The sequence below is a fragment of the Tistlia sp. genome, from assembly GCF_040905785.1.
GTDB lineage: Bacteria > Pseudomonadota > Alphaproteobacteria > Kiloniellales > DSM-21159 > Tistlia.
In genome coordinates, this window is sequence record NZ_JBBDQW010000052.1 from 1 (window position 1) to 55,738 (window position 55,738).

General features: G+C 70.7%; 47 protein-coding genes and 1 tRNA gene (1 of these 48 cut by a window edge). 10 read left to right on the forward strand and 38 right to left on the reverse strand.

Annotation, left to right across the window (positions count from 1 at the left end; all coding sequences use genetic code 11):
- Positions 1-259: 259 nt before the first annotated feature.
- Positions 260-1,012 carry a DsbA family protein gene (locus WD341_RS11830; RefSeq protein ID WP_368425662.1) on the reverse strand — a complete coding sequence of 251 codons (753 nt, stop codon included), beginning with the start codon at positions 1,010-1,012 and terminating at the stop codon, positions 260-262.
- 41 nt (positions 1,013-1,053) lie between these two features.
- Entirely contained in the window at positions 1,054-2,433 is a 1,380-nt protein-coding gene (locus WD341_RS11835) for a M48 family metalloprotease (RefSeq protein WP_368425663.1), read from the reverse strand.
- A gap of 49 nt (positions 2,434-2,482) precedes the next feature.
- Here WD341_RS11835 and WD341_RS11840 point away from each other — a divergent pair, with 49 nt between their 5' ends.
- Together WD341_RS11840 and WD341_RS11845 are read left to right on the forward strand one after the other, a co-directional pair.
- Positions 2,483-4,084, forward strand: a complete 1,602-nt coding sequence (locus WD341_RS11840; protein WP_368425664.1) for a gamma-glutamyltransferase — start codon at positions 2,483-2,485, stop codon at positions 4,082-4,084.
- A 15-nt stretch (positions 4,085-4,099) separates the two neighbouring features.
- Positions 4,100-5,254 (forward strand): aminotransferase class I/II-fold pyridoxal phosphate-dependent enzyme, encoded by a 1,155-nt coding sequence (locus WD341_RS11845; RefSeq protein ID WP_368425665.1) that lies wholly within the window; start codon positions 4,100-4,102, stop codon positions 5,252-5,254.
- Positions 5,255-5,344: 90 nt separating this feature from the next.
- On the opposite strand, the gene WD341_RS11850 is transcribed toward WD341_RS11845, so the two are convergent.
- Entirely contained in the window at positions 5,345-8,350 is a 3,006-nt protein-coding gene (locus tag WD341_RS11850; RefSeq protein ID WP_368425666.1) for a ribonuclease E/G, read from the reverse strand.
- A 610-nt stretch (positions 8,351-8,960) separates the two neighbouring features.
- Here WD341_RS11850 and WD341_RS11855 point away from each other — a divergent pair.
- The 3 genes from WD341_RS11855 (at position 8,961) to prfB (ending at position 14,260) form a co-directional block, all read left to right on the forward strand.
- Complete coding sequence (locus tag WD341_RS11855; RefSeq protein WP_368425667.1) at positions 8,961-10,145, forward strand: N-acetylmuramoyl-L-alanine amidase; 1,185 nt, start codon at positions 8,961-8,963, stop codon at positions 10,143-10,145.
- 232 nt (positions 10,146-10,377) lie between these two features.
- On the forward strand, positions 10,378-13,029 hold the full coding sequence (locus tag WD341_RS11860) for a PBP1A family penicillin-binding protein (protein ID WP_368425762.1): 2,652 nt from the start codon (positions 10,378-10,380) through the stop codon (positions 13,027-13,029).
- A gap of 96 nt (positions 13,030-13,125) precedes the next feature.
- A protein-coding gene (prfB, locus tag WD341_RS11865) for a peptide chain release factor 2 (RefSeq protein ID WP_368425668.1) occupies positions 13,126-14,260 on the forward strand; the annotation gives its coding sequence in 2 pieces (ribosomal slippage) (positions 13,126-13,194 and positions 13,196-14,260; 1,134 coding nt in all).
- A gap of 178 nt (positions 14,261-14,438) precedes the next feature.
- On the opposite strand, the gene WD341_RS11870 is transcribed toward prfB, so the two are convergent.
- The 5 genes from WD341_RS11870 to gph all read right to left on the reverse strand — a co-directional run bounded on the left by WD341_RS11870 (position 14,439) and on the right by gph (position 17,258).
- Positions 14,439-15,569: a cystathionine gamma-lyase gene (locus WD341_RS11870; protein WP_368425669.1), complete on the reverse strand. Its 1,131-nt coding sequence runs from the start codon at positions 15,567-15,569 to the stop codon at positions 14,439-14,441.
- Between the two features lie 131 nt (positions 15,570-15,700).
- Positions 15,701-15,979 carry a HigA family addiction module antitoxin gene (locus WD341_RS11875; protein ID WP_368425670.1) on the reverse strand — a complete coding sequence of 93 codons (279 nt, stop codon included), beginning with the start codon at positions 15,977-15,979 and terminating at the stop codon, positions 15,701-15,703.
- Between the two features lie 22 nt (positions 15,980-16,001).
- Positions 16,002-16,280 carry a type II toxin-antitoxin system RelE/ParE family toxin gene (locus tag WD341_RS11880; RefSeq protein ID WP_368425671.1) on the reverse strand — a complete coding sequence of 93 codons (279 nt, stop codon included), beginning with the start codon at positions 16,278-16,280 and terminating at the stop codon, positions 16,002-16,004.
- A 134-nt stretch (positions 16,281-16,414) separates the two neighbouring features.
- A tRNA-Val gene (locus WD341_RS11885) sits at positions 16,415-16,489 on the reverse strand.
- A 91-nt stretch (positions 16,490-16,580) separates the two neighbouring features.
- Positions 16,581-17,258, reverse strand: a complete 678-nt coding sequence (gene gph / locus WD341_RS11890; RefSeq protein ID WP_368425672.1) for a phosphoglycolate phosphatase — start codon at positions 17,256-17,258, stop codon at positions 16,581-16,583.
- Positions 17,259-17,378: 120 nt separating this feature from the next.
- On the opposite strand from gph, the gene glmU reads away from it, so the two are divergent.
- The 3 genes from glmU to WD341_RS11905 all read left to right on the forward strand — a co-directional run bounded on the left by glmU (position 17,379) and on the right by WD341_RS11905 (position 21,018).
- Positions 17,379-18,731, forward strand: a complete 1,353-nt coding sequence (gene glmU, locus WD341_RS11895) for a bifunctional UDP-N-acetylglucosamine diphosphorylase/glucosamine-1-phosphate N-acetyltransferase GlmU (RefSeq protein WP_368425673.1) — start codon at positions 17,379-17,381, stop codon at positions 18,729-18,731.
- Between the two features lie 6 nt (positions 18,732-18,737).
- Positions 18,738-20,561, forward strand: coding sequence for a glutamine--fructose-6-phosphate transaminase (isomerizing) (gene glmS, locus WD341_RS11900; RefSeq protein ID WP_368425674.1), 1,824 nt, complete (start codon positions 18,738-18,740; stop codon positions 20,559-20,561).
- A gap of 91 nt (positions 20,562-20,652) precedes the next feature.
- Positions 20,653-21,018, forward strand: coding sequence for a cupin domain-containing protein (locus WD341_RS11905; protein ID WP_368425675.1), 366 nt, complete (start codon positions 20,653-20,655; stop codon positions 21,016-21,018).
- 53 nt (positions 21,019-21,071) lie between these two features.
- Here WD341_RS11905 and WD341_RS11910 read toward each other — a convergent pair whose 3' ends face one another.
- The 3 genes from WD341_RS11910 to ctrA form a co-directional block, all read right to left on the reverse strand.
- A complete protein-coding gene (locus WD341_RS11910; protein WP_368425676.1) occupies positions 21,072-22,916 on the reverse strand; it encodes an ATP-binding protein in 1,845 nt (614 codons plus the stop codon).
- Between the two features lie 68 nt (positions 22,917-22,984).
- Positions 22,985-24,034 (reverse strand): TRAP transporter substrate-binding protein, encoded by a 1,050-nt coding sequence (locus WD341_RS11915; RefSeq protein WP_368425677.1) that lies wholly within the window; start codon positions 24,032-24,034, stop codon positions 22,985-22,987.
- A 260-nt stretch (positions 24,035-24,294) separates the two neighbouring features.
- Complete coding sequence (gene ctrA / locus WD341_RS11920; protein WP_368425678.1) at positions 24,295-25,005, reverse strand: response regulator transcription factor CtrA; 711 nt, start codon at positions 25,003-25,005, stop codon at positions 24,295-24,297.
- Between the two features lie 275 nt (positions 25,006-25,280).
- On the opposite strand from ctrA, the gene fliI reads away from it, so the two are divergent.
- Positions 25,281-26,648 carry a flagellar protein export ATPase FliI gene (gene fliI / locus WD341_RS11925; protein ID WP_368425679.1) on the forward strand — a complete coding sequence of 456 codons (1,368 nt, stop codon included), beginning with the start codon at positions 25,281-25,283 and terminating at the stop codon, positions 26,646-26,648.
- A complete protein-coding gene (locus WD341_RS11930; RefSeq protein WP_368425680.1) occupies positions 26,645-27,076 on the forward strand; it encodes a flagellar FliJ family protein in 432 nt (143 codons plus the stop codon). The genes fliI and WD341_RS11930 overlap by 4 nt, the downstream gene beginning before the upstream one ends.
- Positions 27,077-27,100: 24 nt before the next feature.
- Here the strand turns inward: WD341_RS11930 and WD341_RS11935 are convergent, their stop codons facing one another.
- The 27 genes from WD341_RS11935 to WD341_RS12065 all read right to left on the reverse strand — a co-directional run.
- A complete protein-coding gene (locus WD341_RS11935; RefSeq protein WP_368425681.1) occupies positions 27,101-27,673 on the reverse strand; it encodes a MarR family winged helix-turn-helix transcriptional regulator in 573 nt (190 codons plus the stop codon).
- Positions 27,674-27,756: 83 nt separating this feature from the next.
- Entirely contained in the window at positions 27,757-29,268 is a 1,512-nt protein-coding gene (locus WD341_RS11940) for a hypothetical protein (protein ID WP_368425682.1), read from the reverse strand.
- Positions 29,268-30,065 (reverse strand): MinD/ParA family protein, encoded by a 798-nt coding sequence (locus WD341_RS11945; protein WP_368425683.1) that lies wholly within the window; start codon positions 30,063-30,065, stop codon positions 29,268-29,270. Before WD341_RS11945 ends, WD341_RS11940 begins: the two co-directional genes overlap by 1 nt.
- Positions 30,062-31,042 carry a GTPase gene (locus tag WD341_RS11950; RefSeq protein ID WP_368425684.1) on the reverse strand — a complete coding sequence of 327 codons (981 nt, stop codon included), beginning with the start codon at positions 31,040-31,042 and terminating at the stop codon, positions 30,062-30,064. Before WD341_RS11950 ends, WD341_RS11945 begins: the two co-directional genes overlap by 4 nt.
- A gap of 34 nt (positions 31,043-31,076) precedes the next feature.
- Positions 31,077-33,227 carry a flagellar biosynthesis protein FlhA gene (flhA, locus tag WD341_RS11955; RefSeq protein WP_368425685.1) on the reverse strand — a complete coding sequence of 717 codons (2,151 nt, stop codon included), beginning with the start codon at positions 33,225-33,227 and terminating at the stop codon, positions 31,077-31,079.
- An 87-nt stretch (positions 33,228-33,314) separates the two neighbouring features.
- Complete coding sequence (locus WD341_RS11960) at positions 33,315-34,784, reverse strand: sigma-54-dependent transcriptional regulator (protein WP_368425686.1); 1,470 nt, start codon at positions 34,782-34,784, stop codon at positions 33,315-33,317.
- A 35-nt stretch (positions 34,785-34,819) separates the two neighbouring features.
- Positions 34,820-35,662, reverse strand: a complete 843-nt coding sequence (locus tag WD341_RS11965; protein WP_368425687.1) for a motility protein A — start codon at positions 35,660-35,662, stop codon at positions 34,820-34,822.
- A 34-nt stretch (positions 35,663-35,696) separates the two neighbouring features.
- Positions 35,697-35,999, reverse strand: a complete 303-nt coding sequence (gene fliN / locus WD341_RS11970) for a flagellar motor switch protein FliN (RefSeq protein WP_368425763.1) — start codon at positions 35,997-35,999, stop codon at positions 35,697-35,699.
- Positions 36,000-36,052: 53 nt separating this feature from the next.
- Positions 36,053-36,847, reverse strand: a complete 795-nt coding sequence (locus tag WD341_RS11975; protein WP_368425688.1) for a hypothetical protein — start codon at positions 36,845-36,847, stop codon at positions 36,053-36,055.
- 17 nt (positions 36,848-36,864) lie between these two features.
- Positions 36,865-37,893: a flagellar motor switch protein FliG gene (gene fliG / locus WD341_RS11980; protein WP_368425689.1), complete on the reverse strand. Its 1,029-nt coding sequence runs from the start codon at positions 37,891-37,893 to the stop codon at positions 36,865-36,867.
- 113 nt (positions 37,894-38,006) lie between these two features.
- Complete coding sequence (gene fliF / locus WD341_RS11985) at positions 38,007-39,716, reverse strand: flagellar basal-body MS-ring/collar protein FliF (RefSeq protein ID WP_368425690.1); 1,710 nt, start codon at positions 39,714-39,716, stop codon at positions 38,007-38,009.
- A gap of 195 nt (positions 39,717-39,911) precedes the next feature.
- A complete protein-coding gene (locus WD341_RS11990) occupies positions 39,912-40,253 on the reverse strand; it encodes a DUF1153 domain-containing protein (protein ID WP_368425691.1) in 342 nt (113 codons plus the stop codon).
- A gap of 291 nt (positions 40,254-40,544) precedes the next feature.
- Positions 40,545-41,807 (reverse strand): flagellar hook protein FlgE, encoded by a 1,263-nt coding sequence (flgE, locus tag WD341_RS11995; protein WP_368425692.1) that lies wholly within the window; start codon positions 41,805-41,807, stop codon positions 40,545-40,547.
- Between the two features lie 65 nt (positions 41,808-41,872).
- The gene (locus WD341_RS12000; RefSeq protein ID WP_368425693.1) at positions 41,873-42,550 is read right to left on the reverse strand and encodes a flagellar hook assembly protein FlgD; all 678 of its coding nucleotides are present in this window, start codon (positions 42,548-42,550) and stop codon (positions 41,873-41,875) included.
- 13 nt (positions 42,551-42,563) lie between these two features.
- Positions 42,564-43,964 (reverse strand): flagellar hook-length control protein FliK, encoded by a 1,401-nt coding sequence (locus WD341_RS12005; RefSeq protein ID WP_368425694.1) that lies wholly within the window; start codon positions 43,962-43,964, stop codon positions 42,564-42,566.
- 81 nt (positions 43,965-44,045) lie between these two features.
- Positions 44,046-44,444 carry a flagellar export chaperone FliS gene (gene fliS, locus WD341_RS12010; protein ID WP_368425695.1) on the reverse strand — a complete coding sequence of 133 codons (399 nt, stop codon included), beginning with the start codon at positions 44,442-44,444 and terminating at the stop codon, positions 44,046-44,048.
- 76 nt (positions 44,445-44,520) lie between these two features.
- Positions 44,521-45,681, reverse strand: coding sequence for a flagellin (locus tag WD341_RS12015; RefSeq protein WP_368425696.1), 1,161 nt, complete (start codon positions 45,679-45,681; stop codon positions 44,521-44,523).
- 435 nt (positions 45,682-46,116) lie between these two features.
- Positions 46,117-46,599 carry a flagellar export chaperone FliS gene (gene fliS / locus WD341_RS12020; RefSeq protein WP_368425697.1) on the reverse strand — a complete coding sequence of 161 codons (483 nt, stop codon included), beginning with the start codon at positions 46,597-46,599 and terminating at the stop codon, positions 46,117-46,119.
- A 48-nt stretch (positions 46,600-46,647) separates the two neighbouring features.
- Positions 46,648-49,044, reverse strand: a complete 2,397-nt coding sequence (gene fliD / locus WD341_RS12025) for a flagellar filament capping protein FliD (protein WP_368425698.1) — start codon at positions 49,042-49,044, stop codon at positions 46,648-46,650.
- A gap of 4 nt (positions 49,045-49,048) precedes the next feature.
- A complete protein-coding gene (locus WD341_RS12030; RefSeq protein ID WP_368425699.1) occupies positions 49,049-49,396 on the reverse strand; it encodes a flagellar protein FlaG in 348 nt (115 codons plus the stop codon).
- 191 nt (positions 49,397-49,587) lie between these two features.
- Entirely contained in the window at positions 49,588-50,748 is a 1,161-nt protein-coding gene (locus WD341_RS12035) for a flagellin (protein ID WP_368425700.1), read from the reverse strand.
- A gap of 355 nt (positions 50,749-51,103) precedes the next feature.
- Positions 51,104-51,586: a flagellar assembly protein FliW gene (fliW, locus tag WD341_RS12040; RefSeq protein WP_368425701.1), complete on the reverse strand. Its 483-nt coding sequence runs from the start codon at positions 51,584-51,586 to the stop codon at positions 51,104-51,106.
- Positions 51,587-51,601: 15 nt separating this feature from the next.
- Positions 51,602-52,519 carry a flagellin gene (locus tag WD341_RS12045; protein ID WP_368425702.1) on the reverse strand — a complete coding sequence of 306 codons (918 nt, stop codon included), beginning with the start codon at positions 52,517-52,519 and terminating at the stop codon, positions 51,602-51,604.
- An 11-nt stretch (positions 52,520-52,530) separates the two neighbouring features.
- The gene (gene flgK, locus WD341_RS12050; RefSeq protein ID WP_368425703.1) at positions 52,531-54,321 is read right to left on the reverse strand and encodes a flagellar hook-associated protein FlgK; all 1,791 of its coding nucleotides are present in this window, start codon (positions 54,319-54,321) and stop codon (positions 52,531-52,533) included.
- Between the two features lie 48 nt (positions 54,322-54,369).
- Positions 54,370-54,816 (reverse strand): hypothetical protein, encoded by a 447-nt coding sequence (locus WD341_RS12055; protein ID WP_368425704.1) that lies wholly within the window; start codon positions 54,814-54,816, stop codon positions 54,370-54,372.
- Positions 54,813-55,136: a rod-binding protein gene (locus WD341_RS12060; RefSeq protein ID WP_368425705.1), complete on the reverse strand. Its 324-nt coding sequence runs from the start codon at positions 55,134-55,136 to the stop codon at positions 54,813-54,815. The genes WD341_RS12055 and WD341_RS12060 overlap by 4 nt, the downstream gene beginning before the upstream one ends.
- Positions 55,136-55,738 carry the 3' portion of a flagellar basal body P-ring protein FlgI gene (locus tag WD341_RS12065; RefSeq protein WP_368425706.1) on the reverse strand. It continues 510 nt past the right edge of the window, so 603 of the gene's 1,113 nt are visible here — the last part of the coding sequence; the start codon falls outside the window, past its right edge — the gene reads right to left on this strand; it ends in the stop codon at positions 55,136-55,138. Before WD341_RS12065 ends, WD341_RS12060 begins: the two co-directional genes overlap by 1 nt.

Below are 55,738 nucleotides of genomic sequence, written 5' to 3' on the forward strand. Positions count from 1 at the left end.
CGAAGCTACGCTCGAGGGCTTCGACGCCGCGGGCGAGCCCGCCAGGAGCGACCCGGAGGGCGCGGGTTATCGCCGCACAGGCCGCGTCGAAGCGCTTGCCCGATGCGCCGCATCGCGCTGCGCGCTTCTCCTTGCCTGTCCGACGATAACCCACGTGACGACCCCTTCCAGTATGAGAAATCCAGGCTAGAGCTAGCACGCGCTCCGGCACCGGGGCAACGGCCGGTGCGCGGATCCGGCCGGCCCCGCCACCCCTTGCTCAGCCCTGGCGCGCCCGCTCGACCAGGTGGCGGAACTGCTCCATGGGCAGGGCGCCGGGCACCAGCTCCTCGCCGATCACGAAGGCCGGCGTGCCGTTGATGTCGAGCCGCTCGGCCAGGGCATAGTTCTCGGCCAGCCGCTCGTCGATCTTCGGATCGGCCATGTCGGCCTTGAGCCGCTCGAGGTCGAGGCCGACCTCGGCGGCGACGGCGTCGATCGCGGCCTCGTCGAGCGAGCCCTTGTTCTGCATCAGGGCCCAGTGGAAGGGCTCGTAGAGGTCCTGGCGCTCGGCGGCCAGGGCGGCCTTGGCGGCAAGGATCGAGGCCGGGCCCAGGATCGGGAACTCCTTCATGACCAGCTTGATGCCGCCGTCGTCCGCGACGGCCTGCTGCAGGCCCTCGGCGACGCGCTTGCAATAGCCGCACTGGTAGTCGAAGAACTCGACGACCACGACGTCGCCCTGGGGGTTGCCGAGCACCGGATCGGCCGGATCCTCGCGCAGCGCCGCCAGCGAGTCGCGCACCGCCTGCTGCCGCTGCGCCTCCGCCTGGTCCTTCTGGCGCTGCTGGAACCCCTGGATCGCCTCGAGGATGACCTCCGGGTTGTCCATCAGGTAGTCGTGGATCACGGCCTCGATCTCGGCCTTCTCGGCCGCCTCCAGCGCGCCCTGGGCGGTCGCCGGGCTGGAGAAGGCGATGACGGCGCCGAAGAGGGCGGCCGCGAGGCCGGCGGGCAACAGTCGGGTGGTCATCTGGTCGGTCTCCCGGGAAAAGGTCGGCCTTGGCCGCTGTGTCAGCGCTTGTCGGCCCGGTCCTGGTTGCGTTCTGCGACCGCCGCGATGTCGGCCGCGCGCAGCCAGCCGGTCGAGTGCTCGGTGAGTAGCGTCATCGCCTTCTCGGCCTGGCCCCGGGCGTCGCGCCACTCGCCGCGCGCGAAGTTGTACTCGGCCAGCGACATCGCGGCCATGCCCTCGTTGCCGAGCCGTCCGTTGGCGATCGCCGACAGGCGCCAGGCCGAGGCGTCGCCCGGCTCCCGTGCCAGGACCTTGGTGAGGTTCTCGAGGGCCGCCTGGTCCGTCGCCGGGCTATTGGTCTGGATCTGCACGAGGGCGAGCTGCAGGCGCAGCTGCGGCTCGCCCGGCAGCAGCTCGACGGCCTTGCCGTACGCCCCCTCCGCCTCCGCGACCTTGCCGCTCTCGAGCAGGATCTGGCCCTTGAGTTCTTGGAAGAAGGGATCCTGCGGCCGCTCGGCGATCAGCGCCTCGACCTGGACGAGGGCGTCGGCGAAGGAGCTGTTGCGGTAGGTCGAGATCGCCCGGGCGTAGCGTGCCGGCAGGCTGTCGTCGCTTGCGGGATAGGCGCGCGCGACGGCGGCCGGCGCTTCCAGGTAGCCGATCAGCTTGGCCTTCATGCGCTCGAACATCTCGAGCCATTCCGGCGGCCAGGGCTTGTCCTTGTAGGGCGACTGCGCGACCTCGCGCTCCAGGAAGCGGATGCGCGAGTCGGTCATCGGGTGGGTCGAGAGATAGGGATCCTGGCGGATCGCGTTCAGCACCCGCTGGCCGTCGAGCTTGCGCATGAACTCGACGAGGCCCTCGGGGTTGTAATGGGCGCCGCGCAGGTAGGTGATCGCCGCCTGGTCGGCGGCCTGCTCCTGGCTCTGGCTGTACTGCAGGAAGTTCTTGAGCGCGATGTCGCCGCCGATCACGGAGCCGGCGGAGGCGGCGCGGGGATCGCCGGTCAGGAGCGCGGCGCCGATGCCGAGCAGCGCCGCCGCCAGGCTGGTCATCTGCGCGCCAGCGACCTCGTCGCGCATGCGGCTCAGGTGGCCGCCGGCGATGTGGCCGGCCTCGTGGGCCAGCACCCCGATGACCTCGCCGGGGCCGTCGGTCGCGGTCAGGAAGCCGCTGTTGAGGAACATGCGCTGGTTGGTCGTGGCAAAGGCGTTGAGACGCGGGTCCTCGACCAAGTAGATGGTGACCGTGTTAGGGTTCAGCCCGGCAGCCTGGAGGACGGGAGTGACAAAGGTGCGGATGGTGTTTTCGATTTCGGCGTCGCGCAGAAGCCGCATCTGTTGGGCAAGGGCCGCCGAGCTCGTCGAGACGACGAGCGTCGAGGCGACCAGAAGCGCAACCAGGTGGCTGGCCGAGGCTCGCAGCAGTGTCCGCAGCACGATTCCGTTGCTCCCTTTCTCAGGCGAAGGTAGGCGCGGGCGCCCCCGCATGCAACGCGTTGCCGGCGGCCCGACCGGTCACGCCTTCGTGCGCCGCGGCCGGGCAGGCCGCGTGGGCGTGCTGGGTCTGGCGCTGGCCACCGGCCTGGCCGCCTGCGAGAGCACGCCGGAGCTCGGCAGGGTCGAGCTGGTCGAGGGCTTCGCCGGGCTGGTCGCCGCCGACGAGCCCAACGCCACCGTCGTCGGCCGGGAGATCCTGGCCAACAACGGCACCGCCATCGACGCCGCGGTCGCCATGGGCTTCGCGCTTTCCGTCACGCTGCCGTCGCGCGTCGGACTCGGCGGCGGCGGTGTCTGCCTTGCCTTCGACAGCGAGGCGCGCGAAGCCACGGCGGTGACCTTCGCGCCGCTCGGCAACGGCGCCGGCGGCGTCGCGCCGGGCATGGCCCGGGGCCTCGCGGTGCTGCACGCCCAGGGCGGGGTGATGCAATGGGGCCTCGTCGTCTCGCCGGCCGAGAACCTCGCCCGCTTCGGCCATCCCATCAGCCGCGCCCTGGCCAACGACCTGACCGCCGCCCAACGCCTGCTCGGGCGCCAGCCCGAACTGGCGGCGCTGTTCTCCCGCGACGGCCGCCCGCTGCGCGAGGGCGAGCGCCTGACGCAGCCGGGCATCGCCGCCCTGATCGGCGGGATCCGCCAGCGCGGCGGCATCTACCTGCACAGCGGCACGGTCGCCGAGCGGCTCGCCGAGGCCGCCCAGGCGCAGGGCATCCGCCTCGGCGCCGAAGAGATCCGGGGCTTCGTGCCCGGGGTCGGAGCGCCCCTGCGCCTGCCGGCGGGCGACGACGTGCTTTACCTGCCGCCGATGCCCTCGGGCGGCGGCGTGCTGGCCGGCCAGCTCTGGCAGATGCTCACCGAGGCGCGCGACTGGGATGGGGCGGGGGCCCAGCGGCCGGTGCTCTTCACCGAGGCCGAGATCCGCGCCCTGATCGCGCGCAACGACTGGCCGAGGGCGACGGAGCTTGCCGGCGTGCCGGGCCAGGAGATGATCTCCGAGGCGGCGGCCGAGCAGCTCTGGGCCGGTTCTCCAGCAGGCAGCGCGGTCTACCTACCGGTGCCCTCGGCCGGCTTCGTCGTCGGCGACCGCGTCGGCAACGCCGTCGCCTGCTCCTTCACGCTCAACGACTTCTTCGGCAGCGGCAAGGTCGCGCGCGGCGACCAGCTGATCTTCGCGGCGCCGCCACCGCCGGGCACCTCCAACGCCCCGACCCTTGTCGTCGCGCTGGTCGGCAACGAGAACACCGGCAAGACCCGCCTGGCGATGACGGTCGCCGGCGGCGATCTGGCGCCGGGCACTTTCTTCCAGGTTGCGCGGCCGACCCTGGAAGGCGAGTACTCGCTGGAAGAGGCGATCGACCTGCCGCGCATCGGCCGCCTGCCGAACGGCCAGCTGGTCGCCGAGCAGGGCTATTCGAGCCGTGGGCTGGAGGCGCTGCGCTCCCAGGGGGACAACCCGGAGATCCTGGGCGTCCCCAGCCTGGTCGAGGCCTTCTACTGCCCGAACGGCCTGCGCCCGAGCCGAGGTACGGCAGGCGACTGCGAGGTGATCTCCGATCCGCGCGGCACCGGCCTTTCGGAACGGGTCGAGTAGCGGGGTCGAGGATCGATGGCCCTGAAGGTCGGCGCGCGCGGCCACATCGCGCCCTTCATCGTGATGGACGTGCTGCGCGCCGCCAACGAGCGCCAGGCGGCGGGCGCCGACGTGCTGCACCTGGAAATCGGGCAGCCCGGCACGCCCGCCCCGGCGGCGGTGCGCGCGGCGGCCAAGCGGGCGATCGACGAGCAGGCGATCGGCTACACCGACGCCCTCGGGCTGCCGGCCCTGCGCCGGCGCATCGCGCGACACTACGCCGAGACCTACGGGGTCGAGGTCGACCCGGCGCGGGTGGCGGTGACGCCAGGCTCCTCCGGCGGCTTCCTGCTCGCCTTCCTGGCGGCCTTCGATCCCGGCGACCGGGTCGCGCTGGCGGCGCCCGGCTACCCGGCCTACCGCAACATCCTGGGCGCGCTGGGCCTGGAGCCGGTGCTGCTCGAAGCCGGCCCCGCCGAGCGCTACCAGCCGACGCCCGCGCTGCTCGAGCGGGCGGGGCCGCTGGCCGGCGTCATCGTCGCCAGCCCCTCAAACCCGACCGGCACGATGCTCGGCGAGGCCGAGATGGCGGCGCTGGCCGACTGGTGCGGCCAGGCCGGCGTCCGGCTCGTCTCCGACGAGATCTATCACGGCATCGGCTACGGCAGCCGGGCCGTGACGGCGCTCGAGCGGGACGACCGGGCGATCGTGGTCAACTCCTTCTCCAAGTACTACTCGATGACCGGCTGGCGCCTCGGCTGGCTGGTGCTGCCCGAGGAGCTGGCGCGGCCGGTCGAATGCCTGGGCCAGAACCTCTTCATCTCGGCGCAATCGGTCTCCCAGTACGCCGGCATCGCCGCCTTCGACTGCACCGAGGAGTTGGACGGCTACGTCGCCGGCTATGCGCGCAACCGGGCGCTGCTGCTCGAGCGGCTGCCGGCGGCGGGCCTGGACCGCCTGGCGCCGGCCGACGGCGCCTTCTACCTCTATGCCGACGTCGGGCACCTGACCAACGACAGCCAGGCCTTCTGCCGGCGCCTCCTCGCCGAGACCGGGGTCGCGATCACGCCGGGGATCGACTTCGACCCCGGGCGCGGCAGCCGCACGGTTCGCCTGTCCTTCGCCGGGCCCGAGGGCGAGGTCGCCCAGGCCGCGGAGCGCCTCGCCGACTGGCTGCGCCGGAACCGCTGACCGCGACTCTGGCCGGAGGCGGATAGCGAAACGGCCCTTCCCGGGGGGAAGGGCCGTCGCATCCTCGGCGTCGCCGTGGCAGCGGGCGCCTCAGGGTATCAGGCGGTTCCACCAGCCCTTGCGGCGGGGCTGATCGTCGTCCTCCGACTCCTCGGCGAGCGCGCTCTCGGGGGCCGGGCGGGATGGCGCCGGCGCGGGAGCCGGTCGGGAAGCCGGTGCGGAAACCGGCTCGGCAACGGGCTCCGGGGCAACCGCAGGCGCCGCGGCCTCGGGCGCCGGCGTCGGCTCCTCCGCCTCGGCGGCGCCGTTGCGCGCGGCTGCCGGCACGGCGGCCTCGGCCGCGGCCGGCTCGCGCGCCGCCCGCTCGGCGACCGCCGTCTCGGTCTTGGCCTTGGCGCGCCGCGTGCGGGTCACGGGCTTTCTCGCCTTCGGCGCCGGCTTGTCGTCCTCCGTCACAGGCTCGGCCGCGGCCTTGCGGCGCCGGCGCGCCGGCTGCTTGGCCGGCTCGGGCTCGACCGCAGCCGCCTCGGGCGTCTCGACGCCGGCATTCTCCGTAGCGACCGCCTCGGGCGCCTCGGTAGCCGCCATCGCGGCCTCGGCCGTGGCGGCGGGCTTGCGGGCCCGGCTGCGTCGCGGCCGCTTGGCCGGCGTCTCGGGCGCCTCCTCGGGCGCGGGCTCGGCCGTCTCGCTGCGGCTCGCGGCAGGCGCGGCCGCTTCGGCGGCGGCCGGCTGCTCGCCGTGGATCTCCTCCTCGGCGCGCGGGTCGTTCATGTCGCCGAAGCCGCCCCGGTCGTCGCGCCGGTCCCGGTCGTCCTCGCCCCCGGCGTCGGCCGGCTCGTCCCGCGTGCCGTCTCCGGCCGGGCCGGACTCGCCGTCGCGGCTCCCGGCAAGGGCGCCCTCGACCGCCTGATCCTCCGGGCGACGCCGCGAGCGGCGTCGTCCGCCACGCCGGCCGCGCCGGCGCCGCTTGGCCTTGCCGTCCTCGTCCGTCTCCTCGGCCGAGAGGCGCTCGCGGTCCGGCTCCTCGCCTTCCTCCTCGGCGCCGGCGGCGCCGACGTCGGGTCGCTCCGCCTCCTCCTCGGGGCCGAAGCCGCCGCGGTCCGAGACGGTGGCGTCGCCGCGGTCCGAGACGGTGGCGTCGCCGCGCTCCTCGCCGCGCTCGCGGCGTCCGCCGCGGCGCCGGCGCGGACGCCGGCGGGCGCCCTCCTCCTCGTCGCGGGTCTCGCGGGGCGCGCGCTCCTCGGCGCCCTCCTCCTCGGCCTCCAGCTCCTCCTCCTCCTCCTCGGGCGCCTCGACCGGCGCCTCGCGCAGGGCGTGGACCGGGGAGGCCTCGGTCGAGTGGCGCTTGATCTCGAAGTCGGCGGGGCCCATGTGGTCGCCGGCCCGGACCAGGACCCGCAGGCCGAAGCGCTGCTCGAGCTCGATCAGGTGCGGCCGCTTCTCGTTGAGCGCGTACAGCGCGACCTCGAGCGGCAGCGTGGCCTCAACCTCGCCGCCGCCCTTGCGCACGCCTTCCTCGGTCAGCGCCCGCAGCACGACCAGGGCCGCGGCGTCGGGCGCCCGGACGTAGCCGGTTCCGATGCAGCGCTGGCACTGCATCATCGCCGTCTCGAACAGGCTGGGACGCAGCCGCTGGCGCGACAGCTCGAGCAGCCCGAAGGGGCTGATCCGGCCGAGCTGGATGCGTGCCCGGTCGGACTTCATGGCCTCCTTGAGCCGGCGCTCGACCTCGCGGTTGTGGCGCGACTCCTCCATGTCGATGAAGTCGATGACGATCAGGCCGGCCAGGTCGCGCAGGCGCAGCTGGCGGGCGACCTCGTCGGCGGCCTCCAGGTTGGTCTTGAGCGCGGTTTCCTCGATGTGGCGCTCGCGCGTCGAGCGGCCCGAGTTGACGTCGATGGCGACCAGGGCCTCGGTCGGGTTGATCACGATCGAGCCGCCGGAGCGCAGCTGGACCTGCGGGCTGTACATGGCGTCCAGCTCGCTCTCCACCTGGTAGCGGTGGAACAGCGGCATCGAGGGGTCGTCGTAGGGCTTCACCTTCCGCGCGTGGGAAGGCATCAGCATCTTCATGAAGTCCTTGGCGCCCTTGTAGCCCTCGGCGCCCTCGACCAGCACGTCCTCCATGTCGCGGTCGTAGAGGTCGCGGATCGCCCGCTTGATCAGCGAGGCCTCCTCGTGGATCTGGCAGGGCGCGGTCGACTGCAAGGTCTTGCCGCGAACGTCGTCCCAGAGGCGCAGCAGGTACTCGTAGTCACGCTTGATCTCGGCCTTGGTGCGCTGGCTGCCGGCGGTGCGCACGATCACCGCCATGCCTTCGGGGATCGACATCTCGCCGACCACCGACTTGAGCCGGCGCCGGTCGGCGGCGTTGGCGATCTTGCGGCTGATGCCGCCGCCCTTGGCGGTGTTCGGCATCAGCACGCAGTAGCGTCCGGCCAGCGACAGGTAGGTGGTCAGCGCGGCGCCCTTGTTGCCGCGCTCCTCCTTGGTGACCTGAACCAGCATGACCTGGCGGCGCTTGACGACCTCCTGGATCTTGTAGCGGCGCAGCAGCTGGGCGCGGCGGCGCGCGGAGTCCTCGACCTCCTCGCCGCCGACCGTGTCGACCTTGGTCTCCTGGGCGATCTCCTCGACGCCGCCCCGGGCCTCGCCGGAGCCGGAGTCCTCGTCGGACTCGGCGTCGCGGGCGCGGCGCCGGCGCGGCTGCCGGCGCGCGGGCGCCTCCTCCTCCTCCTCGTCCGCGGCCTCGCCGTTGGCGCCTGCGCCGTCCTGCTCGTCGGCGGCGGCCTCGACGGCCTCGCCGCGCAGCTTCGCCTCCTCGGCGATCAGCGCCTCGCGGTCGGCGATCGGGATGCGGTAGTAGTCGGGATGGATCTCGCTGAACGGCAGGAAGCCGTGGCGGTTGCCGCCGTACTCGATGAACGCCGCCTGCAGGGACGGCTCTACGCGGGTGACTTTGGCGAGATAGATGTTGCCCTTGATCTGGGCCTTACTAGCGGTTTCGTAGTCGAACTCCTCGACTGTCTTGCCGCTGAGCACCACGACCCGGGTCTCGTCCGGGTGGGTGGCATCGATGAGCATACGCTTGACCATTGAAGAAAATCTCCGGGGCGCGGCCGGCCGGATGCGCGGAGACCGTGGAGGTCCGCGCGCGCGGCGTCGCGACGCTGGTTCGAGTTGAACTGACAAACTGGTGCTGGGGCGAGGAGTCGAGCGGACGGGCCGTAAGAGTCTCTGTCACTCCGGTACTCGGCATCGAGCTCGATCCATCCTCGGTCACGGTCCGGCCGAGGGCACGGCGTCCCTGGCCGGGTCGGTCGGCGCTACGACAAGGGCCCCTACCGGGCCACTGCCGCCGACCGTCTGTCGTCTGCATGCCTTCCGGTCGCCGCCGCTTCCGCGCTGCGCAACAGCGGCATCCCGCTGGAACCCGCGCGCGGTGGGACCGGCGCGCCCGAAGCATTCACCTTGCGTGAACGAAGGGCGCGCAGCGTCCGTACCATAGGGAGAAAGTTGCGGCACCACAACGGCTTTCGCGGTGCCGTGGCGCGTCCGCCGGAGCGGCCGGCACCGCCGGCTCAGGGCCCCGTACACGCTTAATTAATCGTTGCTCCAAGACTCTTCGAAAGGTTATCTAGGATTCATCTTGACGGCCGCTGCGATTCGCGAAACCTGCGGCTCGAAAGACTTGAAGGAACCGGGGATGTTCGCGCGGATTCTGTTTTTTCTGGGTGCGCTGTTGCTGGTGCAGCCGACGGCCGAGGCCAAGCCTGCGGTCGACGACGTGCGGCTCGGCATCCATCCGGACAAGACCCGGCTGGTCATCGAGCTGACCGAGGCGCCCGGATTCCGGGTCTTCAGCCTGGCCGATCCGGCCCGCGTCGTCGTCGACCTGCCGGCGGTCGAGTGGCCGGCCGCCGCCTCCCAGGACGGCATGGGCCTGGTCGGGGCGCTGCGCTACGGCCTGTTCACGCCCGGCACCAGCCGCGTCGTGCTCGACCTCAACCGGCCGGCGCGGGTGCTCGACGCCTTCGTGCTGCCGCCGCGCGACGGCAAGGGCTACCGCTTCGTCCTCGACATCGGACCCGCCGACGGCGCCGCCTTCCTGGCGGAGATCCGCCGCCCGCCGATCGAGTCGGACCGGCCGCTGCCGACCATCGCCGTCGCCCTGCCGGCCGCGCCGAGCGCGAGCGGCGACAGCCGGCCGACCGTGGTCATCGATCCCGGCCACGGCGGCGTCGATCCCGGCGCGACCGGCGTGTCGGGGATCTACGAGAAGGACCTGGTGCTGGGCTACGGGCTGGCGCTGCGCGATGCGCTGGCGAAGACCGGCCGGTACCGGGTCGTGATGACGCGCGCCGACGACCGCTTCCTGCCGCTGCGCGGCCGGGTCAAGATCGCCAACGAGGCGGGCGGCGACCTCTTCGTCTCCCTGCACGCCAACACCAACGCCTCGCGCAGCCTGCGCGGCGCCTCGGTCTACACGCTGTCGGAGAACGCCTCGGACTCCGAGGCCGCGGCCCTGGCGGCCAAGGAGAACAAGGCGGACATCATCGCCGGCGTCGACCTTTCCGGACAGAACGAGGTCGTCTCGCAGATCCTCATCGACCTGGCCCAGCGCGAGACGATGAATCTCTCGAAGGGCCTGGGCAACATCCTGGTGTCCTCCCTGGGCAAGTCCCTGCACCTGCTCAAGCGCACCCATCGCTACGCCGGCTTCGCGGTGCTGAAGTCGCCGAGCGTGCCCTCGGTGCTGGTCGAGGTCGGCTACATGTCCCACCCGGACGAGGAGCGGGCGCTGCGCACGCCCCAGCACCGCGCCAAGGTAATCGACGGGCTGGTCGAGGCGATCGACCAGTACTTCACGGTGCAGCAGGCGCATCGCTGAACCCCCGCCGCCGCTGCGCCCGGGCGGGCGGCTCGGCGCCTGACGGAACAATCACGGTGTTGCTACATTTTTCGGCGAGCGTACCCATATTACGGGAAACAGGGTCGACGGCGGACGGCGGTGCGGCGCGGCGACGGATGCCCGGGTCGGGGCGCCGGTTCCGCCGCGGGCGGGATCTTCTGGCGATAACGGGAGCGGGCACGTGCGGAGCCTGAGAAAACTGTTCTTCTGGATGCTCGGGCTCGGGCTCGTCGGCGTCGTGCTGGCGGGCGGCGCCTTCGTCTACGGGATCTGGCACTACGGCCGGGACCTGCCCGACTACAATGCGCTGGCCGAATACGATCCGGCGATGGTGACGCGCGTGCATGCCGGCGACGGTCGCCTGCTCAACGAGTACGCCACCGAGAACCGCATCTTCGTGCCGCTGAAGGCGATCCCGCAGGAGGTCATCGACGCCTTTCTGTCGGCTGAGGACAAGACCTTCTACGAGCACCCCGGCGTCGACCCCCTGGGCATCCTCAACGCCGTCGTCATCAACCTGCGCAACCTCGGCGGCGACCGCCGGCCGGTCGGTGCCTCGACCATCACCCAGCAGGTCGCCAAGAATTTCCTGCTGACCAACGAGGTCTCGATCGACCGCAAGGTCAAGGAGGCGATCCTCGCCTTCCGCATCGAGAAGGCCTACAGCAAGGACCGCATCCTCGAGCTCTACCTCAACGAGATCTATCTCGGCGCCGGCTCCTACGGCGTCGCCTCGGCGGCGCTCAACTACTTCGACAAGTCGCTGGCCGAGCTGACCCTGGCCGAGGCGGCCTTCCTGGCGGCCCTGCCGAAGGCGCCGAACAACTACCATCCGGTCCGCCGGCACCAGGCCGCCGTCGGGCGGCGCAACTGGGTCATCGGGCGCATGCTCGACGACGGCCGGATCACCCCCGAGCAGGCCGAGCGGGTGCGCCAGGAGGAGCTCGTCGTCCACCGCCGCGCCGCCAGCGACACCACCTCTGAGGGACAGTTCTTCGCCGAGGACGTCCGCCGCGTCCTGGTCTCGCTGTTCGGCGACGACGGGCTGTACCAGGGCGGGTTGTCGGTGCGCACCTCGCTCGACCCGGCCCTGCAGGCCGCCGCCGATCGCGCGCTGCGCCGCGGGCTGATCGCCTACGATCGGCGCCACGGCTGGCGCGGCCCCGTCGGGCGCTTCGAGACCGCGGGAGACGGGGCGACCGCCGGGCTGCCCGAGAACTGGGCCGACGACTGGGCCGCCAAGCTGGCCGAGCTGCCGAAGCCGGAGGGCGCCGGGCCCTGGAGCCTGGCGCTGGTCCTGGAGGTCGGCGGCGAGGCGGCCACCGTCGGCCTGCCCGACGGCAGCCAAGGCCGCATTCCCATGGCGGCGCTGGCCTGGGCCCGCAAGACCCTGGACGACCAGCGGGTCGGCCGCGCGCCCTCGAAGCCCGCAGACGTGCTCGCCGCCGGCGACCTGGTCCTGGTCTCGCCGGTCGAGCCGGAGGCGGCGGGCGAGCCCGTGCCGGAAGGCGTCTACGGCCTGCGCCAGATCCCCAACGTGGAGGGCGGCCTGGTCGCGCTCGACCCCCACACCGGGCGGGTCCGTGCCATGGCCGGCGGATTCTCCTACGCGCGCAGCGAGTTCAACCGCGCCAGCCAGGCCAAGCGGCAGCCCGGCTCTTCCTTCAAGCCCTTCGTCTACCTGACGGCGATGGACCACGGTTTCACGCCGGCCTCGATCGTCGTCGACGGCCCCTTCGTGATCGACCAGGGGCCGGGGCTGCCGAAGTGGAAGCCCGCCAACTACACCAACAAGTTCTATGGCCCCACGCCGCTGCGCGTCGGCATCGAGAAGTCGCGCAACCTGATGACCGTGCGCCTCGCCCAGGCGGTCGGCATGGAGAAGATCGTCGAGTACGCGCAGCGCTTCGGGATCTTCGAGCGTGACCCGCGGCCGGTGCTATCGCTGTCGCTCGGCGCCGGCGAGAGCACGCTGCTGCGCATGACCGCGGCCTACGCGATGCTCGTCAACGGCGGCAAGCGCATCGAGCCGAGCCTGATCGACCGCGTCCAGGACAAGACCGGCCGCACGGTCTGGCGCCACGACAAGCGCGACTGCCCAGGCTGCGGCACCCCCTACGAGGGCGGCCCGCCGCCGAAGCTGCCGGACGAGCGCGAGCAGATCGTCGATCCGATCAGCGCCTACCAGATCGTCTCGATGCTCGAGGGCGCGGTCCAGCGCGGGACCGGCGTGCGGCTGCGCGACCTCGGCATCACGGTCGGCGGCAAGACCGGCACGACCAACGACTACCAGGACGCCTGGTTCGTCGGCTTCTCGCCCGATCTCGCGATCGGCGTCTACATCGGCTTCGACAATCCGCGCACCCTCGGCGAGGGCGAGGCGGGCTCGCGCGCGGCGCTGCCGATCTGGAAGGATTTCGCGCAGGAAGCCTTCGAGGACACGCCCGACATCCCGTTCCGCCGGCCCGACGGCGTCAGCCTGGTGCGCGTCGCCCAGGCGACCGGCCGGCTGGCCCAGCCGGGCGACGAGGGCGTGATCTGGGAGGCCTTCAAGCCCGGCACCGAGCCGACCAGCCAGACCGCCTACAAGGCGCTGGACCCCGAGCCCTATGCCGCCTACGGCGTCGACAACCCCTACGCCCCGGGTGCCCTGCCCTACGGCCAGGCGGGAGCCGCGCAGGGTCAGCAGCCCGGCTCGCCCTACCAGCCGCTCCAGGTGCCGCCGGGCGCGCAGCAGGACCAAGGCCGGAGCGCCGGCCAGCCAGGCGTCCAGCAGCCGGGGTACCCGCAGCCCGGCCAGCAGCCCGACTACCAGCAGCAGGCGCCGCAGCCGGCGGGCGCCACGGCGGGCGGCCTCTACTGACGCGGCCGGGGACCGAACAGCCCCTTGGACGGAACACGCGCCGGTCGGCTATAAGGCCGACCGAGCGACGAGCACGAGAAGCGGGAGCGCAAAGCCATGCGCGCGGAATTGCAGGCGGACGTCGAGGCCATCAAGCAGGCCCTGGCGCTGCTGAGGAGGCATCTTTGACTGGGATCGCGCCCTCAAGCGCCTCGAGGAGCTGAACGCCCTCGCCGAGGATCCCAGTCTCTGGAACGAGGCCGCCAAGGCTCAGGCGCTGATGCGCGAGCGCAGCACGCTGGAGGGCCTGATCGGCGACTACCGAAAGCTCGAGGGCGGCCTCGATGATGCCGTCACCCTGATCGAGCTGGCAGAGGCCGAGGCGGACGAGGGCGCCCTGGCCGAGGCCGAGGCCGAGCTCAAGCGCCTGCGCGCGGAGGCCGAGAAGAAGCAGCTCGAGTCGCTGCTCTCCGGCGAGGCCGACGCCAACGACTGCTACCTCGAGATCAACGCCGGTGCCGGCGGTACCGAGGCCCAGGACTGGGCCGAGATGCTGGTGCGCATGTACTCGCGCTGGGCCGAGCAGCACGACTACAAGGTCGAGTGGCTGGAGGAAAGCCAGGGCGAGGAGGCCGGCCTCAAGTCGGCGACCCTCACCATCAAGGGCAACAACGCCTTCGGCTGGCTGAAGACGGAATCGGGCGTCCACCGCCTGGTCCGCATCAGCCCCTTCGACAGCCAGGCGCGGCGCCACACCTCCTTCGCCAGCGTCTGGGTCTACCCCGTCGTCGACGAGAACATCGAGATCGAGATCCTCGACAAGGACCTGCGCGTCGACACCTACCGGGCCTCGGGCGCCGGCGGTCAGCACATCAACAAGACCGATTCGGCGATTCGCATCACCCACCTGCCGACCAACATCGTGGTGCAGTGCCAGAACGACCGCTCGCAGCACAAGAACCGGGCGACGGCCATGGCCATGCTGAAGGCGCGGCTTTACGAGCACGAGCTGGCGCGCCGCGAAGCCGAGGCCGAGGCCGAGGAATCGACCAAGACCGACATCGGCTGGGGCCACCAGATCCGTTCCTACGTCCTGCAGCCCTATCAGATGATCAAGGACCTGCGCACGGGCGTCGAGAAGGGCAATCCCGACGCCGTGCTGGGCGGCGACATCGACGACTTCCTGGAAGCCTCGCTGGCCGCCAAGCTGGAGAAGGGCCAGGGGCGCGACGCCGGCGACGCCGCGGAGTAGGTGGCGTCCTCGCGCTTGCGTGGTTCGACAGGCTCACCACGAAGCGACGGAGGCGCCGGCGATATCCTCGCTCGGTCCCCTGACCGGTTAATGGAGAGTCCCTAGACTGCTTCATGGTGAGCTTGTCGAACCATGAAGCCGCACCGGCGCGAGCTCCAAAGACGCGGCTCGGCCCGCCCTACAGCCGGTCGAAGGCCTGCTCCAGGTCGTCGAGCAGCGCCGCGGTCGGCTCGCAGCCGAGCGACAGGCGCAGCAGGCCCGGGTGGACCGTGTCGTCCCAGCGGTAGCGCCAGTCGATCGAGCTGTGGGTGCCGCCGAAGGAGGTCGCCTTGAAGATCAGGCCGAGCCCGGACTCGAAGGCGAGCGCCCGCTCCTGGTCGGGGAAGGTGAAGGAGACGAGAGAGCCGAAGCGGCTCATCTGGCTGCGGGCGAGGGCATGGCCGGGATCGTCGGGCAGGCCCGGGTAGCGCAGCGCCGCCAGCTTCGGGTGCCCGCGGAAACGCTCGGCCACCGCCTGGGCCGAGCGGCACATGCGCTCGAAGCGCAGCTCCAGGGTCTGCAGGCCGCGGTGGCACAGCCAGGCCTCCATCGGCCCGACAATCGAGCCCGACAGCTTGCGCCAGCTGCGCAGGCTCGCGAGCAGCGCGGGGTCGCGCGCCGCGACGTGGCCCATCAGCAGGTCGGAGTGGCCGTTGACCGCCTTGGTGTCCGAGGCGACCACCAGGTCGGCGCCGAGGGCCAGGCAGCGCTGGCCGAGCGGCGTCATGGTGGTGTTGTCGCAGACCAGGAGGTTGCCGGCCTTGTGCACCTTCTCGGCGACGGCGGCGATGTCGCAGAGCTCGAGGCCGGGGTTCGAGGGCGTCTCGACCCAGACGATGCGGTAGCCGCCGAGGTTGCTGTCCTCCAGCCCGCGCGTCGCGCGCTTGTCGACGACCACGCCGAAGCGGGCCAGGAAGCTCTCGGCGTAGTGGCGCACGGCGTGATAGCCGTCCTTGGGCAGCAGCACCCGGTCGCCCGACTGCAGGAAGGGCGTCAGCGCGGCGGCCGCTGCCGCCATGCCCGAGGGGAAGAGCACGGCCTCGCCGCCCTCCAGGGCGCCCAGCGCCTCCTCGAGCGCCAGCCAGGTCGGATTGGCGTCGCGGCCGTAGGGAAAGAGCGCGCCGCTCGGGTCGCCCTGCAGGTGGTAGGTGCTGGCGAAGACCGGCGGGATGCCGAAGGGCGTCTCCCGCTCGGGCGCCGGCAGGCCGGCGTGCAGGCAGGCGAGCTCGGGTGGCAGCTCGGGCGGCAGGCTGCGGGGGTCGCTGGTCATGGTCGGGGCTCCGGCCGGGAGGATGATGGGCGCGGCTGGCATAGAGCCGGCGACCCCGCCCCTATGAAGGGAGGGCCTTTGCGCTGCCTCGTCAAGTACTTGCCTTTACCCTTTCCCGGCGTCTGGGGGCCTCAGGCGGCGGGCGCGACCTCTCGCTCGATGTCGCCCTGGAGCCGGCGCCGCGCCTCCTGCAGGTCGTGGTCGGCCTGCAGCCGGGTCCATAGCTCGGCCTCCGTGCCGAAGTACCGGGCGAGCCGCAGGGCGGTCTCCGGCGAGATCGCGCGCCGGCCGGCGACGATCTCGGAAATGCGGTTGGCCGGAACGCGCAGCGCGAGTGCGAGCGCGTTGGCGGTGAGCTCGCGGGCCTCCATCTCGCGGGCGAGGATGCGGCCCGGGTGAACGCGGATCATGACGGTGCCCTCCTTGGCGGTGTCAGTGATAGTCGACGATCTCCACGTCGTGGGCGTGGCCGTCGCGGAAGCGGAAGACGATGCGCCAGCCGCCGTTGACCGTAATCGCCCACTGGCCCTTGCGCGCGCCCTTCAGCGGGTGCAGGCCGACGCTCTTCAGCGGGCTGATCGAGCGAAGCGAGGAAGCGGCGTCGAGAACGTTCAGCAACTCGAGCGCGCGCTCGGCGTCGAGGCCGGGGAACCTGCTCTTGCCCTCCTCGGCGAAGCGGCGGGTGGCACTGTTCCTCCACGACTTGATCATATGCTTTATGTAGTACGTCGCGCGTATGTACAAGCGGCATGGCGATCTGCTCGCGCTCGTTCCGCCGTGCCGCTCGCGTTAGACGGCGCGCGGGTGCGGGGCGGCCTATTGTCGGAAATCTGCGGACGGGAGGATGGTGGGCGCGGCTGGGATTGAACCAGCGACCCCTCCCGTGTGAAGGGAGTGCTCTCCCGCTGAGCTACGCGCCCGCCCGAAGCGGAGCGCAGGAAATAGGCGCAAGGCCCGCGGACTGTCAAGCGCACGCCCCGGGGCGTGGAGGAGCCGCGCCCGAACTCGTCCTCAGGCGGCGCGGCCGCCGCCGGCAAGCGCCGCCAGCGCCCCGGGCAGCTCCTCGAAGGCGTCGATCTCGGCGGCCCGCGGCAGGCCGGCGGCGCGCTCGCCGCCGTAGCCGAAGCGGCACCAGACCGCCGGAATGCCGGCCGCGGCGGCGGCTTCCAGGTCGGCCGGGCCGTCGCCGAGCAGGACCGCCCGCTCCAGGCCGAGGCCGAGCGGCGCCAGGGTCAGGCGCAGGTGTTCGGGATCGGGCTTGCGCACCGCAAAGGAGTCGCCGCCGGCCGTCGCCTCGAACAGGCCCGCGAGCGCGAGCGCCGAGAGGATCGCGCGGCTGAAGCCGATCGGCTTGTTGGTGCAGAGCGCGAGCCGCCAGCCTTCCGCCTTGAGGCTCGCCAGGGTGGCGACGGCGCCGGGGTAGGGGCGGGTCTCGCGGGTCAGGGTTTCGGCATAGAGCGCCAGGAAGCGCGCGAGCAGGGGTTCGAGCGGCGCCTCCAATCGCCGCGCCCGCACGCCGCGCTCGACCAGCTTGCGCGCGCCCTCGCCGACCATGTCCTTGACCCGCCCGAGGGGCAGGGGCGGCGCGCCCCGCTCGGCGAGCAGGGCGTTGAGGGCGCGGCCCAGGTCGGGGGCGCTGTCGACCAGCGTGCCGTCGAGGTCGACGAGCAGGACGTCGCGGGGAACCATCTCCGGGCCTTCCGCCTTGTTGCAACGCGAAACATTAGTTTATTTGCCGGCCAGGAAGGCGCCGTGGCAAGGTCCGAAGCATCGTGAACGCCTTGAGATAAGCGGGTTTTCCCTACTCCCATGACCGCTCCGCTCGCTGTCGTCGTGCTTGCCGCAGGCAAGGGCACGCGCATGAAGTCCGACCTGCCCAAGGTGCTGCACGCCGTCGCCGGCCGGCCGATGATCGACTGGGTGCTCGAGGCCGCCGCGGCTCTCGACCCGCGCCAGATCGTCGTCGTCGTCGGCCCCGACATGGCCGAGCTCGCCGCCGCCGTGGAGCCGCACCGCACGGCGGTCCAGGCCGAGCAGCTCGGCACCGCCGACGCTGTCGGCGCGGCGCGCCAGGCACTCGCGGACTCGCTCGAGGCGGGCGCCGACGTCCTGGTGCTCTACGGCGACGGCCCCTTGATCGAGCCCGAGACGCTGCGGCGCATGGCCGAGGCGCGGGCCACCGGGCGCGCCGACTACGTCTGGCTCGGCTTCCGGCCCGCCGACCCGACCGGCTACGGCCGGCTGCTGCTGGAGGCGGACGGCGAGGTCGCGCGCATCGTCGAGGAGCAGGACGCCAGCGACGAGCAGCGCCGGATCGACCTCTGCTGGGGCGGCCTGCTGCTGGCCCGCGGCCCGGCCCTTTTCGACCAGCTGCCGCGCATCGGCAACGACAACGCCAAGGGCGAGTACTATCTGACCAGTCTGGTCGAGCTGGCGCGCGCCGCCGGGCAGCGCTCGCTCGTCGTCGAGTGCTCGGCCGAGGAGGTCGTCGGCGTCAACTCGCGCGCCGAGCTGGCCGAGGCCGAGGCGCTGCTCCAGGCACGCTTGCGTGGCCGGGCGATGGCCGGGGGCGCGACACTGCTCGACCCCGCCAGCGTGCATCTGTCGTGGGACACCCGTCTCGGCCGCGACGTCGTGGTCGAGCCCCAGGTCTTCTTCGGGCCCGGCGTGGTCGTGGGCGACGGCGTGCGGATCCGCGCCTTCAGCCACCTCGAGGGCTGCCGCATCGAGCGCGGTGCCACCGTCGGCCCCTTCGCCCGCCTGCGACCCGGCGCCGAGCTGGGCGAAGGCGCGCGGGTCGGCAACTTCGTCGAGATCAAGGCCGCGACCCTGGGCCCCGGCGCCAAGGTCAACCATCTCAGCTACGTCGGCGACGCCACGGTCGGCGCGGGGGCGAACCTGGGCGCCGGCACGATCACCTGCAACTACGACGGCTTCCGCAAGAGCCGTACCGACATCGGCCCCGGCGCCTTCATCGGCTCCAACACGGCCCTGGTCGCGCCGGTCTCGATCGGAGCCGGCGCCATCGTCGGCGCCGGCTCGACGATCTCCGGGGAGGTCCCGGACGAGGCGCTGGCGCTGAGCCGGGCCGAGCAGACGATCCGTCCTCTTGCCGCGCGTCGCTTCCGCGACCGGCGGGTCGAGGCGAAGAAGAAGGGATAAGCGTGAATGTGCGGAATCATCGGCATCCTGGGCGCCGAGCCGGTGCAGCCCCTGCTGCTCGACGCGCTACGCCGCCTGGAGTACCGGGGCTACGATTCGGCCGGCATGGCGACGCTGGTCAACGGCCGCATCGAGCGGCGGCGCGCTGAGGGCAAGATCGCCCGGCTGGCGGAGCTGCTCGAGCGCCGGCCCCTGGACGGCACGGTCGGCATCGGCCACACGCGCTGGGCGACCCACGGCCGCGCCAACGAGATCAATGCCCATCCCCACGCCGGCGAACGGGTCGCGGTGGTGCACAACGGCATCATCGAGAACTTCCGCGATCTGCGCGAGGAGCTGGAGGCGGAGGGCCACCGCTTCGAGACCGAGACCGACACCGAGGCGGTCGTGCATCTGATCGAGAGCCTCCTGGCGCGTCAGATGAGTCCCGAGCAGGCGGTCGCGGCGGCGCTGGCGCGCCTGGAAGGCGCCTTCGCGCTGGCTATCGTCTTCGCCGGCCGCCACGACCTGATGATCGGCGCCCGGCGCGGCAGCCCGCTCGCCGTCGGCTATGGCGACGGCGAGATGTTCCTGGGCTCGGACGCCCTGGCGCTGGCGCCGCTGACCAGCCGGATCTGCTACCTGCAGGAGGGCGACTGGGCGGTGCTCGACGGCACCAGCGCGCGCATCTTCGATCGCGAGAACAAGCCGGTCGAGCGCCCGATCACCGAGACCGCGCTCTCCGGCGCGCTGATCGGCAAGGGCCAGTACCGCCACTTCATGCTCAAGGAGATCTACGAGCAGCCGGCGGTGATCGGCGAGACCCTGAACACCTTCGTCAACCCGCAGAGCCGCGCGATCTCGCTGCCCGACCTGCCGCTCGACTTCGCAAAGCTGCCCCGGCTGACGATCTCGGCCTGCGGCACCGCCTTCTACGCCGGCCTGGTCGCCAAGTACTGGTTCGAGCAGCTCGCCCGCCTGCCGGTCGAGATCGACGTCGCCAGCGAGTTCCGCTACCGCGAGGCGCCGATGCCCGAGGGCGGCGCCGCGCTCTTCATCTCGCAGTCGGGCGAGACCATCGACACCCTCTCGGCGCTGCGCTACGCCCGCTCCCAGGGCCAGACCATCCTGTCGATCGTAAACCAGGCGGAAAGCGCCATCGCGCGCGAATCGGACGCCGTGCTGCCGACCCTGGCCGGCCCGGAGATCGGCGTCGCCTCGACCAAGGCCTTCACCACCCAGCTGACCGTGCTGGCCTGCGTGGCCCTTGCGGCGGCGCGGGCGCGCGGCGCCCTGAGCGAGGAGCGCGCGGCGGCGCTCTCGGCGGCGCTCATCGAGGTGCCGGCCCACGCCGCCCAGGTGCTCGAGCACGACGAGGCGATCGAGACCATGGCGCACGGCATCGCCGAGGCCCGCGACGTGCTCTACCTGGGCCGCGGCTCGCTCTACCCGATCGCCCTGGAAGGCGCGCTCAAGCTCAAGGAGATCAGCTACATCCACGCCGAGGGCTACGCCGCCGGCGAGATGAAGCACGGGCCGATCGCGCTGATCGACGAGGACGTGCCGGTGATCGTCTGCGCGCCCTCCGGCCCGCTCTTCGACAAGGTCGCCGGCAACGTCCAGGAGGTCATGGCGCGCGGCGGCAAGGTCCTGCTGCTGACCGACTCCGCCGGGCGCAAGCGTATCGGCAAGGGGCCGCGTTGGACCATCGAGCTGCCCGCCGTCGATCCCTTCGTGGCGCCGCTGCTCTACGCCATCCCGGTGCAGCTGCTCGCCTACCACACGGCCGTCATCAAGGGTACCGACGTCGACCAGCCCCGCAACCTCGCCAAGTCGGTGACGGTGGAGTAGCGCCGGCCGGGCGCAAGGTCCGGCTGGCGCGCACCGCCCCCGGCTGCGCTGGTAGTATCGCTCGGAGCGCAACGAGCGGAAGCCGCGAGCGATGCCCTACGAGCCGATCAACCTGGCCGACAAGTTCGAGCGCCTGACCGAGCAGTGGTCGCCGCGCGTCGTCGCCGAGATGAACGACTACCAGTTCAAGGTGGTCCGGGTGCAGGGCGACTTCGTCTGGCACGACCATCCGGAGACCGACGAGACCTTCCTGGTGCTCGAGGGCGAGCTGCGCATCGACTTCCGGGACGGCGCCGTGCGGCTCCGCGCCGGCGAGCTCTTCGTCGTCCCGAAGGGCGTCGAGCACAAGCCCTGCGCCGAGGGCGAGGTCAAGCTGATGCTGATCGAGCCGCGGGGCGTCGTGAACACCGGCGAGGCGGGCGGCGAGCGCACGGCCGAGAACGATCTGTGGATCTGAGGGCTGGAGATCTGACGGCTGGGGATCCGACGGCCGCGCCGGGGCGTCCTTCCCTAGAGCCCGTTCGCGAAGGCGCGGCGGCCGAGGTCGTCGGCGGGCGCCGCCGAACCGGTCTTCCAGGGAGTGCCGCGGACGGGCAGCGCCGTGGGCAGCTCGATCCAGAACAGGCTGCCCTCGCCAAGCGTGCTCGTGAAGCCGATTGAGCCGCCCATGGCTTCGACGAAGCGCCTCGTCAGCGCCAGGCCGAGGCCGGTTCCCTCGACGCTGGTGTACTCCGCGCCGAGCCGGCGGAAGGGCACGAACAGCTCTGCCTGCCGCTCCGGCTCGATGCCCTGGCCGGTGTCCTCGACGCCCAGGCGCAGGCAGCCGTCGCCGCGGGGGACGGCGGACAGCGTCACCGAGCCGCCGGGCCGGTTGTACTTGATCGCGTTGGAGACGAGGTTGATCACGACCTGACGCAGGCGCACGGCGTCGGCCCGCACGGCGGCGGTGGTCGTCACCGGCGCGACCCGCAGACTGACCTCGGCCTTGGCGGCGATCGGGGCCATGATGTCGCTGACGCCGAGCAGCAGCTCGCGGATCGGCACTTCCTCCATCGACAGCGACAGCCGGCCGGACTCGACGCCGGCGAGGTCGAGCACGTCGTTGACCAGGTCCAGGAGGTGGTGGCCGCTGTCGACGATCAGGCCGGCGTACTCCCTCTGGCCGTCGGTCAGGTTCCGGGGCAGGTCGAGCTCGAGCATCTGGCCGAAGCCGATGACCGCGTTGAGCGGCGTACGCAGCTCGTGGCTCATGTGCGCGAGAAAGACCGACTTGGCCGAGTTGGCCCGCTCGGCTTCGGCGCGGGCCGCGTTGGCGGCCGCCGTGGCGCCGGCGAGCTCCGCCTGCAGCCTTTCGCGCCGGCGCAGGTTGGTGACCAGGAGCCCGGTGCCCAGCGCCAGGACAGCGAGCACGACCGCGGTGAGCGCCGTGTCGATCCACAGGCGGCGCCAGAAGTCGGCCAGGGCATGGGCGCGCGAGACGCCGACGCTGACCATCAGGCCCTGCCCGACGCCGGGTGCGACGGCGTAGCTCGCGATCTCCTCGGTGCCATCGAAGGGGGCCGGGGCGTGGTAGGTGCCGAAGGGCGCGCGCGGCAGATGCTCCCGGAACAGGGCCGAGTCGGCGCCGGAGGCGGCGAGCGGAGGGGCCAGATGCGGCGCCCGCGCCAGGACGATGCCGTCGTGGCGATACAGGGTGGTTCGCCCACCCGGTCCCATGTCGAGGGACCGGTAGACCCTGGCGAACTCGCCCGGATCGAGAGTGCCGGCGGCGATCCCGGCGAAAGCGCCGTCGGGGCCCTCGAGCCTCAGCGAGACGTCGATCCGCCAGGGCGCTTCCGCCGAGGCGCGCCGCGGTGGCGAGACGTGCAGCGCCTGCGTCGCCTGCGCGCGCGGGCCGAGGAACGTCTCCTCGCGCGCGACGCTGATGCGCGGCGGGTCCAGCGTGCGCGAGGTCGCGACCAGCTCGCCGTAGGCATCGTACCAGCCGACATCTCGCAGGATCTGCGAGCCGCCACGGAGCGTCTTGAGGTTGACGTGGAGCGAGGCCTGGCTGCGATAAATGCCCTTGGCGGCGTCGGCGCGCAGCCGCGCGACCGCGCGCAGGGTCTCATGGATGCCGTCGAAGGTGCGCGCGGCATGCTCGGCCAGCAGGTAGGCGGCGTTGCGCGTGTCCCGCTCGGCGCGCGTGAGGCTGAGGTCGTAGGCCTGCCACTGGGAATGGGCGAACAGCATCAGGGTCGCCACCGCGATCGCGACCGCGGCGCTCGCGACCTGCCGGCTCGGCCTGGCGAAGAGACCAAGCGAGAAGCGGCGGGTCAAAAAGCGGCGGGTCGAGAAGCGGGGGGGTCCGGGCAAGTCTGGGTTCAATCTGTCTGGTCGACCGACGGTGCCGGTCGGAGAGGCTGGTCGCGGAGGACGAGGGGCTACTTCAGATAGGCGTGGTCGTGCCAGATCGCGTAGTCGCTCCGAAAGGTCTTGTAGGAGTCGTAGACCCACCGGAAGGCCGCGTTGCGCTCGGCCTCCTCGTTCGCGACCTCGTTCCAGGCGCTCTCCATGGCGGCGATGATCTCGGGCGACCAGCGGCGGATCTCGACGCCCTCGGCCTGCATCTCCCGCATCGCCTTCCACTGCGCGGCTTCGCCTGACGCGATGGTCTGCCTGACCATGTCGCCGCGGGCCAGCTCGATGATCGCCTTGTGGCGGTCGGCGAGGGCTTCCCAGGTCGCCAGGTTGACGTAGAGGTCGAAGAAGGTCGCCTGCTGGTGCCAGCCGGGGAAGTAGTAGTACTTGGCGACCGTGTGGAGCCCCAGGTCCTGGTCCATCCGCGGCAGCGAGAACTCGGCCGCGTCGAGGGTGCCGGCCTTCAGCGCAGCGCGGATATCGCCTGGAGGAAGCTGCCGTGTCTCGGCGCCGAGCCGTTCCATGACCTTGGCGCCCAGCCCGAAGAACCGCATGCGCAGGCCTGCGAGGTCCGAAACCTCCCCGATCTCCTTCAGGAACCAGCCGGAGGCCTCCGGGGGGATCAGCGCGCAGGGCAGGTTGTAGAGGTCGTGCTCGGCGAAGAGGGCGCGCGCCATCTCCAGGCCGCCACCCTCGTACATCCAGGCCATGTACTCGCCGACGCCGGGCCCGAAGGGCACGGCCGAGAACATGTTGAAGGCGGTGTCGACGTCGCTGAACCAGCCGGCGCCGCCCCAGCCCGCGTCGATCCTGCCGTCGGAGACCGCGTGGAGCGTCTCCGCCGCCGGCACCAGGACGCCGGGCTCGTGAAACTCCAGTTCCACCTCGCCGCCGGTGGCCCGGGAGATGCGCGCGGCGAGTTCGATCGCGGCCTCTCCGATCAGGGCCATGTCGCCGGGAAAGGTGCTCGCGAAGGCCAGCCGGACCGTGGTCGGCTCGGCCGCGGCGGGGGCACCTGTCGAGAGCGCGGCTGCCACCAGCGCGACAGCGCCGGCGCGAAGGAGGGGCTTCATGGTACTCGCTTTGAGTGGGGGTGGCGGGCGGCCCTGCGACCGCACCTGCGGACCCTGCCCGATGCGGGTTAAGGTCGAATGAACACCTGCGATTCGGCCCCGCCCGAATCGGCGGGACGCGCTCCGGTGCCTCTGCACGCGAAGGAAAAGCGGCCGGCCCGTCGCGCGGGCCGGCCGTCAGGTCGACAGGGAGGATGGTCGAAAGAGCGTCAGGCGAAAGACCGCGCCCGGCGACTGCAGCGGGCCGGGGAACAAGCGCTTCAGGCGATCGCCTTGCGCTGGACCTCGCCGACCTCCGAGGGATCGCGCAGGACGTAACCGCGGCCCCAGACGGTCTCGATGTAGGTCTCGCCGCCGGTCGCCATCGACAGCTTCTTGCGCAGCTTGCAGACGAAGACGTCGATGATCTTGAGCTCCGGCTCGTCGATGCCGCCGTAGAGGTGGTTGAGGAACATCTCCTTGGTCAGGGTCGTGCCCTTGCGCAGGGAGAGCAGCTCCAGGATGCCGTATTCCTTGCCGGTGAGGTGGATCGGATGGCCCTCGACCTCGACGGTGCGGGCGTCCAGGTTGACCGCGAGCTTGCCGGTCAGGATCACCGAATCCGAGTGGCCCTTGGAGCGGCGCACCACGGCCTGCAGGCGGGCAGTGAGCTCGCGCTTGTCGAAGGGCTTGGTCAGGTAGTCGTCGGCGCCGAAGCCGAGGCCCTTGAGCTTGTCGTCCAGACCGGAGAGGCCCGACAGGATCAGGATCGGCGTCTTGACGCGCGCCTGGCGGAGCCGGCGCAGCACTTCGTAGCCGTCGATGTCCGGCAGCATCAGGTCCAGGATGATGATGTCGTAGTCGTAGAGCTTGCCGATCTCCAGGCCGTCTTCGCCGAGATCGGTGACGTCGCAGACGTACCCGTCGGAGCGGAGCATCAGCTCGATCGACTTCGCGAGGGCCGCATCGTCCTCGACAACCAGAACACGCATTGTCGCTACTCCTAAAGTACGAGAGCTAAGTTGCAGGTTTGCGTCCGATGCCCCCTGACGCGTTAACCACATTGCTCCAGAATCCTTAACAAAGGGTTATCACGAGCATTTTTGTTAAGGAAGATTACCCTGGCCAGGTGTTCAGAGCAGAGCTCTTTGCCGCAGTTTTCAGCCATTCCGCCAGAGGGGCTCAGGGTTTACCGAAGCTTAAGCGCCCCCGGCGCAAGCTGCCGCCAAGCCAGCCAGAACCAGAATGTGGGGTCCCCGGTCCGCTGATGTCAGCCCTTTTGTCGTCCTTCGCCGAAGAAGTCGGCCGCCTGCCCGACCATCGCCTCTACGGTCGCGTCTCGGGTGTACTCGGCATGACCGTCGAGGTTGCCGGCCTCGACCGCCAGCTCGCCATCGGCGCGCGCTGCCGGATCGAGGCGCGCGGCGGCCGGCGGGTCACCTGCGAGGTCGTCGGCTTCCGCGAGGGCCGCGCGCTGCTGCTGCCCTTCGGACCGCTCGACGGCGTCGGCCTCGGCTGCAAGGCCGAGCTGTCGGCGGCCGAGCCGGTGATCTGGCCGACCGAAGGCTGGCTCGGCCGGGTCGTCAATGCGCTCGGCCAGCCCCTCGACGGCAAGGGGCCGCTGCCGCTGGGGCCGATCGCCTACCGTCTGCGTCGCGACCCGCCGCCGGCCCACGGCCGCCAGCGCGTCGGCGGCAAGATCGACCTTGGCGTCCGCGCCATGAACACGTTCCTGTCCTGCTGCCAGGGACAGCGCATGGGCATCTTCGCCGGCTCTGGCGTCGGCAAGTCGGTGCTGCTCTCGATGCTGGCCCGCTACACCACGGCGGACGTCAACGTCATCGGCCTGATCGGCGAGCGCGGCCGCGAGGTCCAGGAGTGGCTGGAGGACGAGCTGGGCCGCGAGGGCCTGGCGCGCTCGGTTGTCGTCGTCGCGACCTCCGATGAGCCGCCGCTGATGCGCCGCCAGGCCGCGCAGCTGACGCTGGCGCTGGCCGAGGCGTTCCGCGACCATGGGCGCGACGTCCTCTGCCTCATGGACTCCGTGACCCGCTACGCCATGGCGATGCGCGAGATCGGCCTGTCGGCCGGCGAGCCGCCGGCGGCCAAGGGCTACACCCCGAGCGTCTTCGCCGAGCTGCCGCGCCTGCTCGAGCGTGCCGGGCCGGGCGGCGAGGGCCAGGGCTCGATCACCGGCCTGTTCACCGTGCTGGTCGAGGGCGACGACCACAACGAGCCGGTCGCCGATGCCGTGCGCGGCATCCTCGACGGGCACATCGTCCTGGAGCGCCAGATCGCCGAGCGCGGCCGCTATCCCGCCATCAACATCCTGCGCAGCGTCTCGCGCACCATGCCGGCCTGCAACAGCGAGGCGCAGAATGCCCTGGTCCAGCGCGCCCGCCGCCTGCTCTCGACCTACGAGGACATGGCCGAGCTGATCCGCATCGGCGCCTACCGCCAGGGCAGCGACGCCGGCGTCGACGAGGCGCTGCGCTACAACGCAAAGCTCGAAGCCTTCCTGAACCAGGACAAGTCGGACCGCGCCCTGCTCGAGGATGGCTACGCCCAGCTCGCCGCGATCCTCGACATGCCCTGGCCGCCCCCGGCAACTCCGGATAAGGGAGCCGACGCATGAGCGGCGCGATCGCCAACCTGATCCGCGTCCACCGCTGGACGCTCGACGAGCGCCGTCGCACCCTGGGCGACCTCGAGCGCTTGGCCGAGAAGCTGACCGGCGACCTCGCCGCGATCGAAGCCGAGCTGGTCCGCGAGCGCGAGATGGCGACGAGCACGCCGGACATGGCCTTCGCCTATCCTGCCTTCGCCTCGGCGTCCCGGCAGCGCAGCGAGAAGGTCAAGGTTTCGATCGCGGAGGTCGGCAAGGAGATCGATCGGGCGCGCCGGCAGGTCGAGGCCGCATTCCAGGAGCTCAAGAAGTACGAGCTGGCCCAGGCTTCAACCGAGCGTCGCAAGCAGGAGGCCCTGAAGCGCCGCGAGCAGGCGACGCTCGACGAGATGGGCCTGACCCTCCACCTGCGCCGGCGAGCGAGCGACGGCAGGTAGCGCAGGCGACAGGATCTCCCCTACCTACCGGGCCCCTTCGGGCTCCGTTCCGTTCTCGCCGGCGAGCGTCTCGACGTTGCGCCGCATGGCCCGCATGACCCGCAGGAAGGCCTCCAGGTCCTCGGGATCGACGCCTTCGATCAGCCACCGCTCGCGCTCCAGCGCAACCGCAAGGATGCTGTCGTGCAGGTCGTAGCCGGCGGCGTTCAGCCGCCAGGCCTTGCGGCGCGGGTCGGCGCCGGGCGTCTCGAACTCCAGGTAGCCCAGGGCGTCGAGTCGCTGCAGCGCGCGGCTGGTCGCGGCCTTGTCGAGGGCGATGATCTCGCAGATCCGCGCGGCCCGGATGCCGGGCTCGATGGCCAGCATGGAGACGACCCGCCACTCGACGATGCCGACGCCGAAGCGCGCGAGGTAGGCCTGGGAGGCGCCTCGCGACAGCGCGTTGTTCACCGAGGCCAGGAAGTAGGGCAGGTAGCAGCCGAGATCGAGCACCGGCCGGCCGCCGACCTCCCGGGTCGAGCGCGAGATCCGGCCGTCGGGGCAGCTCGGAGAGGCGCCGCTCTCGGGTGGTCCGGAAATGGGTCGCGCTGTGCTCATGGATCGTTCCGGCGAGAGGGCGTGCGCCGCGATCCTAGTCGGCATTCCCCGGCCCTTCGAGAGCCTTTCTCTTGCTTGGCTTTCTAGACGCTGAAGCCGATGTCGTCCCGGGAGTGCGGCACGGGCAGCGGCAGCCAGTCGTCGCCGGCCTGGAAGCGGAAGGCACCGCCCAGGCCGCCGGCCTCGCTGGCGGAGACGAAGATGCCGGTCAGCTCCTCGCGCAGGGCGTCGTCGAGCGGCCGTCGGCTGCGCAGCACGAGGTCGAAGCGGACCTCGCGCAGCAGGCCCTCGAGCTGCAGCGCGCCCAGGCGGCTGAGCGACAGGTCGCAGAGGAAGTGCGTCGGCGCCGCGGCGTCGCCCTCGGCCTCGGCGCGGCGCTTCTTCAGGAACAGACGCAGGGCCTCCGGCGGCCCCTGGCCGATCAGTGGCAGCAGCACCAGCCGCCAGTCGCCGGGCGGGTCCCGGCCCAGCCAGCGCAGCTCCTCGTCGGCCTCCTGCAGACGCGCGGGCGACAGGCCCGGCTGGCTCATGGCCGGCCCGCCGAGCCCCGCCGGGCCCAGCCAGGGGAGCAGGCCCGGACCTTGCGCGGCCTGGAGGAAGCGCAGCAGCGAGAGGGCGAGGCGGGGCCCGACCTTGGGCGGAAAGCCGGCTGGCAGCAGCGGCCCGAGCGGCGTCGCCTGCGCTTCCGCGAAGGCCTCGGCGAGGCCCGCGAGGGTCGGCCAGACTCGGGCCAGCGATGCCGGGGTGGCCGCCGAGGAGGGTGCGGGCGGCGGCGCCGGCTCGGCGCTCGAGACCGCGCCGAAGCCGAGCGGCTGCAGGTGGACCGGGCGGCTCGTGCCCGCCAGCGGCTCCGCGAAGAGCGTGGCGACCGGGCCGGCGGCACCGCTCGCGATCTGCAGCAGGACGCGCGTGCCCTGGGGAATCCGGTTCGGCGTATCGACCGCGAGCTGGCCGAAGCTGCCGCCGACGAGCAGCCGGCCTTCGCCGTCGCGACCGGCGACGACGCCGGACAACGTGCCGTGGAGCGTGTTGCCGGTCGGCGCGCCGGCGCGGGCGGCGGCGGCCGGCTCCTGTGACGCGCCCGGTCCCGCGGCGGAGACGGCGCTGGCGTCGGTCCGGGGCTGGCCCAGGCCCGCGGTCGGCAGGCCCGCGGCCGGAAGGCCGGCGGGCAGGCGTCCGCCGCCCGGAGCGGCGGCGGCGCCGATCGAGGCCTTATCCGGTGCGCGGCCGCCGGTCGCGGCGGGCTGGCTCCCGGGGGGCCGCGGGATCGTGGCGCCCGGGGCGACGGCGGCCGTGCGCGGCAGGATGGTGACGAACAGGCCGGAGACGTGCGGCCGGAAGATCAGCGACACCGTCGCGCCGGCGGCGAAGCGCGCCGCGGTGGCGATGGCCAGGGTCACCGGACCCTTGCCGAAGTCCCCCTGCACCAGCAGTTGGCCCTGCGGGCTGCGGCCGAGCACGATCCCCGGCAGGGCGTCGCCGCCGAGCTGGAGCATCGAGGCCGGCGGGTTGACGACGCGGCCGCTGCTGCCGGACGCGCCGCCGCCGCCGGGCGCACCCGCGAAGAGTCGCTGCGGCGCCCCGACGTCGCTCATCAGCCGCTCCGCAGGAGCCCGGCCGCCAGAGCCTCGACGTCGAGCGCGGCCGGCGCGTTGGGATAGCGCAGCAGCAGCGGTGTCTGTGCGCGGATCGATTCCTTGACCTTGGGGTCGCGACGGATCACGCCGGCCAGCGGCGGCGCCACCTTGAGGAAGGTCTCGCAGGCCTTGCGCAGGGTGTTGTAGGTGCGCTCGCCTTCGCCGGGGCTGCTGGCCTGGTTGACCACGACGCGGATGTCGACGGCGCGGTTGTGCAGCACCGCCAGCTTGATGAAGGCGTAGGCGTCGGTCAGCGCCGTCGGCTCGTCGTTGGTGACGACGAGGCAGGTGCCGGCAAGGCCGGCGATCTGGCGCACGGTGCGCTCGATGCCGGCGCCGAGATCGAGCAGCACCCGGTCGTAGCTCGGCGCCAGCTTGAGCAGCTGCGAGGCAAGGCCGCGCAGGCGCTCGCTCGGCACCGCGGCCAGGCTGCCGGTGCCGGAGCGGCCGGCGACGATGCTGAAGCCGCCTTCCGGGTACTCGACCGCGGCGTCGGCGAGGCTGTAGGCGCCCGACAGCACGCCGGAGACGTCGCGCTCGGCCGACAGGCCGAGCTGCACGTCGACGTTGGCGAGGCCGAGATCGCCGTCGAACAGCAGCACCTTGCCGCCGGCGCGCGCCATGGCGTGGCTGAGGGTGATCGCCAGCCAGGTCTTGCCGACGCCGCCTTTGCCGGAAGCGATGGCGAGCAGTTGCGGCGCGGTCGGCAGGTGGCTCGGCGGACGGGCCAGGGCGGCGAGGCTCGCCTGTGTCATGAGCGCGTTCCCGTGGCAAGAAGGCTGCCCTCGTGTTCGGCCGGCAGCAGGAGCCGGGCGAGGGCGACCGGGTTGAGACTGGCAAGGCCGCTGCCAATCGAAGGGCCGAGGCCGGCGCCGACCAGCGGCAGACCGGCGGCATGGGCGGCGGCGAGCAGCCCGCCGAGACGGCGGGCAGCGTCGAGCCGCGTGGCGATGAGGCCGCGCGCGCCGAGCTCCTGGAAGGCGATCGCGACCTCGGCGGATTCCATGGCGTCGCCGCCGGCCGGCAGCACCAGCAGGGGCTCGGCCCGCGCGATGCGCGCGGCCAGGCGCAGGGGCTTGCAGTCGTCGGCGTCGTAGGGATTGACGCCGACGGTGTCGATGACGATGAGGTGGTCGCTCGGGCAGTCGCCGAGCACGGCGCCCAGACGCTCGACGTCGCCGGCCTCTCGCAGGGGTACGCCCAGCGCCTTGGCGAAGGCCTGGGCCTGCTCGCGGGCCCCAGCGCTGACCGTGTCCATGGTGATCAGCGTCGCCGGCCGGTTGGCGAGGCGCGCGCGCGCGCAAAGCTTGGCGGCGGTCGCCGTCTTGCCGGCGCCCGAGGGGCCGACCAGCAGCACCGGCGGGCGCAGGCCGCCGGAAGCCTGGACCATCGGCGGCGGCGCGAAGTGCAGCACCGAGTCGAGCGCGCCGGCGAGCATCAGCTGCGGGCCCTGGGCGGTCAGGCTGCTCGCGGCGGTCAGCAGCTTGTCGACCAGGCCCGGCGGGATCCGGTGGAAGTCGAAGATCTCGCTGAGCTCCTCGACGGCGATCAGCGCGGCCTCCTCGTTCTGGCCGAACTGGTCCTCGGGATCGTCGTCCAGGCCGGCGGTGACGCGCACGCCGCGTTCGCCGAGGTCCTGGGTCGAGAGGATCACCGCCTCGTCGCCGAGCTGGCGGCGCACCAGCTCCATCGCGTCCGGCAGGCTCGAGGCCGTGAAGGATCTCAGGCGCATGGCGGCGCCTCAGTGGGCTTGCGGGCCGCGGCCATCAGATCTGCCCCACGGTGCGGATCCGCGCCTTCGGGTGGATCTCGTTCTGCGACAGCACCGGCGTCGAGGGTCGGAAGCGCTCGACGATCGAGCGGACGTAGGGCCGGATTCGCGGGCTGGTCAGCAGCGCCGGTGCCACGCCCATCATCGCCTGGCGCTCGAAGGCCTGGCGGATCTGGGCGATGAACTCCTGCAGCTTGGTCGGCGCCATCGAGACCTGGCGTTCCTCGCCCTCGCCGATCAGGGAGTCGGCGAAGGTCTGCTCCCAGGTCGGTGACAGGGTGACCAGCGGGATCACGCCCTCGTGGTCGATCACCGCGTTCGAGATCTGGCGCGCCAGGCGGGCCCGGACGTGCTCGGTGATGGCGGTCAGGTTGCGGCTGTAGCCGCAGGCCTCGGAGATGCCCTCCAGCACGGTCGGCAGGTCGCGGATCGAGACGCGCTCGCCGAGCAGGTTCTGGAGCACGCGCTGGATGCCGCCGACCGCGATCTGGCTCGGGATCATGTCCGCAATCAGCTTTTGGTGTTCGCCCTCGAGCTCGTCGAGCAGCTTCTGGGTCTCGGCGTAGGACAGCAGCTCGGCGGTGTTCTCCTTGACCACCTCGGTCAGGTGCGTGGTGATCACGGTCTGCGGGTCGACCACGGTGTAGCCGCGGAACAGCGCCTCTTCCTTGGCCCCTGAATCGACCCATAGAGCGGGCAGCCCGAAGGTCGGCTCCGTGGTCTCCTCGCCGGGCAGGGTCATCGGCTCGCCGCGCGGATCCATGACCAGCAGCATGTTGGGCCGGAGCTCGCCCTCGCCGGCGGCGATCTCCTTGATCCGGATGACGTAGCCGTTGGGTGCCAGCTGCAGGTTGTCCTGGATGCGCACGCTGGGCAGCACGAAGCCCATCTCCTGGGCCAGCTGGCGGCGCAGCGACTTGATCTGCTCGGTCAGCTTCGGCCCGGTCTGCTCGCCGAGCAGCGACAGCAGGCCGTAGCCGAGCTCCAGGCGGATGTAGTCGATCTGCAGGTGCGCCGAGATCGGCTCCTCGGCGACCGGCGTGTCGGCGACGGCCTGGGCCTCGGCGTCGGAGACGAGCGTCGCCGCCGCGGTCCGCCGCCGGTCGAGGAAGAAGGCGGCAGCGCCGGAGACGGTGGCGAGCAGCATGAAGGGCAGGAAGGGGATGCCGGGCAGCAGGGCCAGCGCCATCATCAGGAAGGAGGACAGGCCGAGTGCCTTTGGATAGGCGCCGAGCTGGCCGAACAGGGCCTTGTCGGTCGAGCCGACGCTGGCCGACTTGGAGACCAGCAGGCCGGCGGCGGTCGAGACGATCAGCGCCGGGATCTGGGAGACCAGGCCGTCGCCGACGGTCAGCACCGTGTAGCTCTCTGCGGCCTCGCCGAAGGGCATGCCCTGCTGCGCGACGCCGATGATCATGCCGCCGATGACGTTGATCGCGGTGATCAGCAGGCCGGCGACGGCGTCGCCGCGCACGAACTTCGCGGCGCCGTCCATGGAGCCGTAGAAGTTGCTCTCCTCCTCCAGTTCGCGGCGCCGCAGGCGGGCCTGGTCCTCGTTGATCAGCCCCGAGGAGAGGTCGGCGTCGATCGCCATCTGCTTGCCGGGCATGGCGTCCAGGCTGAAGCGCGCCGAAACCTCCGCGATGCGGCCGGAGCCCTTGGTGATGACGATGAAGTTCACCAGCACCAGGATTGCGAAGACGATGATGCCGATGACGAAGTTGCCGGCCATGACGAAGTTGCCGAAGGCTTCGATGACCTGGCCGGCGGCGGCCGGACCCTCGTGACCGTCCGCCAGGATCAGCCGGGTCGAGGCCAGGTTGAGCGACAGCCTCAGCATGGTCGCGATCAGCAGCACGGTCGGAAAGGAGGAGAAGTCCAGCGCCCGGTTGATGAAGAGAACCGTCATCAGGACCAGCACGGAGAGCATCATCGAGATCGCCAGGCTGATGTCGAGCAGCCAGCTCGGCATCGGCAGGATCAGGACGACGAGGATCGTGACGACGCCGAGCGCAAGCGCCACGTCGCCGTTGCGCAGCGTCTTCTGGAGCCTGTTGGCGAAAGCGGCGCCGCCGGCCAGGGAGCCCGCACCGAACGGCAGGCCGACCTGATTGGACGGGCCCTCGCCGCCTGCCTGATCCGACATCGCTTGTTTCGCTTTCTACTAAAAACTGTTGCTGTGGAGGAAAGGGCGGCGGCCGCCGGATCAGGCCGCCGGATCAGGCTGCCGGATTCAGGCCATGGAGCGCTCTGCCTCGCCGTGCATCGGCACCGCGACGCCCTCTCCGGCGTACTGGCGCAGCTTGTTGCGCAGCGTGCGGATCGAGATGCCGAGGATGTTGGCGGCGTGCGTGCGGTTGCCCAGGCAGTGGCTGAGCGTGTCGATGATCAGGTCGCGCTCGACTTCCGCCACCGTGCGGCCAACCAGTCGGCGCGACTGGTCGCCGTTCTCGGCGGCACTGCCGAAGGCGACGAACTCCTCGTCGGCGCCGGCCGCGGCGTGGCCGTTGGCGCGTGCCGCCGAGGTCGCGTCGGGGACGCCTCGCGGCGGGCCCGTGCGCTCGGGGTTGCTGCGCTCGGGATTGCTGCGGTCGGGGGCCAGGCGTCCGCCGCTCAGCAGCACCGACTCGGGCATGACCTTGCCGTCCTCGGCGAGCAGCACGGCCCGGTGCATGGTGTTCTCGAGCTCGCGCACGTTGCCGCGCCACTGGTGCTCGCGCAGCATCGTCCGGGCCTCCGCGGTCAGCGAGGGCTTGGGCACGCCGTTGGCGTCGGCGTACTTCTGGAGGAAGTGCTCGGACAGGATCTCGACGTCGCGCGGCCGCTCGCGCAGCGGCGGCAGCTCGAGGCTGACGACATTGAGCCGGAAGTAGAGATCCTCGCGGAAGTCGCCCTCGCGCACCGCCTGGTCGAGGTCGCGGTTCGAGGTCGCGAGCAGCCGGATGTCGATCTTCACCGGCTGGGTGCCGCCGACGCGATCGATCTCGCGCTCCTGGATGGCGCGCAGCAGCTTGGCCTGCAGGCGCGGATGCATCTCCGTGACCTCGTCGAGCAGCAGCGTGCCGCCGTTGGCCTCTTCGAACTTGCCGATGCGCCGCGCCTGGGCACCGGTGAAGGCGCCCTTCTCGTGGCCGAACAGCTCGCTCTCCAGCAGGTTCTCGGGGATCGCCGCGCAGTTGACCGAGACGAAGGTCTTCGAGCGGCGCTTCGACTTCGAGTGGATGTAGCGGGCCATGACCTCCTTGCCGGTGCCGGACTCGCCGGTGATCAGCACCGAGGCGTCGGAGCCGGCGATCTGGTCGGCGAGACGGATCGAGCGGTCCATCGCCGGGTCGGCGAAGATGAAGGCATTGGTCTCCTCGGTGACCGCGGCCAGCACGGCGGCGATCAGCTCGGGATCCGGCGGCAGCGGCACGTATTCCTTGGCGCCGGCGCGGATCGCGGCCTCGGCGCGCGCCGGGTCGGCGCGCACGCCGCAGGCGACGACCGGCACCGAGATGCGCTCGCGCTTCAGGGCCTCGATCAGTCGGCCGACGTCGAGCATGACGTCGACCATGAGCAGGTCGGCGCCCTGGCCCGAGCGCAGCGCGTTGAGCGCGCCGGTCAGGTCGTCGACGTGCGCGACCTTGGCGCCGCGCTCCAGCGCGATCTTGCCGGCCGTGGTGAGGTGTCCGTCCAGCGATCCAACGATCAGCAGGCGCATCGATCCAACTCCATTCCCTAGTAAGCCCGACGTGGTCAGTCGAAGTAGCGGACCCGGTCGCCCGGGGCCAAAATCGTGTTGAGCAGGGTCTCCAGGCGGCGCGGGTTCTCCTGGCGGCCGATCGAGGCGGCGCCGAGCGAGACCAGGTGCTTGACCTGGGCCTCCATCCCGGAGTTGCGGTCCAGCTTGTTGGCGAGCGGCAGGAAGACCATGTTGGCCAGGATCGCGCCGTAGAAGGTCGTCAGCAGCGCGACCGCCATGGCCGGGCCGATCGCCGAGGGGTCCTGCAGGTTGCCGAGCATCTGCACCAGGCCGACCAGCGTGCCGATCAGGCCCATGGCCGGTGCGACCTCGCCGGCGCGACGCAGAATCCCGGCCGAGCGCTGGTGGCGCTGCAGCGTCGCCTCGACCTCGCGCCCCAGAACCCGCTCGATCTCGTCGCCCGGCGTGCCGTCGACGACCAGCTGCACAGCCTTGGTGAGGAAGCGGTCGTGGCGCAGCTGCTGGAGCACGTTCTGCAGGTCGAGCGAGCCGCGCTGGCGTGCCCGGTCTGCCAGGGCAATCATGTTGAGCGCGGTCTGGGAGGCGTCCTCGCGGTGGTAGAGCAGAGTGCGCAGCACGATGCCCGAGGAGCGCAGCATCTCGCCGAGCGAATAGGAGATCGCCGTCACCGTCGCCGTGCCGCCGAGCACGATCAGCATCGCCGGCAGGTCGACGAAGGCGCCAGGGCTGCCACCGATCACGATGGCGGTGCCGATCAGAGCGAAGGCGCCGAGCACGCCGCCGAGCGTGGCGAAATCGAGCCGGGCGGTCGGACGCATCGGCGCGAGCGGGCGTCGCACCGGCGCGTCGGTCCTGGGGCTGGCGATCTCGGCCATGGCGAATTCTGCTTCCTGCTCCGGGACCGACCGCTCAGCTGCGGTCCATCTTGATGATCTCGGTCATGGTGACGCCCAGGCGGTCCTCGACGACGACGACCTCGCCGCGCGCGACCAGGCGGTTGTTGACGTAGATGTCGATCGCCTCGCCGACCTTGCGGTCGAGCTCGACGACGGCGCCGCGGCCCAGCTTGAGAAGCTGGCTGACCTGCATGGTCGCCTTGCCCAGCACCGCGGAGACCTGGACCGGAATGTCGTAGACCGCCTCCAACTCCTTGGCGGTGCCCGGGGTCGCGCGCTCCTCGGCGACCTGCTGGTCAGGCGCCGGGCCGTCCATCTCCTCGAGATCGGTCAGGTCGAGATTCTCGTTTCCGGCCATGTCGTGTCTCCTCAAGAAACCGGTTGCGCCGACCGGTCGGCCGGCGCCTGTTGCTGTTCGCTGGTCTCGCTGGTCTCGCTGGTCTCGCTGGTCTCGCTGGTCTCGCTGGTCTCGCCGGTCTCGCTGGTCTCGCTGGTCTCGCCGGTCTCGCTGGTCTCGCTGGCGGTCAGCGCGTGGGACAGGATCTCGTCGATCTCGGCCCACAGCCGCTTGCCGCTGCGCTCGGCGCCGCCGTCGGCCCATTCGACGCGGGCGTCTCCGGGGCCGAGCTCCTCGTCGGCCAGCAGCACCACGCGGCCTTCGTAGGCCGCCGCGAGCTTCAGGGCGTCCATGCGACCGCGCAGCGCGTCGAGCAGGTCGTCGGGCGCCCGGACCACGACCCGGGGCTCCTCGTGCAGGCGTTCCAGGCAGGCGTGCACCAGGCCCTCGATCTCGCCCAGGCCGTGCCGCTCGCTGAGCAGCGGGAACAGCTTGCGGACCACCGCGATGGCGCTTTCCAGGACCTGGACCGTCGCCGCCTCGCGGCGCTCGTCGAGGCGCCCGAGGGCCTCCTGCACGCCCGCGGCGAAGACGGACAGGGCCTCGGCGCCGGTCGACTCCGCGGACCGGCGCGCTTCGCTCAGCGCCTGATCGCGGCCCTGGTCCGCACCCTCGCGGTAGGCGGCCTCGCGCACCGCCTCCAGCTCCTCGGCCGAGAAGCTCGGCGGCGGCGGCGCAGCAGGCTCCGGCGGCGGCGCCGCCGGAGCGGCCTGCCGGGCCTCCGGGTCGAAGCTGGTGTCGAAGAGGAACTTGCGGGCGTTCGTCATGTGCGCTGCCGAGCCGGTCAGTAGACCAGCTCGTCGTCCCCCTTGCTGTCGGCGATGACGATTTCGCCCTTGGCGGCAAGATCCTTGGCGGTCTGGACGATGGTCAGCTGGGCTTCGTCGACGTCGCGCAGCCGGACCGGGCCCATGCTGGCCATGTCCTCCTTCATGATCTTGGCGGCGCGCTCGGACATGTTGGCGAAGAAAGTCTCGCGCAGCGACTCCGAGGCGCCCTTGAGGGCGATGCCCAGCTTGTCTTTCTGGATCGAGCGCAGCAGCGTCTGGATGCCGCCCGTGTCGAGCTTGCTCAGATCCTCGAAGGTGAACATCAGCGCGCGGATGCGCTCGGCCGACTCACGGTTGCGCTCCTCGAGCGCGGTCAGGAAGCGGCTCTCCATGTTGCGGTCGAGACAGTTGAAGATCTCGGCCATCATCTCGTGGCTGTCGCGCCGGCTGGTGCGCGCCAGGTTGCTCATGAACTCGTTCCTGAGCGTCCGCTCGACGTCGTCGAGCACCTCCTTCTGCACGGCCTCCATGCGCAGCATGCGCATGACGACCTCCAGGGCGAAGGGCTCCGGCAGCATCGCCAGCACGCGCGAGGCGTGCTCGGCCTTGATCTTCGACAGCACGACGGCGACGGTCTGCGGGTACTCGTTCTTCAAGTAGTTGGCGAGCACCGTCTCGTTGACGTTGCCGAGCTTGTCCCACATGGTCCGGCCGGCCGGACCACGGATGTCCTCCATGATCGAGTCGACCTTGTCCTTGTCCATGACCTTCATGAGCAGGCGCTCGGTCGACTCGAAGTTGCCGACCAGCGAGCCCGTCGAGGAGATCTGCTCGGCGAACTCGACGAACAGCCGCTCGACGATGGAGGATGAGACGGTGCCCAGGTTGGCCATCGTCTGCGACAGCTCCTTGATCTCATCGTCTTCCATCATGCCGAACAGGCGCGCGGCGTTCTCTTCGCCGACGGCCATCATCAGCACGGCGGCCTTCTCGGGGCCGGAGAGGGCTCGGTAGTCCTCGCGCAGGCGCATGGCAGGAGGCATGGAAGTCTCGGTCCTTCGGTCTGGCGGTCGGCGGTCTGGCGGTTTGCGATCTGGCGGTTTGCGATCTGGCGGTCGGTGTCGTGGCGGCCGGGGCGCTTCGGCGCCTCAGCGGATCAGGTTTCCTGGTGGAGCCAGGTGCGCAGGATGCCCGTGGCCTCCTCGGGGTGCTTCTCGACGATCTCGGAGATCTTGCGCAGCGAGGAGGCGCGCACGCGGCCCTCGACCTTGCTGATGTCGATCATCTGGTCGATCTCGTCGTCTTCCTCGCCGAGCGTGGGCGTCAGCCCGTTCTGTGTCGCCAGCGCGGTCCCGCCGCGGGCGGGGGGGCCGCTGAGCAGGCCGGGCTGCCCGGAGGGACCGCCCAGGGCCGGCCGGGCGCCGCCGGCAGCCTCGCCGGCGAGCAGGCCGCCGATGTCGCCGGCCACCGACATCTGACGCTCCATCAGGCGACTGACCAGCGGCCGGATCACCAGCAGCAGGACCAGGACCGCGACGACGCCGAGCACCAGCATCTCGGCCATCCGCATGACCTGGCGCTGGTCGAGACCGAGCAGCAGGCTTTCCGGCGCCGCTGTGCCGTAGGCGTCGCTGGTCGAGGCGAACTGCAGGTTGGCGATCTCGATGGTGTCGCCACGCGACTCGTCGATGCCGACCGCGTTGCGCGCCAGGGCGGCGAGCTTGGCCAGGTCCTCCTCGGAGCGCGCCTGGTAGACCGGGTTACCCTCGGCGTCGGGGACATAGGTGCCATTGACCAGCACCGCCACGCTCAGGCGCCGAATCGCGCCGCTTTCGCGGACGTGGGTCGTCACGACGCGGCTGATCTCGTAGTTGACCGTCTCCTCGAGGCGGCTGGTGGAGGAGGTCTGGCTCTCGGCGCCGAGCTGCGGGAGGTTGGCGTCGGGCAGGTTGTTGTTGACGGTCACCGCCTCTTCGCCGGCCTGGTTGTCCTTGGACTGCTCCTCGACGGTCTGGGTCGAGCGCACGACCTGGCTGTCGGGGTCGTAGATCTCGGAGTTCTCGGTGACCCGGTCGAAGTCGAGCTCGGCCGAGACCTCGGCGCGCACGTTGCCGACGCCGACGGAGCGCTCCAGCAGCTCCTCGACCTGGCTGGCCAGGCGCACCTCCATGCTGGCGCGCATCTCCTGGGCGGTTCCAGCGGCCCCGTCCTCGCCGCCGCGGTTGCGGGCCAGCAGGTTGCCCTGGTCGTCGATCAGCGCGACCTGTTCGGGCTGCATGCCCGGGACGGCGGCGGCGACGAGCTGCTGGATCGCGGCGATCTGGCCGCTCGAGAGGCGGCGCGCGCCGCTCATCGTGAGCACGATCGAGGCCGAAGGCTGGTTGCGCTCGCGGCTGAACAGCTCGCGCTGCGGCAACACCAGATGCACGCGCGTCTGGCGCACACCCTCGATGGAGCGGATGGTGCGCGCGAGCTCGCCCTCGAGGGCGCGTACGTGATTGATGTTCTGCAGGAAACTGGACGTACCGAGGCCTTCCGACTGGTCGAACAGCTCGTAGCCGATCGAGCCGCCGCTGGGCAGTCCGCGCTCGGCCATCGCCAGACGCAGCCGCGCGACCTCGTCGGCCGGCACCATGATCCGCGTTCCGTCCGCAGAGATCTGGTAGGCGACGCCCTGGGCCTCCAGCTCGCCGACGATCTTGGAGCCCTCTGTCGGTTCGAGCTCGCCGTAGAGCAGCTGCATGTCGGGTGTCGTCACGCGCCCGGCGAAGTAGACGAAGAAGGCGAGAATCGCGGCGGCCACGCCGACCATCAGGCCGAGCCGGAGCGGTCCGAGCGTGCGCAGGGTTTCGACGAAGGTGTTCACAGCCGGGGAGCCTACCGCTTCAGGGTTGTCTAGCGGCGCGGCAGCAAACGCCATCCGCGCAGCGATAGGCTAGGGCCCGCTGGGTAAAGGCTAGGTTAACCGGCGGAAAATTTTGCCTAGTGCCCGGCAGAATTTTCCCGTCTGGAAGGCCCACGAGAAGGCGAGGCGGCAACGGCCCCGCGGGGGATCGGCCGGCTACTCCGCCGCGGCCGCCCCGGCGCCGCCGGACGGCCGCCGCCGGTAGTCCTGCAGGCGGGTCGTGCGCAGGCCGCGCAGGCCGTGCGACTCGATCATGCGCTGCCAGGAGAGGAACTCCTCGACCGAGAGGGTGTAGCGCCGGCAGGCCTCCTCGAGCGAGATCAGCCCGCAACGCACGCCGGCCACCACCTCCGCCTTGCGGCGGATCACCCAGCGCTTGGTATCGGGCGGCGGGAGGTCGTCGAGCGACATCGGAATCCCATCGGGCCCGATGACGTGCGTCGGTCTCTCTCGCTCCGGCGTCGCCGAGGTGGTCCTACCTGGGCTCTGGGAGGTCATCTGGTGCTCCGCATACGTGCAGTCTCATCTATCCACAGGCTACGGGCGGGGGGCTTAAAATTCCCTAAAATCAATAGTTAAGGGAGAAGTCGTGCCAAATGCGGGAGACCTGGGCGGGAACGTGCGGCAAGCCGGCGGCGCAATCCCGCCGGGAAGGGCGCCGGCCGCATCGTCGCTAAGCGTGTGTTCCCTCGGAAAGGCTCGACCCGGCCGCTACCATCCTGGTGGTCGGCCGGGTCGGCGGGACCCCGGGGCGTACCCCGGATCCGTGCCGGACTAGTGAACCTGGGATCAGCGGCGGATCCGGATCAGTTCGTCCAGCATCTCGTCGGCGGTGGTGATCACCTTGGCGCTGGCGGAGTAGGCGCGCTGGGTGACGATCATGTCGGTGAACTCCTCGGCCAGGTCGACGTTGGAGGCCTCCAGGGCGCCCGAGGCGAGCTTGCCGGCGCCGCCGGAGTTCGCCCCTCCCAGGGTCACGTCGCCGGATTCGGCGGTCTGGAGGTAGGCGTTGCCGTCGCGCGCGGCCAGGCCGTTGGGGTTGGAGAACTGCGCGACCGGGATCTTGTAGATGTCCTTGGTCTCGCCGTTGTCGAACAGCGCCGTGACGACGCCCTCCTCGTTGATCACGACCCCCGCGTACTCGCCGAAGCGCACGCCGTTCTGGTCGATCTTGCCGAGCGAGAACTGGCCGGCGAACTGCGTCAGGCCGCCGATCTCGCCGACCGTGCCGATGTCGATGGCGATGTTCGAGGCGCCGGCGCCGCCGGTCGTCCAGGTGATCGCGATCGGCGGCTGGGTGATCGCCGTCGGCACGCCGTTGCCGTCGAAGGTGATCGAGCCGGCGCCGCCGCCGGTGACCGTGCCGCTCGTCGCGCCGGTGCCGGCAAGGATCGGATCCGCCACCGTGTAGGTCCAGTCGTTGTCTGCGACCTTGGTGAAGGTCAGGGTGACGTCGTGAGCGTTGCCCAGCGAGTCGTAGACCTGGATCGAGATGTCCTGGTCGTCACCGACGGCAGCGGTCGAGGGCAGGTTGGCGCCCAGCTCGGCGGCCGAGGTGGCGCGCGCGGTGCCCGAGAGGTTGCCGATGTTGACCGTCTGCAGCGACGACAGCACCGAGGTGTTGCCGATCGGGTCGCCGTTGGGGTCGAGGGCCCAGCCCTGCAGGTAGTAGCCGGCGGTGTTGCGCAGGTTGCCGCTGGCGTCGCGGTTGAACGAGCCGGCGCGGGTGAACATGAAGTTGTCGCCCAGGCCCGGCGTTGCCGCCTCGTTGACGACGAAGAAGCCGTTGCCCGAGACCGCGATGTCGGTCCCCGAGGCCGAGGCCTGCAGCAGCCCCTGCTTGTCGAGCTGCTGCGCCGGGTTCGCCCGCACGCCGCCCGGCGTGTAGACCTGCTTGTTGATCGACTGGGTGACCAGGGTCGAGAACTGGGCCTTGGTCGACTTGTAGCCCACCGTGTTCACGTTGGAGATGTTGTCCGAGATCATCCCGAGCGCTCGGCTCTGGGCGGACAGGCCGGACACGCCGGAGAACATCGCGCCGTAGATACTCATGGGATCACTCTCTCCTCTGGGAGCGGCCGCGTTCGGCCGCTCGGAAAATGGGGGTCCGTCGCGCGTCAGCTGGCGGCGATGGGATCGCGGAAGGCGGTGATGTCCTCGACCCTGACCGGCGCATCGCCGACCATCAGCTGCAGAATGCCGTCGATCGTCTCCACGCCGCTGATCTTGCCGATCGTGAAGGTCTTGGCGTCCACCGTCGCATCCTCGGCGTCGGTGGCGCGGACCTGGATCGTGTAGCCGCCGAGCTCCGCCGGGTTGCCGAAGTCGTCGGCACCGTCCCAGATCAGCTCGTGGCGGCCGGCACCGGTCGGACCCTCGATCGTGCGGACCGTCCGGCCGCTGCTGTCGGTCAGCAGAATCTCGACCCGCTCGGCCTCGCCGGCGAGGTCGTAGACGATCGGCGCGCCGCCCTCCGTCAGGTTGACGCGATCGCCCTCGGCCTCGACGTACTTGCCGAGGAAACCGACCAGCTGCGCCGCCTCGTTGAAGGCCTGGCCGTTGATCAGCTGGTCGAGCTTGTCATTGGTCTTGAGCTGCTGCTCGACGCCGCTGAAGGCGACCAGCTGTTCGGTGAACTTGGCGCTGTCCATCGGGTCCAGGGGATCCTGGTTCTGCAGCTGCGTGGTCAGCAGCAGCAGGAAGTTGTCGAAGGTCTCGGACAGGCTCTGATCCCCGGCGATGTTGCTTTTCCCGCCGGTACTAGTCTGGGTCTGAGTGGTGCTGTTGATGTCCATCGGTCCAGTCTCCTCAGACGCGGATGTTCACGGCGCCGTCGTGGCGCGCCTCGGCTCGCCCGGGCTGCGTTGGCAGATCGTCCTCGCCGTTGGCGCCGGCAGCACCGGTCTCGCCGCCCGCAAGGCCGTGGGCAAAGCCCTGGCCGGAGCGCTGCTGCTGGCCGCCGCGCAGGTCGAAGGTGATCGAGTTGCCGTCGGTCTGCAGCCCGGCGTTCTGAAGCGCCCGCTCGAGGCCGCGCACGTCGCGCTGCAGCAGGTCCATGGTGTCCTTGCGCTCGGCCTGGAGGACCGCGCGGACCGAACCGTCCTGGCCGAGCTCCAGCTTGATGTCGATGCGGCCGAGCTCGGCCGGATGCAGCTGGATCGACACGCGATCCTTGCCGATGCTGAGCGCCCGGTGCATCTGGACGGCCACCTGATCGGCCATCGGCGCCTGGGTCGGCGGACTCGGATTGGCCGGGGTGGCAGCCGCCTGCGCCATCTGTACCGCCGGCGCGCGCGTGCTTTCCGGGCCGGCAGGCAGCAGGATCTCGCTGTCGGCGGGGGCCTGCAGGACCGGGCTCTTGCCACCGGCGACGGCCTCCTGGCCGGCCAGCTTGCCGGCCGCTTCCGCGGCCAGGCCGGCGAAGGTCTTGGCGGCGGTGCCGTCGGCGATCTTGGCGGCGCCCTGGGGGCCGGCGCCCGTGCCGGCCGGGGTGCCGCCGGGTCCGTCCGCGGCGCTTTGGCCGGCACCCTCGGCCGAGGCGGCGAGGCTTGCCGCGAGAGCGGTGTTGCCGGACAGGGCGCCACGCGGGGTCTGGGCGGCCGGGTCGAGGCGCACCTCGCCCCGCGTCTGGCCGTCCTCCGCAGCGATGCGGAAGGCGCTGGCCGCGGTCTGTGCTGCGGCAGTGGTCTGCGCTGCGGCAGTGGTCTGCTGGGCCGTCGCAACGACGGTGGCGGGTGTGGCTCCGGCACCGGCCACGCCGGCGGCGGGCTGGGTCGCGGCGGTCGGCTGCCCCTGCTGTGCCGTCTGGGCGGTGGCGGTGGCCTGCCCGCTCGTGGCGACCTGCGTTGCAGGAGCGCCGGGCACCTGGCCGACCCTCTCGCCCTGGCCGGTGGCGGTCTTGCCGTCCTTTGCCGGAACCTCCGGGACATCCGAGGCCTGGCGATCCGACTCGCCGGCGTCGTCTCCGGCCTTCCGCGGTGTGCTTCCGCCGCCCGCGGCGTCCTTGGCCGTTGGCGCCTCGGCGGCTGCCGCCGTGCCTTCCGGCTCGTCGTCGGGCCGCCTGCGCGGGGTCGGCTCGGGGGCGGCGGGGGGCTTGCTCCCGAGGGTGCCGAGCAGGTCGGCGAAGCCCTTGCCGCCGGAGCCCCTGCCGGGGTCGGCGCGGTCCTGCACGTGCGGACCGGAAGAGGTGGCGGCCAGAATGTCCATCATGGATCGCTCGTCATCTTGAACGCGTCGACCGTCCTGGCCGTGCGCGTCGGGGGCGTCGGGTAAGGAGGTGAGGCCGGCGGCTCAGGCCGCCGGGCTCACCGCGCCGCCGGACTCGATCCGTCGGTCGAGCTCGTGCCAGGAGTCGCGCAGCGGCTGCAGCAGCCGGATCGCCTCCTCGGCGGTATCGAGGTCGTTGTAGATGTTGATGCGCTGGAGCCGCGGGATCAGGAAGCTGTAGAGCCTGCCGAGATTGTCCGCGACCTCGCCACCCTGCTCGTGGTCGAGGCAGAGGTAGAGGGTGGCGAGCAGCTCGCTGGCGATGCTGACCGCGTTGCAGCGCGCCTCGATGTCCTTGCGGTGGATCGCCTCGATCGAGGCGCGCAGGGCACCGATGGTCTCGTCGTAAAGCGTGACAACCAGGCGGCTCGGCGGCTGGGACAGCAGCATGTCGTTGCTGACCGGAGAGGCGTTCATGGCCATGAGGTGACTCCTTTCTTGTCCTGGCGGCGCGGCCCACCCGGCCCGTCTGGCGGGTCGGCGGCCGACCGGGCGGGAACTACTGGAACAGCTTGAGCAGGTTCTGCGGCAGCTGGTTGGCCTGGGCGAGCATCGAGACGCCGGCCTGGACCAGGATCTGCTGCGAGGTGAAGTGAGACATCTCCGCCGCGACGTCGAGGTCGAGCAGGGCCGAGCGGGCCGCCTCAGTGTTCTCGACGGTCGTCGCGATGTTGGCCGAGGCGAACTCGAGGCGATTCTGGCTCGAACCGAGCTGGGCGCGGTTCTGCGCCAGCGTGTCGATGGCGGAGCTGACGTCGGTGATCGCCAGCTCTGCGTTCGCCTGGGTGTCGATCGTGGCGGTCGAGAGGCTTGCCGAGAGCGCCGTGGTGCGCGCCGACGAAAGCTGGATCGTCACGTCGTCGTAGGTGTCGGTGCCGGTGCCGATCTTGAACTCCAGCGACAGCGTGTTCGAGGTGCCGCCGGCGACCTCGAAGGCGTTGTTCGCCGCGATCGCCAGGGTGTCATCGAACTGCGAGTTGAGCTGGATCGTCAGGCCCGCGCCGCCGATCGTCACGTCCCGGAAGTCACCTGCCGCGGGCGCCGTGATGCCGGCCTCCGAGGTATAGTTGATGCCGGTGGCGACGTTGGTGACCGTGAACTGGTCGGTCGTCGCGTTGAAGGCGACGGTGACCGAGTCGGTGGCCGAGAAGGCGCCGGTGTCGTTCGAGAAGATGAACTGCTCGATGCCGTCGGCCTGCTCGATGTTGGTGCCGATCGTGGCGGCCGCAAAGGTGTTCGAGCCGTTCAGCAGCTTGGTGCCGTTGAACTCGGTGTCGTCCGCGATGCGGTCGATTTCCGAGCGCAGGGCCGTGAACTCGCCGTTCAGCATGCCGCGCTCGGTGTTGGAGAGCTGGCCCGAGCTCGACTGCACGGACAGCGACTTCATGCGGATCAGGATGTCGTTGATGCGGCTCAGCGCACCGTCGGCGATCTGCAGCATGGAGACGGCCTGGCCGGCGTTGACCTGGGCCTGCTTGAGGGCACTGACCTCGGCGCGCAAGCGCGAGCCGATCGCCAGCGAGGCGGCGTCGTCCTTCGCCGACAGCACGCGGCTGCCCGAGGACAACTTGGCGACGGAGTTCGAGGCCGCAGCGTCGGACATCGTCAGGTGACGATGCGCGACGTTCGCGGCGAAGTTTGAAATCACGTTGAGGGGCATAGCCGGGGTCTCCTTGAGGTCTAAGCCTGAAAGAAACGGACCGTTGCGTCGGCAGGGGCCGGGCGGCGGTCTGAGGTCTTTCTCCTCTCGCTTCTTCAGCTCTCGTCGCCGTCCTCGTGCTTACCTGGCACGGTCCGGCGATACTCATTCAGCAACCCTCGTGCCAGTTGCCACCGATGGGAGTAACCTACGGAAATACAAAGAGAAATTTCGTGCTGCCATGGGATCTCCAAGGAGAGGCCAGGCCCGATCGGCAAGTTGTTCCCGGTGCAGGGGCGAGTCTTGCCGGGCCGAATCGGTTGCCCCAGAGAGCAGGTTCTGCCGGGCGTCGCGTCCTTCCGGGCCCCCTCGCCGCCCTCGAACGCGAAAGGGCCCCATCCTGCGCGGATGGAGCCCCTGGCGACGGCCGGACGGAAGCGGGCAGCTGCCCGCAGGCTAGGCGGAGAGGTAGAGCTGGCGGGCGGGCGGCTGGTCCTGCTTCGGAGCGGGGCCGGCGGGCGCGCTGCGGGGCGCGGCGCCGTAGCCGGCGGCGGCCGGCCTGGCGGGAGTCGCCTGCTGCGCCAGCTCGTGCCAGGAGAGGCGCAGCGGCTCGAGCAGCCGGATGACCTCCTCGGCGGCCTGCGGATCGTTCCTGAAGTCGACCTCCGGCAGCTTGCGCAGGGCGAAGGAGTAGAGGTTCTTCAGGTTGGCGGCGATCTCGCCGCCGCGCTCCAGGTCAAGCGTCATGTAGAGGTGGTAGACGATCTCGGTGGCGCGCTTGTTGGAGCGGCAGCGGGCCTCGATGTCGCCGCGGGCGATGGCGTCGATCGCCTCCTTCAAGGAGCTGATCGCCCGGTCGAACAGCATGGCGACCAGCTTCGCCGGCGAGGCGCTCATGATCTGCTGAGTCTGGTACGTTTTCGCGGCTGCGTTCTTCACCGGCTTCTCCCTTGTCCTGCCGTGGTACCCAGGCTAGCGGCCCAAGGGTTAATTCCTCTTCGACATGGCGTCGACGATCTGCTCGAGGCTCTTGCGCTGGTTGTTGAGAGTGGCCAGCAGCGACTCCATCCTGACGAAGCGCTCGAGCATCTTCTCGCGCTGGAACTCCAGCCGCTCCAGCGTGAAGTCGGCACGCTCCTGGTTGCGCGTGTTCTGCTGGGTCAGGGTATCGATCTCGGCGTCGACGGCGCCGGTGTTGGCGGTCAGCAGACGGTCGAGCTCGTAGAACATCGAGGCGCCGAGGCCGACGGTGAAGTCGATCTGCACGTCCGAGAGGGCGGCGTCGCCGGTGTAGATCATGCGCAGGCCCTCGGCGCCGGACTGGTCCGTGACCGTGATGGTGCGCCCGGAGGTCGTCGCCGTGCCGTCGTCGCTGCCGTCGGCGGCGCCGCCGACGTTGGCGCTGCCGATCATGGTGCCCTGGGTCGTCAGGCCGAGCGCGGCGACCAGGTCGCCGGTGTCGCCGGCGATCTCGACCGGATCGCTGCCGGTCGCGCTGATCTGCATGTAGGTGCCGTCGTCGCCGGCGGTCAGCGTTGCCGAGATGCCCGGAATGCCGGCCAGGTTGATGCGTCCGACGATGTCGTCGAGGCCGTCCACGGCGACGTCGTAGGCGATCGCCGTGCCGTTGAGGGTGAACTGGCCGGAGGTCGTCGCCGCGACGCTGTCGACGCCTTGGAGCGGCGCGGTCTCGTCGACCACCGCGGCCGAGCGCTCCGCCGCCGAGCCGACCGAGCCGATGTTGATCTTGTAGCCCGCGGGGTCGTAGGCCGCCTTGCCGTCGAAGCCGATCAGCTGGACGCGCGGGTCGGAGCTCGAGAAGTCGAAGGCGAACAGCCGCTTGACGGCATCCGGGCTGTTCAGCAGGGCCTCGTCGAGCTTCGTCTCGTCGATGACCAGGGTGTCGTTGCCCAGAGGATCGTTCAGGCTGTCGTTATCGATGAAGTTGACGCCGATCTGGGCGAGCACCGAGTAGCTGGGGTCGACGCCGGTGGCACCGGCGCCGAGCAGGCGGGACATCGCGCCCTCGACGGTCGACAGCACGGTGGTGCCGAACAGCGGGCCCGCGTCCTCCGCCTTCTTCTGCGTATTCGGGTCCGTCTGGCCCTGCTGATTGATGAAGATCTTCAGCTCGTTGTAGGCGTCGACGAAATCGGACACCGCCGTCTTGACCGCGCTCAGGTCGCGCTCGACGTCGATCTTGATGGTGGTGCCGACCTCGGCCTGGAACAGGCTGAGCGTGATGCCGGTGAAGAGGTCGTTGATGGTGTTGCCGCTGCGCTCGATGATCTGGTCGGCGCGGACGATCCCCAGGCCGGCGACCAGGCTGTTGCTGTCGTTCTTGACCGAGATCGCGGCGCCGCCGTCGCCGGAGATCGCCAGGCGCACTTCGCCGCCCTCGGTCACGACCTCGGCCGTGACGCCGGCGACGGCGCCGATCTTCGCGGCCAGGGTGTCCAGGGTGTCGGTCGAATCGTAGGTCACCGTGCCGAGCAGCGCGCCCGCGCCGCTGCGCAGCTCGAAAGTGTTGCCGGTGCCGGTGACGCCGTAGTTCGAGAGGGGGTCCGAGGCGCTGGCGACCAGCGTCGATTCGAACTTGGAAGGATCGAGCAGCCCATCGGCCTTGAGCAGTGCCTTCTGCGCCGCCTGCAGCTCGTTCGAGAAGCTGACTCCTCCGTCCTCCGAGATGCCGAGGTCGGCGAGGGTGCCGCCGGTCTCGTTGTCGAGCACGATGTCCTTGCCGGTCTCGGTCGCGGTCAGCACCAGGACCGATTGGTTGCTGCCGACCGAGACGATGCTGGCCGAGACGCCGGACGGTGCGCTGCCGGTATTGGCGTTGTTGAGGCGGTCGCGCAGGTCGGCGAGCGTGTCGCTGGCGGCGACCGTGATGGTCTTGCCGTTGACGTCGAAGGAGCCGCTGCTGCCGAGCGCGGTCGAGATCGAGGCGAAGGTGCCGCTGCCCAGCTTGTGGGCCTTGGCGATCTGCAGCACCTCGATCTCGTGGCTGCTCGCCTCGGCGGCGTTGGTCGTGGTGACCCCGACCAGGTTCGCCGCCGGGCTGCCCGTGGCGCCGTCGCTGCGGCTGGTCGAGGCGAAGGCCGACTTGGCGCTGAAGATGTCGCTGGAGTTGCCGATGGCGATCTTGCCGTAGAGCGTCGAGAGCGAGGTCTTCACGCCCTGCATCAGGCTGCTCATGCTGTTGAGCGCCTCGATCTTGGTCTTGTTGGTGTCGATCTTGGCTTCGATGCGGTCGATCGGGATGCGCTTGGCGGCGTAGGTCGCCTCGACGATCTGGTTGAAGTCGATGCCCGAGCTGAAGCCCGAGTAGCGCACGCGGCCGCTGGTGTCGGTGACCAGGGAGCCGTTGATCAGGCTGTCGGACATCTGATTAGACCTTCATGTCGAGTTCGCGCGCCAGCAGCTCGCGGATGCCGCGGGCGTCGCGCAGGATCGCTTCGGCGGGAAACTGATTCAGAACCTCGCCGGTCTCGCGGTCGCGGACGACGGCGACCACCCGCCTGGTCGGTTCGTCGACGTCGAGCTCGATCTTGACCGAGGTCAGCGCCACCTCGTCGCGGGGCGGGCCCTCGGCGCCGCTCAGGCTTTCGAGGGACTTGACGGCGAAGCCTCCGTCCGGAGCGGGGCGCTGTGCCGGGGCCGCCTGGCCGTGGGGCAGGAGCGAAGCGCCGGAAGCGGCAGCCGTCGAAGTCGGCGGTAGGATGGACAGGTGTTCCATCGCTCGTCTCGCCTCTAAGCCATTGCGGTGTCGTCTCGCAGCTCGACGCCCGATCGACCGGAGGGTCGGGGCGCCGCAATGCCTGGGAATGTATCAAGCAAGATGCGGGCCAATATGCCGAGCGCATCGGAGAGAAGGCGGCCGGGGGGGCGGGGGGGGGGGGGCCCCCCCCCGGGACCTCCTCGTCGGCCTCAGCCGAACAGACGCATCAGGTTCTGCGGCATCTGGTTGGCCTGAGCCAGCATCGAGACGCCGGCCTGGACCAGGATCTGCTGCGAGGTGAACTTCGACATCTCCGAAGCGACGTCGAGGTCCATCAGGGCAGAACGCGCCGCCTCGGAGTTTTCCGTCGCCGTCGCGATGTTGGCGGCGGCGAACTCGAGCCGGTTCTGGTTGGCACCCAGGGACGCGCGGTTCTGGGCGAGGGTGTCGATCGCGTTGGTGACCGCCGTGATCGCGTTGTTGGCGTTGGTCACCGTGTCGATCGTCGCGGTGTCGAGGTTCGAGTCCAGCGCACCGGTGCTGGCCTTGGACAGGTTGATGGTGATGTTGTCGGAAGCGTCGGTGCCCGTGCCGACCTTGAAGTCCAGCGACAGCGTGTTCGAGGTGCCACCGGCGATCTCGAACTTGTTGGTCGCAGAGATCGCCGCGGTGTCGTCGAACTGCGAGTTGAGCTGGATGGTCAGACCCGCGCCCTGGATGACGACGTCACGGAAGGTGCCGGCTCCCGGGCTGGCGATGCCGGCCTCGGAGGTGTAGGCGACGGCGGTGACGTCGTTGGTGACCGTGAACTGGTCGGTCGTCGCGTTGTAGGCGACGGTGACCGAGTCGGTGGCCGAGAAGGCACCGGTGTCGCTCGAGAAGACGAACTGCTCGATGCCGGCGTCCTGGCCGATGCTGGCGCCGACGGTGGCGGCTGAGAAGGTGTTGGAGCCGTCCAGCAGCTTGGTGCCGTTGAAATCGGTGTCCTCGGCGATACGGTCGATTTCCGACCGCAGGGCCGTGAACTCACCGTTCAGCATGCCGCGCTCGGTGTTGGAAAGCTGTCCCGAGCTCGACTGAACCGACAGGGTCTTCATCCGGGTCAGGATGTCGTCGATGCGGCTCATCGCGCCGTCGGCGATCTGAAGCATCGACACGGCCTGGCCGGCGTTGACCGAAGCCTGCTTCAGGGAACCGACCTCCGCCTTCAGACGCGAGCCGATGGCGAGAGCCGCGGCGTCGTCCTTGGCGGACAGCACGCGGGTGCCGGCCGACAGCTTGGCGACGGAGTTGGAAGCCGAGGCGTCGGACATGCCGAGGTGGCGATGGGCGACGTTGGCAGCGAAGTTGGAAACGATCGAAAGAGCCATGGTGGTATCTCCTACTTGGATGGTTGCAGTGTGCGCCGGCGTCCTGCCGGCATGCCGCCTTCCTGGCAGCGTTCAATCCGATGCAACGCTCGTGCCAAACCCGGCAGAGCTTGCCCGGCAAGGATTTCCGCCCTCCCGCCCGCCGCCGCGGCACTTTCTGCCCGGCAGATCTTGCCGCCTCGACGGGTTTTTGCCGGGTCGCCGTTGCCGCCGGGATGTTTTTGCCCTGTGGTGGGGGCTTGGGGGGTACCCTGAATTTGCGCCAACGTAACGGGGCGGGCTCCAGGTCTGGAGCCGGCCCCGAAGGAAGCCTGACTGATCGCGAAGGGTGCCCGGCCGGGAGCCGGCAGGCGCGTCAGCCGGCGAGGCTGTGGCGGATCTGATAGTCGGCGTTCTGCAGGACGATCTGGCGGCCGAGGCGGCGCTTGAGGTCGAGCACGAGCGGCGCGCGCAGGTTGGCGGTCATGTCCAGGCCCTTGGCGCCCTCGCGCAGCGTCACCATCAGCAGGAAGGTCGCCTCGGCGAGCGCGACGCCGGCGCTCCGGCAGGCGCCGGCGAGGTCGCCGGCGGCGATCAGGCCGGCATCGGGCTCCATCGGCGTCACGATGAAGGACAGCTCCGGCCGCTCGAGCGACTGCAGGAGCTTGAAGAGCGCCAGCTCGGGCTGCGGCAGGTTGGCGAGGCCGAAGCGCTGGCGGCCGCCGAAGCCGAGCAGGCCGGCGGGGAACTCCAGGGTGGTGCTCTCGTCGAAGGCGTAGATGCCGAAGCGGGTCTCGACGAACGTCTCCTCCGCCGCGGGCACGGTCGGCTCGGCGAGCAGGGCTTGAATGGCGGCCATGGCGGAGTTTTCCTTCTACTGCAGGAAGTTGACGAGTGAGATCCGGCTGAGCTTCGCCGTGACCGAAAAAGAGGCCTCGAGCATCACCTGGTCGGCCGTGAAGCGGGTCATCGCCTCGGCGACGTCGACGTGCTGGAGGTCGGCGATCGATTGTTCCACGTAGCCCATCAGTTCGGTGTGGCGGCCCTTGGCGCTTTCGAGGGCGATCTGGTCGGCGCCGACCTGCGAGCGCACGTCGGGCAGCCGGTCGACCGCCTGCTCGACCGCTTGCAAGGCCTGTTCCAGTTGCGTCTTGTCGCCGTTCGCCGTGCGCGTCAGCTGGATCGCGCGGCCGAGCGCCTCGAAGGCCGGGTGGTCGGCGGTGATCCCGTAGGTCAGGATCTCGTCCTCGTCGATCCGGGCCGCCTGCTGCAGGCTGTCGCCGGCGTAGTAGCCGCTGTTCGCCGGGATCGGGTCCAGGGGGTCGTAGCCGGGCGCCAGGGGGTCGAAGCTGCCGACCTCGACCGGGGCGCGGTTGCTGGTGCCGCCGGCGAAGAGGTAGCGGCCGTCCTCCTGCTTGTTGAGCAGGCCCGCGAACTGGTCGAGCATGGTCTGGCCGCGGTCGGCCAGGGCCAGGTCGCCGGCGTTGTCGCCATTGCTGGCGTTGACCAGCAGGGTCTTGAGCTCGCTGGCGATGTCCTGGAGCTGCGAGATGCCGCTCTCCATCGTCGTCAGGCGGGCGCTGACCAGGTCGATCTGCTTGACGAAGTTCCCCGAGCGCAGGTGCATGTTCTCGAGCGAAACCGCGCGCCGGCTGTCCTCGGCGATGCCGGCGTAGTCCTGGCTCTGCTTGCCGCTGGAGATCTGGATCGAGGCCTCCTGCATGCGCGTCTGCGTGCGGTTCGCGTTGAACAGCTGGTGGTCGTGCAGGGCGTAGGTCGAGGTGCGGATCATCGGGGCGGTCCCTAGCGGATGATGTTGCTGAGCGCGTCGAACATGGCCTGGGCCGTGGTGATGACCCGGGCGGAGGCGGCGTAGGCGTTCTGGAAGACCACCAGGTTCGCCATCTCCTCGTCGATGTTCACGCCGGACAGCGACTTGTGCTGCTGTGAGAGCTGCTGGTGTAGGCTCAGCTGGTAGTCGTAGTTGGCGCTGTTGTTGGAGCTGATGCGCGCCGCGTTCGAGACGATCTCGGCGCCGTAGCCGCTCAGGGTGGTGGAGGTCCCCGCCAGGCCGCCGGCGGCGCCGAAGGAGACCGTCTCGTCGAACTTGCTGCCGAGCGCCATCGCGACCCGGTTGTCGGAGAAAGCGACCCCCGGCTCCCCGGCGGCGGGTGCCGCCGCGGCGTCGCTCAACTGGCCGCGCGACAGGCGCGAGGGGTCCGCGGCGAGGTCGCCGCGCACCTGAATCAGCTGCGCCAGTCCGGTGGTGGGGTCGCCCTGCACGTTGCCGGGCGTAGTGAATAAGTCGTTGAGGCCGAAATAGTTCGAAAAGCCGCTGATTGAGTTGGTGCCGTCGGTCACGGTCTGGTCGCCGAGATCGACGATGGCGATGCCGTTCGGCGCGGTGTCGGCCGAAATCCCGAGCGGTCCGGCGGCCGCGGTCGTCGCCGTCGCGCTGCCGCCGAGGTTGGCGTTGATGGCGTCGCGGACCTGGTCGACGGTGTAGGTGCCGGCCGGCAGGTCGTGGGAGTCGACCATCAGGCCCTCGCCGTCGAGCACCGCGATGCGCACGGCGCTGGTCAGCGTCACCGAATCGGCGGTGGGATCGGCGAAGGCGCGGCTGCCGGTCAGGCTGTCCGCCGGCGGCAGGCCGGTGCCCTGGTTGTGGATCAGGTTGAGCTGGTTGCGCAGCTGCTCGCTCAGGCGGTCGAGCTCGGCCTGCATGTCCGGCAGAGTCGAGTCGCGCAGCTCGACCACGCCGGCGATGCGGCCGCCGCGGATCGAGGCGGTGATGTCGGTGCCGTTGACGTTGATGCCGTCGATGCCCCCGCCGAGCGTCATGTTCGGCGACATCGTGGTGACGGCCGTGTGGCTGAGGGTGGCCGCCGTGCTGTCGGCGAGCAGGACGCCGCCGGTGGTGTAGACCGACAGGGTGCCGTCGCTGCGCGTGAAGGAGCTGACCTCCATCTCGGCGCTGAGCAGCTCGAGCGCGCGGTCTCGCTCGTCCTCCAGGTCGCCGGTCGGGATGCTCTGTGCGCTGTTCTGCTTGATCTTGGCGTTGAGCTCGGCGATCCGCTCCAGCTGGTTGTTGATGGTCTGCACCGAGCTGGTGACCTGCCGGTCGGCGTCGCGGCGCAGGTCCTGGATGCTGCTCGCCATGTCGCCGAGCTGGTCGGCGAGGTTCAGTGCGGCCTCGATCGTCTGGTTGCGCACCGTGGCGCTTTCCGGCGTCGCGCCGAGGGCGTCGATGGCTTCGGCCAGGTTGGAGATCTTGTGACTGACCGTCTTCTGGTCGCCGGGGGTGCCGAAGAGCTGCTGCACGCTGGTCAGGAACATCTCCTTGACCTCCAGCGTCTGCAGCTTGGTCGAGGCCTCGCGGGCGTCGGCCTGGACGCGGGAATCGACGGTCCGCACCACCGCGCTGAGCTCGACGCCGGCGCCGACACCGGCCAAGGTCCGGCTGCTCGCCTGGGCGACCTTGCGGGTGTAGCCGTCGGTGTTGGCGTTGGCGACGTTGTTCGAGATGGCGCTGAGCGCGCCCTGCGTCGTGCGCAGTCCCGAAAGGGCCGTGTTGAGGGCGAGGGTGAGGCTCATGGCGGGGGTGGGCCTTCTGAGGGACGGACTATCGGCGGCGGCGGACGGCTAGAGACGCTGGTCCAGGGTGACCGACACGCTGCGCCGCTGGACCGGCGAGGCCGGGGTTGCAGCGATCTTGGCCGGACCGTAGGTGCCGGGGCCGCGCTGCTGCTTCTCGACCTCCGTGACGATGTGCTTGAGCAGGCGGTTGGTCGCCTCCTTGGTCGCGCGCAGGGCGCGCTCGTTGGCGGCCAGCACCCGGTGGAAGTGCTCGGTGACGGCGCGCAGCTCGTCGCGCACGGCCGGCGTGATCGTCTGCGTGGCGACCGGATCGCCCTCCAGGGCCCGGATCGCGGACTCGTAGGCGGCGGCCAGCACGATCTTGTCGTGCTGCAGGGCCTGCATCTCGCGCGGCTTCATGGCGCGCAGCATCTCGATCTCGAGCTCCAGCACCTCGATCAGGCGGCTGGTGATCGTCAGCAGGTCGGCGACCTGGCCATTTTCCCTGATCATTGCTGTGTCTCCTGCATCTTGAGCATTTCCCGGGCGATCTGGTCGGCGAGGCCGATGCCGCCCGCCTTGGCGACCGACTTGCCGTATTCCTCGACGAGCAGGCCGCGGTAGGTCTCCTCGGCCTGGCCGCCGCCGAAGGGGCCGTCGGTGCTCAGGCCGTCGAACATCGGCTTCAGCATCTCGGACAGGAACAGGGCTTCGAAGTCCTGGGCGGCGCGCTCGATCTTGGCGAGGTTGGCGCGCGCGGCGGGGGTCGCCGGGACGGCGGGGCTCGCCGGGAACTGGCTGGCCTGGAGCTGGGCCGAGAGGGCGCTGTCCATCACATCACCTCGATTTCTGCCTGGAGGGCGCCGGCGGCCTTGATCGCCTGTAGGATCGTGATCATGTCGCGCGGCCCGACGCCCAGGGCGTTGAGGCCGTCGACCAGCTCCTGCAGCGTGACCCCGGCCGGCAGGGTCGCGAGGCGGCGGTCGTCGTCCTCGTCGATCTCGATGTCGGTCTCGGGGATGATTGCCGTCTCGCCCGCGCCGAAGGGGTTCGGCTGGTTGACCTGGAGCTTCTCGCCGATGCGGATCGTCAGGTTGCCCTGGGCGATCGCGACCTGGCTGACGCGCACCTTGTCGCCCATCACGATGACGCCGGAGCTCTCGTCGATGACGACGCGGGCGATCTGATCGACCTGCACCGGGATCTGCTCGATCTCCGTCAGCAGCGCGACGGTGTCGCCGGGATAGTTGGCCGGCACCTGGATCTCGACCGTGCCCGGGTCGACGAGGCGGGCGACCGGCAGGTTGAGCCGCAGGTTGATGCTGTCGGCGATCCGCTTGGCGGTGGTCAGGTCGGGGTTGCGCAGGGTGACGTTGACGCGGGTCAGCTGGTTCAGCTCGAAGCCGACCTCGCGCTCGACGATGGCGCCGTTGGC

What these genes read in the sequence shown, in the direction of transcription:
- WD341_RS12000 (WP_368425693.1), bottom strand. Translation starts at nt 42,550, where the DNA reads ATGGACATCAACAGCACCACTCAGACCCAGACTAGTACCGGCGGGAAA.
- fliI (WP_368425679.1), top strand. Translation starts at nt 25,281, where the DNA reads ATGTCAGCCCTTTTGTCGTCCTTCGCCGAAGAAGTCGGCCGCCTGCCC.
- flgK (WP_368425703.1), bottom strand. Translation starts at nt 54,321, where the DNA reads ATGAGCCTCACCCTCGCCCTCAACACGGCCCTTTCGGGACTGCGCACG.
- WD341_RS11960 (WP_368425686.1), bottom strand. Translation starts at nt 34,784, where the DNA reads ATGCGCCTGCTGATCGTTGGATCGCTGGACGGACACCTCACCACGGCC.
- WD341_RS12005 (WP_368425694.1), bottom strand. Translation starts at nt 43,964, where the DNA reads ATGATGGACATTCTGGCCGCCACCTCTTCCGGTCCGCACGTGCAGGAC.
- WD341_RS11875 (WP_368425670.1), bottom strand. Translation starts at nt 15,979, where the DNA reads ATGATCCGCGTTCACCCGGGCCGCATCCTCGCCCGCGAGATGGAGGCC.
- WD341_RS11930 (WP_368425680.1), top strand. Translation starts at nt 26,645, where the DNA reads ATGAGCGGCGCGATCGCCAACCTGATCCGCGTCCACCGCTGGACGCTC.
- WD341_RS11870 (WP_368425669.1), bottom strand. Translation starts at nt 15,569, where the DNA reads ATGACCAGCGACCCCCGCAGCCTGCCGCCCGAGCTGCCACCCGAGCTC.
- ctrA (WP_368425678.1), bottom strand. Translation starts at nt 25,005, where the DNA reads ATGCGTGTTCTGGTTGTCGAGGACGATGCGGCCCTCGCGAAGTCGATC.
- WD341_RS11905 (WP_368425675.1), top strand. Translation starts at nt 20,653, where the DNA reads ATGCCCTACGAGCCGATCAACCTGGCCGACAAGTTCGAGCGCCTGACC.
- WD341_RS12030 (WP_368425699.1), bottom strand. Translation starts at nt 49,396, where the DNA reads ATGGAACACCTGTCCATCCTACCGCCGACTTCGACGGCTGCCGCTTCC.
- WD341_RS11830 (WP_368425662.1), bottom strand. Translation starts at nt 1,012, where the DNA reads ATGACCACCCGACTGTTGCCCGCCGGCCTCGCGGCCGCCCTCTTCGGC.
- fliW (WP_368425701.1), bottom strand. Translation starts at nt 51,586, where the DNA reads ATGGCCGCCATTCAAGCCCTGCTCGCCGAGCCGACCGTGCCCGCGGCG.
- WD341_RS12035 (WP_368425700.1), bottom strand. Translation starts at nt 50,748, where the DNA reads ATGGCTCTTTCGATCGTTTCCAACTTCGCTGCCAACGTCGCCCATCGC.
- WD341_RS11990 (WP_368425691.1), bottom strand. Translation starts at nt 40,253, where the DNA reads ATGACCTCCCAGAGCCCAGGTAGGACCACCTCGGCGACGCCGGAGCGA.
- flhA (WP_368425685.1), bottom strand. Translation starts at nt 33,227, where the DNA reads ATGTCGGATCAGGCAGGCGGCGAGGGCCCGTCCAATCAGGTCGGCCTG.
- flgE (WP_368425692.1), bottom strand. Translation starts at nt 41,807, where the DNA reads ATGAGTATCTACGGCGCGATGTTCTCCGGCGTGTCCGGCCTGTCCGCC.
- fliN (WP_368425763.1), bottom strand. Translation starts at nt 35,999, where the DNA reads ATGGACGGCCCGGCGCCTGACCAGCAGGTCGCCGAGGAGCGCGCGACC.
- glmS (WP_368425674.1), top strand. Translation starts at nt 18,738, where the DNA reads ATGTGCGGAATCATCGGCATCCTGGGCGCCGAGCCGGTGCAGCCCCTG.
- fliS (WP_368425695.1), bottom strand. Translation starts at nt 44,444, where the DNA reads ATGGCCATGAACGCCTCTCCGGTCAGCAACGACATGCTGCTGTCCCAG.
- WD341_RS11915 (WP_368425677.1), bottom strand. Translation starts at nt 24,034, where the DNA reads ATGAAGCCCCTCCTTCGCGCCGGCGCTGTCGCGCTGGTGGCAGCCGCG.
- WD341_RS11965 (WP_368425687.1), bottom strand. Translation starts at nt 35,662, where the DNA reads ATGGCCGAGATCGCCAGCCCCAGGACCGACGCGCCGGTGCGACGCCCG.
- WD341_RS12045 (WP_368425702.1), bottom strand. Translation starts at nt 52,519, where the DNA reads ATGATCCGCACCTCGACCTACGCCCTGCACGACCACCAGCTGTTCAAC.
- WD341_RS11975 (WP_368425688.1), bottom strand. Translation starts at nt 36,847, where the DNA reads ATGACGAACGCCCGCAAGTTCCTCTTCGACACCAGCTTCGACCCGGAG.
- WD341_RS11945 (WP_368425683.1), bottom strand. Translation starts at nt 30,065, where the DNA reads ATGACACAGGCGAGCCTCGCCGCCCTGGCCCGTCCGCCGAGCCACCTG.
- glmU (WP_368425673.1), top strand. Translation starts at nt 17,379, where the DNA reads ATGACCGCTCCGCTCGCTGTCGTCGTGCTTGCCGCAGGCAAGGGCACG.
- WD341_RS11845 (WP_368425665.1), top strand. Translation starts at nt 4,100, where the DNA reads ATGGCCCTGAAGGTCGGCGCGCGCGGCCACATCGCGCCCTTCATCGTG.
- WD341_RS11940 (WP_368425682.1), bottom strand. Translation starts at nt 29,268, where the DNA reads ATGAGCGACGTCGGGGCGCCGCAGCGACTCTTCGCGGGTGCGCCCGGC.
- WD341_RS11860 (WP_368425762.1), top strand. Translation starts at nt 10,378, where the DNA reads ATGCTCGGGCTCGGGCTCGTCGGCGTCGTGCTGGCGGGCGGCGCCTTC.
- WD341_RS11950 (WP_368425684.1), bottom strand. Translation starts at nt 31,042, where the DNA reads ATGCGCCTGAGATCCTTCACGGCCTCGAGCCTGCCGGACGCGATGGAG.
- WD341_RS12060 (WP_368425705.1), bottom strand. Translation starts at nt 55,136, where the DNA reads ATGGACAGCGCCCTCTCGGCCCAGCTCCAGGCCAGCCAGTTCCCGGCG.
- WD341_RS12055 (WP_368425704.1), bottom strand. Translation starts at nt 54,816, where the DNA reads ATGATCAGGGAAAATGGCCAGGTCGCCGACCTGCTGACGATCACCAGC.
- WD341_RS11840 (WP_368425664.1), top strand. Translation starts at nt 2,483, where the DNA reads ATGCAACGCGTTGCCGGCGGCCCGACCGGTCACGCCTTCGTGCGCCGC.
- fliD (WP_368425698.1), bottom strand. Translation starts at nt 49,044, where the DNA reads ATGTCCGACAGCCTGATCAACGGCTCCCTGGTCACCGACACCAGCGGC.
- WD341_RS11850 (WP_368425666.1), bottom strand. Translation starts at nt 8,350, where the DNA reads ATGGTCAAGCGTATGCTCATCGATGCCACCCACCCGGACGAGACCCGG.
- WD341_RS11855 (WP_368425667.1), top strand. Translation starts at nt 8,961, where the DNA reads ATGTTCGCGCGGATTCTGTTTTTTCTGGGTGCGCTGTTGCTGGTGCAG.
- WD341_RS11935 (WP_368425681.1), bottom strand. Translation starts at nt 27,673, where the DNA reads ATGAGCACAGCGCGACCCATTTCCGGACCACCCGAGAGCGGCGCCTCT.
- fliG (WP_368425689.1), bottom strand. Translation starts at nt 37,893, where the DNA reads ATGCCTCCTGCCATGCGCCTGCGCGAGGACTACCGAGCCCTCTCCGGC.
- WD341_RS12015 (WP_368425696.1), bottom strand. Translation starts at nt 45,681, where the DNA reads ATGCCCCTCAACGTGATTTCAAACTTCGCCGCGAACGTCGCGCATCGT.
- WD341_RS11880 (WP_368425671.1), bottom strand. Translation starts at nt 16,280, where the DNA reads ATGATCAAGTCGTGGAGGAACAGTGCCACCCGCCGCTTCGCCGAGGAG.
- gph (WP_368425672.1), bottom strand. Translation starts at nt 17,258, where the DNA reads ATGGTTCCCCGCGACGTCCTGCTCGTCGACCTCGACGGCACGCTGGTC.